The sequence below is a fragment of the Pandoraea captiosa genome, assembly GCF_902459775.1.
GTDB classification, from domain to species: domain Bacteria; phylum Pseudomonadota; class Gammaproteobacteria; order Burkholderiales; family Burkholderiaceae; genus Pandoraea; species Pandoraea captiosa.
On sequence record NZ_CABPSQ010000003.1, the window covers coordinates 56,805 to 114,475 of the forward strand.

The following is a 57,671-nucleotide window of genomic DNA, read 5'->3' on the forward strand; positions in this document are numbered from 1 at the left end:
GGCACACCCGAGCGACTTGCCCCGCCAGCCGCACTGATCGATCAGCCAGCCCGCCGCGAGCTTCCATGTGCCGTCGGGCTGCGCGTAGCCGACCGCTTCGGGGAAACGCTCGCGCAACGCGGCGAACGCGGCACCGTCCACGACCGGGTTCTTGAAGAAGCTCCCGGCATTGCCCAGCACCGCCGGATCGGGCAGCTTGCGGCGTCGGATATCGACAACGGCATCGAAGATTTGCCGCGCGTCGGGTTGCGCGATGCCCGCATCGGCCAGGGTGCGCGACACGTCCGCGTAACCGGTCACCGCTTGCCATGGTTGCGGCAAACGAAGCGTGACGGAAACGATGATGTAGCGGCCCGGTTCGCGCTTGAACAGCGAATCGCGATAGCCGAACGCGCAAACCTCGCGCGCGAGGGTGACGAATTCGCCGGTTGTCGTGTCCAGCGCCCGCACGTGGGAGAAGCGCTCGGCGAGTTCCAGCCCGTAAGCGCCGATATTCTGGATTGGCGCGGCCCCGAGCGTGCCCGGGATCAGCGCAAGGTTTTCCAGGCCGGGGCAATCCTGCGACAGGGTCCAGTCGACGAAGTCGTGCCAGACCTCGCCGGCACCACCGCGCACGTAGCGCGCATGCGGATCGGCTGGATCGTCGGCAAGCCGCTCGCGGCCGCGAATCGCCATGCGAAGGACCACGCCGTCGAAGTTGCGTGTGAGCACGACATTGCTGCCGCCGCCGAGCACGAGGCGCGGCAGGCCAGCCAGTTCGGGCATGGCAAGCGCCTCCGATAGCGCCGCTTCGCTGTCGATGGTCACGACATAGCGGGCGGTAGCGGGCAGACCGAAGGTATTGAATTCGCGCAGGCTGACGTCGCGTTGCAACTGAAGCATGAAGTGTGTGTGCAGACCGGTGGGGGCCGTCGCGCCGGGTTTGCCGTGCGTTCCATGTCACATCCCGAAAGCGTGCAGGGACCCCGGAACACGGGGCGCAAGACCGACGGCTGAATTACAATGTCGGACGAAAGATTGATGCGCGCCATTATACCGGCCAGCCGGATCGCCATACGCGCGTTCGGCCGCGCCGGGCAGGCGAGTGCAGGCAAACTCGCATGGCACGCCCCGCGTGCCTTTCACGAACCCCAAGGAATTCAGGAGAGCCAGATGCCATCGTTTGACGTGGTTAGCGAAGCCAACATGATTGAGGTCAAGAACGCCGTCGAGCAGGCCAACAAGGAAATCTCGACGCGCTTCGACTTCAAGGGATCGGACTCGCGCGTGGAGCACAAGGAACAGGAAATCACGCTCTTCGCCGACGACAACTTCAAGCTCGATCAGGTCACGCAGGTACTCATCTCGAAGATGGCCAAGCGCAACGTCGACGTGCGTTTCCTCGACTACGGCAAGATCGAGAAGATCAGCGGCGACAAAGTCAAGCAGGTCGTCAAGGTCAAGAAGGGTGTCGAAGGCGATCTCGCCAAGAAGATCGTTCGCATCATCAAGGACAGCAAGATGAAGGTGCAGGCGAGCATTCAGGGCGATAGCGTGCGCGTGTCCGGCGCCAAGCGCGACGACCTGCAAAGCGCGATGGCGCTGCTGCGCAAGGACGTCACCGACACGCCGCTCGACTTCAACAACTTCCGCGACTGAGCGCTACGACGCGCGCTCGTTCCACCGCAATTCGTCTTCACTCGGAAGACGGGCACAAAAAACCCGCAGACTCGCTGCGGGTTTTTTCATGGACGGCCGCCGCATTGGCCGCCGTATTGGGCGCGGCCCCACTCACTTCTTCTGACCGATGCGGCTCTCCTTGCCTGCCATGAGCTTGCCGATGTTTGCGCGGTGACGGTAGATCAGCAGCATCGCCATCACGATCACGGCCGGCGCATACGGCCCGAAGCCGAACATGAAGACGTAGTACAGCGGCGCGAACACCGCTGCCACCAAAGCGGCCAGCGACGAATAGCGGAAGAAGATCGCGATGATGAGCCAGGTCGCCATGACCGCCAGGCCGAGCACCGGGTCGATCGCGAACAGCACGCCCGCCGCAGTGGCCACCCCCTTGCCGCCGGCAAAGCGCAGGAACACCGGATACAGATGTCCGAGGAAGACGGCAAGCGCCACGGCCGCAAGACCGAAGTCACCGACACCCCACGCGGGCGCGAAACGTTCCGCAAGATACACCGCAAGCCAGCCCTTGAGCGCGTCGCCGATCAACGTGAGCACGGCGGCCTTCTTGTTGCCGGAGCGCAGCACGTTCGTCGCTCCCGGATTTCCCGAGCCGTAACTGCGCGGGTCTGCGAGTCCCATCGTGCGGCTGACGATCACCGCAAACGGCACTGAGCCGATCAGGTACGCGAGAACGATAAAAACCAGTGTGGCCATGAACTTCCAGCGAGTGAGGAATTTGTAATGGCCGCCATTTTACTTGAGACGACGCGCTCCCCCATTCTGGCAAACACGGGGTTGCGCATAGGGTCGACCGCTTTTGGGAAATTGCGCCAAGTGTCATCGCGCAACGCAGATCGAGGAACCCTCGTCGACGGGCACGGGTCTTTTTCGCACGCGCGTTATGCATTGTGCATTTCGCGTCAGGAGACAGACCAGAACAATGACAAAGATCCGCGTAGCCATCGCAGACTATCACCCCGTCGTCGTTGCCGGACTCGCATGCGAGCTTGGCAGGCAGCCTTCACTGGAAGTCCTCGGCACAGCGCGCAATGCGCCGGGTGTCGTCGAGCTGTTACGCCGCTCGCCGTGCGACGTGCTGGTGACCGACCACACCATTCCCGGCGGACCATACGGCGATGGGCTCTTGATGCTCACCTCGTTACGCCGCATGTTTCCGGGCCTGCGCATTCTGGTGCTCACCGCGATGGAAGACATGACAAGCGTATTACTGACACGCCAGCTGGCAGAGCTCGGTGTCGCCACTACCTTGTGCAAATCGCGCGACGTCGACGACCTCGTCGCCGCCGTCCACGCCGCATACGAAGGGTTGCGTCAGCGCCCCCCGACACGCGCGACAAGCGTCTCGCCAGGGTCGCGCATCACGCTGTTGAGCCAACGCGAGACGCAGGTATTGCGGCTCTACGTGTCGGGAATGTCGGTGACCGCCATCGCGGCCAAGCTCCACCGCACGAAGCAGACGGTCAGTGCCCAAAAGCGCAATGCCATGCGCAAGCTCGGCATGGAGTGCGATGCGCAGTTGTACCGGTTCGCCGTCGAGAATGCGCTGGTGGAAGGCACCTGAGCATATCGCGCCGATGTGAACCCGGCGGCGCATTTCCATTTCCCGCCGGGCTCACATCAGCGCGGCATCGACGAACATCTCCACGCGCAGCGGCCCCTCGTAGCCACCGGCGTCCTTGTCGCTCTCGATGAACGGCACGACCTCGAAGACGAGCATGCCCGGCGAGCAGGCCACTGGCGTGGGAATGCCGGGCAAGCGCACGATACGTATCGGTGCTGTCGATACCGGCGCAAATACACTCGCGACGGGGTCGCCCACACGCAGCCACTGATGCGCCCCCGCATAAGCCAGCCCGACCCGGTATTCGATGCGCTCCTCGGGTAGCGTGCCCAGCGTCCCGCGACGAACGAGCAAGCCGCTACCCGGCGGGCGGATGGGAAAATTGTCGCGCCCGTCGCTCACGCGCACGCGTAACGCGCCCGTGGAGTTCGAGCCGAATCCGTCGTAAAAGCACATGTCCACCGACCGGCCACCGTACACGGTCGTCATGTAGCCCGGCCCGGCACGCTTTCTCAGATCCAGCGAAACGCGGGGCGACGTATTCGATAGCGTCGGGAAGTAGATTTGCGCGTTGTGCCTGTCCGTCACATTGAGTTCGATGTCGTAACGATGTATGGCGCTCCCGAGCGCACTGCCGAGTTCCCTCACATCGAACGTCAAATGCCCTCGCCAGACACCACCGACCGGAATCTTCTGCAGTTGCGCGCGCTCGATCGACAGAATGTAGCGCGAGACATCGTAGGGCCCTCGCCCACACACACCGTAGTTCCGGTTGGAGTGGAAGGCCGTGCGCACATGCGTACACGTGCTGCTCGCGACCGTCACGATCTTTGTGGCGCTCACGCTAAGATCGACCTGAAGCCCGGACCTGGACTCGGTGAATCGAAGCAGCACGGGCGTTGGTGCAGGCCCCGTAACGTTGGCCGGCGCAATCGCACACGCCCCGAGTGCCGTGTCGACTGCCGAGCGACACACGAACGCGGTGCGCGCCCCCCGGCTCTGCCCTTGCGTGTAATGCGCGGCGAGTTGCGGACGAAATTGCCATTGTTCGGGAATCGCCGATCTGTCGAAGCGCAGCGACACCCGTTCGTGGTGATCCCTTGGCACCGACTGCGCGAGCGCGGGCGAGCCGCTCCACGCCGCCAAACTCAGCGCCCATCCCCCCAGAACGACACGTCGCCGCGCGCTTGCACGCTGACGCCGATCCACGGCCGTCATGTCCGGCATCTCCCGTCTCCTCGGTCAATAGGTGCGTGCATCGGACCGCCGCAATGTGACCTGTCGCCCAGCGGGCGATCCGGCTTCGCCGAGCAGGCGCTGCACACGCGATTGAGACAGCAGGGACGCCGGCAACGCATGTTGTGCAACGTGAGTGCAATGCGAGACCTCCGTCAGATGGACCACGTCCTGGCGTTGGGCCACGCGGATGTCGCATCGCATCGGCTGCGCGTCGATGAGCAGATACAGATGCGTGAGACGACGGGGGGACTCGATCATGAACGTGCCTTGTGCATCGAGCGGCGGTGCGACGGCACTGAGCACCCGCGCGTTGTCCATGGCAAGGCCATCCGGGCCGACGGCGCGTCCTACATAGGTGTACGTGCGATCCGCGACCACGCGATGGATCTTCAGACGTCCCGGCGTGAGGAAGTCGTCGTACTGTCCCGCGCCGCGGATCAGCCCGACGGTGTGATCGACGGCGCCATGCCGCGTTTCCGAGACCTCGCCCTTGAGCGCCCGGTAGCCGCCGACCGGCGCCAGCGCCCACGAACCGAGCGCGACAGGTAACGAGCGGCCGTCGACGTGCAACGTCGCGGCGATCTCACCGCTCGCCCGATCCTCGCTATCGGCAAGTCCCGCATCGCCCACATCCTCAACAGCAGCTTCAATGGCTGAATCAATGGCTGCATCAACGGTTGAATCAACGGCCAGCGCGACCCCAGCAGGCGGTTCGCCGGAGAGCATGGCCGGTCCCACGCGAACGCCTTGGCGTGCGACGACGAGACTCGACGCGTATCCGCCAACGTACGAACTGCGGGTCTCACCCCCCTCGCCCACGCCAAACAGGGTGCGCGAGAGCGCTACATGCGCATCGCCATAACGGCCATCGACGGCGCCCCGCACGTTCGCGGTGCCCATGCCACGCTCGTTGGCGTTCAGATTCAGCGACAACTCCCGGCGCGAGGTGTCGTCCCACGTCATGGCATGCGACACGCCGTAATCCGTGCGCGCGCCATGCCCCACACCACCTCCACCACCTCGGCCAACGTCGTCCATGCGAACTTCCGTACTCGCGCTCGAATACGTCGACATACCGCGTCCGCCCGCGGCCGGTCGGTGCCTGCTGAGCGAGACACTCACGAATCCGCCGGTATCGCGCAGCGCCACGCCTGCGTGCCGTCGGTGATAAGCGCCACCCCGCGCGTGAATCATGAGCCGGCGCCATCGGAACGACCGGCTCAGCGTTGTCTGGAGCGTGCGGGACACGCCCGCTTGCACATCGCGTCCGCTCAGCCACGGATCGTCATATCCATTGTCGCGAGCAGCTCGCCGAGAACCATAGGACCGGTTCTCGCCATATCCGGCAACGGCCTGCCACGGACCGAGCGGCACGGACAAACTGGCGTTGACGAGTTCGTGGCATCCGAAACTCGCCCCCGTCTCACTCACGCCAGACGTGCCGCGGCGACAACTCGCGTCGCGCATCTGATAGCGATACAACGTGAGGCCGACACCGTTGGCAAACGATATGGACTGCGTGTTGCCGCGTGCGCCATCCGAGCCCAGCAGGACCGCCGCGCTTGTCACCAGACGCCCTGCTGCGAACGCGTGTTGCCACCCCGCCTGGGTTTCGTTGTAGAACGCTTGCGATGACCACGCCATGCCGCTGGTGATTGTGAGCCCCGCACTGACGCTGGTGCGCACGCCCGACTGCATCGTCAGCCGAGAGGAGCGCACGTTGTCGGGCGCGCCGATGTCTCGCTGCCGGTCCACCGCGCGCCCCGCCTGCACGAACCACTGCGTGCCCTGCCCCGCCCCATCGCCTCCCACTTTGGTGAAGGGCGCCGACTCGGTGCGAACAAGCGTGTCGCCTTCGAAGATTCGCAGGGAGACGAGATAGCTGCCCTCGGGAAAGTAACGCGTGTCGAACGACTGCACCCCGGCAGGGAAATAGGCGCTGCCCAGGAGTTCGTTGCCGCGATAAACGTCGACGCGCGCTTCGCGCGTGAGCAGCACCGTGAGCGGCGAGCCCTGCGTCGCATTTGCCTCGTTGCGATATGCCTGCGAAGTCCCCACGCGGGCACCGTCGAATCGGTGCATCGGCAACAGCACGAAGCCAAAGCTGCCGCCTTGCGCACTGGACAGATTTCGCTGGTCCATACGGCCGGACTGCACGTAGTGTGCGGCGCCGAGATCGTGCCGGTAGTAGAGGCTGTCGATGCGTCCCTGTGTGCCGGACGCGCGCCTGCTGGCATTGGCGTCGCGCGAATGCACGAGCGACCAGGTGAAGCCTGCGTAACTGGCGGGCGAGATGCCGAGCGCGCCGTTGCCCAGCAGCGTGAGATTGCGATACCGCTCGGACGTCGCGGCGTTCACGATCTGCGTGTGAATCAGGGCATTCTCGCTGCCGGGGGAATTCGTGTGGAAGGCCGGACCGGCGACGTCTTGCGACGGCAGCCATGCTTTGGAGAGAAAGAGTTCGAGCACGCCACTGCTTTCGTCGAAGATGACATCCGCCGAGTCGGTGTCGAGATACCGGCAACCGGTGCCGACGTCGTGGCACGCAAGGTGTCCATTACGCGGCATCGGTCTGGCGAGCGCTTCGACCAACTGCTGGGGCGTCACCGTCGCTGCGTCCGACGCCGGTACCGGCGATGGCGCCCGCTGCTCGCGCAGCGCCATGCGAGCGCCGATCGCGCGCACCACCGCTTCGGGCGTTTCGAGATGCACCTCGTCAGGTCGAACGAACACCGGAAATATGCCCAACGAGCGGCCTAACCAACGGATGTCGAGGTGCTCGACCTGCCCGCGGGCAATGTCTTCAAAGCCAGGGGGAACGCCGGAAACCGATGACATCGTGCGGGCCCATACCGCGCTCTGCCCGGCAATGAGCCAGAGGAGCCAGAGCGGGCAGATCAGACAGATCGGACGGACATGGCGCAACGTCAGCATGATGGAACGATTGACCGCGGCAGGCACACCCACCGGTGTGCCTGCCGTCTCTCGGGGATAATTGAATGGCATGCGGATGACGCCGCCAAAGGCGTCACCGGGCATTACCTGGCATTACCTGGCATTACCTGGCATTACTTGGCATTAGGCCGTTACAAGGCAGTCGTGGCAGCCACGACCACCATTTCGAGCCGTCCAACGTAACGGCCTGCGGCGGGCGGATTCGCACCTGCCGCGCGGCCCGTCACCGAGAGCGGCAACGTTTTCGACTCGCCCTGCGCTGCGCCCGTCCAGACGTCGGCGGCCGTGAGCGTGGTCGCTGCCGTCGTGAGGGTCTTGCCGTCGAGTCTCACCGTCAGCGGAATGGCGGGCGCGGCGTTGTTGGTCGCATGCACGAGCGAGGGCACCGCGCCCAGACGCACCTGCACGCTACGTGTGATGTCGTTCGTATAAAGCCGCGTATGCACGGTCGGCGAGGTCATGTCCCCGGTCGACGCGTTGTAACCCAGTTCGAGGCTTTGCGGCATGGGCGAGCCGTTCGCCTGAAGTATCGAGAGCGTGGGGTCGACATTGGCGCTCAGATCGATCACGACTTCAGCGGCATTGGCGGCGGCCGTCGGCAAGGCGATGGCCGCGACAGCGGCGAGTCGCATCAGCGTCATCACGTGCATCTTCACAAGCGTCTTCATCTTCATCTTCGGCTGCATCTTGAAACTCCTCGATTCATTGGATGTGAGGGTTGAGGAAAGCATGGTCTCCGGCGCTTTCGGACTGGGGAGGGCTCTGCGGCCCCTGGATATCGGCCGACGACGCGGCGGGCGCTGGCATCAGGTCGACGACCTGCTCGTCGTGCGCGCCGTCGACCCGATAACGAACTCGCACCGGCAGATTGCGCAGTGCTTCGGGAATGGGATATGTCAGCCCGGGATAGACGCTACGGCCGATCTCCTGCCACTCGCACGCGCGTTCGGCGTCACCGTCGCAACGCCCCATCGACGTCACATGCGCACGGACATTTCCAGTGTTCTTCAGACGATCGGTGTCGCCGATGGACGCACGCGCGAGGCCGGGCAGCGCGCGCTGCGGCTCGACACGCACGAGCGCGCCCCAGACGAAATTGACGTTCACGTCGGGGGAGATGGCGTCCTGCGCGTCTTTCGGTTGGCCTTGCACCGGCGCGATGACCGGCCGGAAATAGACCCGATAGGCAATTTCGGTCAGTGGGCGTCCGAGCGCCACCACACGCACGAGCCGGGTCGCGCCTGCCGCAAGTACGAACTTCGCGGGCGAAGCCACCAGCGCGTTGCCCAGGTCGCCCGACGCCTGCGCCCGCCCGTCGGGCGCGAACTCGACCGACACCTCGTGCTCGGCGTCCGTTGCCGGATCGACGATACGCCTCACGCTCACGTCCACGTACTGCGCATGGGGCGATTGCGAAGTGATCCGGATAACGCTCACCGGCGGCTGATCGCCCGCGATCACGCTCGCGATGGGCGAGATGCTGACGTTTGCGCTGACAGACGCGGGGACCCACGCCAACGCGCTCGCCACAACGGCATGACGCCACATCGCGATGGCCTGCCGGCGTCGGGTGACGCACGGGTTCACGTCGCTCATTTACGCTCCTCGGTTCGTTGTCGCGGGCCGTGATCCCGCCGTGGCGCAGCGAACCCGTCTGCACGAATCGCCATCGCCTGAGTCAATGGCGACATCGTAAAAACGCTGGCAGACGAGCGAAATCTGACAAGTCAGATTTCGCTCAATAGTGTGGAAATGAGTGCTTCCTTGAAGCCACGCCATCGCCCGCTATGGCAGGGCGATGGCGGGGCAAAAGCGGTGAAGGGAAGGCGCAGGGATGGCGGAGGAAGGAAGGCGGCAGCCTTGGCGCAACGACGCGGGGTAGCGCCAAGGCGAGTGGCAGTGAGGGACAGGGGGCCGCCGAAGCGGCAACGTCGTCAGTCGGCGAGCGCGACGTTCACGAGCGTGGGCGCGAGCACGCGCACGATTTCCGCAGGCGCCATCGAGACCAGATAGCCGCGCCGCCCCCCGTTGATGTAGATCTCGGGCAATTCGAGAATCGACGCCTCCATGTAGATCGGCATGCGCTTGCGTGTCCCGAACGGACTGGTGCCCCCGACCAGAAAGCCCGAGTGCCGGTTGGCGACTTCCGGCTTGCATGGCTCGATGCGCTTGCGCCCCGCCTGACGCGCCAGCGATTTGGTCGACACCTGACGGTCGCCATGCATCAGCACGATCAGCGGATTGCCGTCTTCATCCTCCATCACCAGCGTCTTGATCACCTCATGTTCCGGCACCTGTAGCGCCTCCGACGACACGCGCGTGCCGCCGTGCTCCTGATACTCGTAAAAATGATTCCGAAACGCGACCTTGGCTTCGCGAAGCTGTTTGGTGGCAGGGGTCTCGGCAGTCGCCTTGGATTTCATATCGTAGAAGACGCAAAAAGCCGTCAGCAGCGGTACGGACCCCACAGGGAAACCGTACAGCGCCGCATCAGGCGCAGTGAAGACAAAGCGCGACCGACGGCCGATCGGGCGGCCGTCGAATTCCGTAATATACGGATTGTAAGCAATCGCTTCATCGCGCATTACAATGCCGCCATGTCTGCCTCACCTGCTCCCCTCGCTACCGACACTGCCGACACTGCCGACACAGCCAACACTGCCGACGCCACCGATCGCCTTCACGGTGACATCGAGCCCTGGCTCGCCGCTCTGCCGTCGCGCATCGACGCGTTGCCTGCGCGCATTGCGGCGCACGCGCCCAATCGCATTGCCCTCGTCGACGACTTCGGCCGTCTGACCTACGGCGAGTTGGCGCATGCCGTTGCAGCCAGCGCCGAGCGCTTGCGAGCGCACGGCGTGCGCGCGGGCGACCGCGTGATGATCGTGGGCGAGAACGGAATTGCCTACGTCGTGCTGCTGCTCGCGGTGGCCTCGCTCGACGCATGGCCGCTCTTGTGCAACGCACGGCTCTCGCCCACGGAACTCGGCGCGATTCGCGAGCACGCCGGACCGCGCTGCGCGATCTATACCATCGACGCGTCGCCCGATGCCGCCGCCCACGCGCGCGGCGACGCCGCCAAGGTCATGTGGACGGAACTGGCGCTGGGCGCCATCGCGGTGTCCGACATCGACGTCGAACGTGTTGCCGAACCCGTGGAAACAGACCCCGCAGCCCAGTGCGCGGCGCTGATCTATACGACGGGCACGACCGGCACGCCCAAGGGGGTGCGGCTGTCGCATCGCAATCTGATGTTCGTCGCCGCCGTATCGAGCACGTTGCGACGTGTTGGCCCCGAGGACATCGCGTATGGCGTGCTGCCCATCTCGCATGTCTACGGACTCACGTCGGTCTGTCTTGGCACGCTGTACGCGGGGGCGACATTACGGCTTGCGGCGCGTTTTGCACCGGAGGCCGTGCTCGACTCGCTCGCCCATGACGGATTGACGATCCTGCAGGGCGTGCCTGCCATGCATGCCCGTCTGATGGCGCATGTCGCCACGCAGGGCCGATCGCTTGTCGCGCCTCGCCTGCGTTTTGTCTACTCGGGCGGCTCGCCGCTGGACGCGGCGCTCAAGGCGCGCGTGGAAGCGTTCTACGGGCTGCCGATCCACAACGGCTACGGGCTGACCGAGAGCAGCCCGACCGTCTCCCAGACATTGCTCGACGCACCGCGCGAGGACTGCGCCGTCGGTCCCGCTATTCCGGGCGTTGCCGTACGTATCGTGGGACCGGAAGGCCGCGACCTGCCCGACGGCGAAGTCGGCGAACTGTGGGTGCGTGGCCCGAACGTCATGCTCGGCTATTACCGCGCCCCGGACCTGACGGCCGCGACCGTCACCGAGGACGGCTGGCTGCGTACCGGCGACCTTGCACACCGCGCGGCAGACGGGGCGCTCTTTCTCGCCGGACGCGCCCGCGAACTCATCATCCACTCCGGCTTCAACGTCTACCCGATCGAAGTGGAACAGGCGCTCGCCAGCCACCCCGACGTGCTTCAGGCCGCCGTGCTCGGGCGTCCGTTCGAAGGCAACGAGCAGGTGATCGCGTTCGTGGAAGCCCGCCCCGGGCATCGCATCGATGTCGAAGCGCTCGCACAATGGGCGGCCACGCGCCTCGCGCCCTACAAGCGCCCGGTGCGCATCCAGGTGCTCGACGCCCTGCCCGCCGCCTCGACCGGCAAGGTGCTCAAGCACAAGCTCAAGGCGCTGCTTTGACGCGCAACGTCCGCCGAGATCGTCTTAGCCGCGCGGGTGATGCTGCGCATGCAGCGACTTGAGTCGCTCACGCGCGACGTGCGTATAAATCTGCGTGGTGGAGATGTCGGCATGTCCGAGGAGTAGTTGCACCACACGCAGGTCCGCGCCGTGATTGATCAGATGCGTGGCGAACGCGTGCCGCAACGTATGCGGAGAGAGGGGAGCGCGAATATCGGCCTGTAACGCGTAGCGCTTGATGAGATACCAGAACGCCTGCCGCGTCATGCCTTCGCCGCGCTGCGTGACGAAGAGCGTGTCGCACGCGCGGCCGCCCAGCAGCACGCGACGACTCTCGTCGAGATAGCGGGCGAGCCAGCCGTTCGCCTCCTCGCCGAAGGGCACGAGACGCTCCTTCGCCCCCTTGCCGAAGATGCGCAGCACGCCCTCGTTCAGCCCCACTTCGATGGTCTTGAGCGCAACCAGCTCCGACACGCGCAGCCCGCTCGCGTACATCAATTCGAGCATGGCACGGTCGCGCAGCCCCAGCGGTTGGGCGACATCGGGCGCCGCGAGCAACGCCTCGACCTGCGCTTCCGACAAGGTCGAGGGCAGACGCTGTGCGCGCTTGGCCGACGCAATGCGCAGACATGGGTCCTGCTGCACGATGTGCTCGCGCAGCGCCCATTGGTAGAAACGTTTGAAGACGGACAGACGCCGGTTCACACTGCTCGCCAGACTCTCCCGGCGCCATGCGAGATACGCCGAGAGCGCCGCCTCGTCGACGGCATCGAGCGCCATGTCCTGCGACTCGGCAAGCCAATCGGCGAACAGACGCAAGTCCCGACGGTAGGCGTCGAGCGTATTTCGCGACAGACCGTCTTCGAGCCAGAGGGTGTCGCAGAACTGATCGATGAGCGTGGCGCTGCGTTCGCTGGATTGAGTCAAACCTGAGTTCCTTTCTGTCCGGGCGCGCCTTCCTGCGCAAGCGCCCATGCCACGTGTTCGCGCACCAGCGCCGACGCATGGTCGCGGCGCGCGAGCAATGCGTCTCGCATCGGCTTGCGCGCCTGCGCATCGGCCACCTCGCGCAACGCGTTGCCGAGTCCGACTGCCAGATTGCGCAGCCATCGTTCATGACCGATGCGGCGAATCGGACTGCCTTCGAGCCGCGTCATGAATTCGCTTTCGCTCCAGGCGAACAGTTCGACCAGCGACGCGCTGTCGAGCCTGTTTCGGGGCGCGAAATCGGCCAGCGGCGACGCTTGCGCAAACTTGTTCCACGGGCAGTAGAGCTGGCAGTCGTCGCAGCCATAGATTCGGTTGCCCATCTTCGCTCGAAGCGGTTCGGGAATCGCGCCCTTGTGCTCGATCGTCAGATACGACACGCACAGGCGCGCATCGACGCGAAACGGTTCGGTGATCGCACCGGTCGGGCACACGTCCAGGCAGCGTCGGCACTGTCCGCAGTGCTCCCCGCGCGCCATGGCAGTTTTCTCATGATCGCCGTGATCGTGGTGATCGGCATGATCGTGGTGATCGTCAAGGTCGACCGGAAGCGGCACATCGACGAAAATCTCGCCCAGGAAGAAGAGCGACCCCGCCTCGCGCGAGAGCAGCAGGGTATGTTTGCCCCGCCAGCCCAGCCCCGCCTTCTGCGCAAGTTCGACTTCGAGCACTGGCGCCGAGTCGGTGAATACGCGATAACCGAAAGGACCGATGGCGTTCGCAATGCGATCGGCCAACTGCTGCAAGCGGTTGCGCATGACCTTGTGATAATCGCGACCCCGGGCATAGATCGACACGATGGCCTCGGCCGGTTGCGCGGCGCGAGCGGCTTCATGCGCCCGCCACTGCGCCAGGTCGACATCGCTGGGGAGGTAGTTCATGCGTGCGCTGATGACGCGCACCGTGCCCGGCACCAGTTCGGCGGGCCGCGCGCGCTTCATGCCGTGGGCCGCCATGTAGTCCATGTCGCCGTGACATCCGTCGTCGAGCCACTGCTGCAAGCCCGCTTCGGCGTGCGAGAGATCGGTGTCCGTGATGCCCACGTGGCCGAAGCCGAGTTCGGTCGCCCATCCACGAATCTGCACGGCAAGCGTCGCCAGCGCCTCGGGATCGAGGGCAGATGGCGTCGCTTTGTCGCGCGAGGACGACACTTCCGGGGTCTCCGGGGGTGTCGATGGCTCGACTTGTGCGGCGGTAGCGGGGAAAATCACGGAAGCTTTCATCGACTCCATTTTACGCAATGCCCGCCATGCCCGACTCTTCGGCGCCACCCTTGCTGGGTGAGCGCATCTTCGCGCTGCCGGACGAAGCCGCCACCGAGGCCTTCGCCGCGGCGTTCGCGCGTGTCATCGTGGCGCGCATGGCGCACACCGATGCCGCGCACGCGGGGCTGCATGTGCAACTCTCGGGCGACCTCGGGGCCGGCAAAACCACCTTCGTGCGAGCGCTGTTGCGCGCGCTGGGCCACACGGGCCGCGTCAAAAGCCCGACCTACGCGCTGTGCGAACCATACAACATTGACACACCGCACGGCGTGTTGCCGGTCTATCATTTCGATCTGTACCGCTTTGCCGATCCGGCCGAATGGCACGACACGGGCTTTCGCGAGCACTTTGCGGGCGATGCCCTGTGCCTGGTCGAGTGGCCGGAAAAGGCCGAAGGGCTCCTCGGCACCCCCGATTTGCGCCTTTGGCTGGAACCTGTTGGCGATAGCCGCCGTCTCACGACGAGCGCCTACACGCCGGCCGGTCTTGCTTGCCTGAACTCATGCTGATCAAACGCTTCGCCCGTACCGACGACGCCTCATCGCCCAATGCCGGCCGCCGCCGCGCCTTGCGCGCCGGCGCATCGACACTCGCTTCGACACTGATTCTCGCCGTCACCGGCCCCCGTCTCGCTTTCGCCAACGCCATCGTTGCCGTGCGTGTCTGGCCGGCCAGGGATTACACACGTGTCACGCTCGAGACCGACAATCCGGTCAAGTTCCAGCAGCAGTTGATGGAAAGTCCGAACCGCTTCGTCATCGATCTCGACGAAGTGGACCTGAATCCTGCGCTGCGCGATCTCGTTGCGAAAATTCAACCGAACGACCCGCAGATCGCGCAGGTGCGCGTGGGACAGTTCAAACCCGGCGTCGTGCGCATGGTTTTCGACCTCAAGGCCGGGGTGAAACCGCAGTCGTTCACGCTGCCGCCGGTGGCGGGCTACAAGTACCGCACGGTGTTCGATCTGTATCCGGCCGTTGAGCCCGATCCGCTCATGGAGTTGCTCGCGCAGACCGCGAACAAGGCCCAGGCGCTCGCGCAAAACTCTCAGTCGTCGCAGTCGTTGCATCCGCCCCAACCGTCGGCCGGTGCCAGCACGCCCAGCACGGAGGAGAGCGAAGCTTTCTTCCAGAAGTACGCACAGCGCGACCAGGCCGGACGTCCGCCTCGCCCGGGCCCCACGCCGTCGACACCCGCACCGGACAAAACACCGCCGCTGGCCCAGCGTAATGACAAGGAGAACAAGGACGACACTGACGACTACGTGCCGCCCGCACGCGCGCAGAAGACCGCCCGCCTGCTCACCATCGCGCTAGACCCGGGCCACGGCGGGGAAGACCCCGGCGCGATCGGCGGGCGCGGCACTTACGAGAAAGTCGTTGTGTTGCAGATCGCCAAGCGCCTGCGTCAGAAGATCGATGCCGAACCGAACATGCGCGCCATGATGACGCGCGACGCCGACTTCTTCGTGCCGCTCGGCGTACGTGTGCAAAAGGCACGGCGCGTCGACGCCGACCTGTTCATGTCGATCCACGCCGACGCCTTTACTTCGCCCTCGGCAAACGGGGCGTCCGTGTTCGCGCTATCCGAGCGCGGGGCAACGAGCGCCACGGCGCGACTTCTCGAGAAGACGCAGAACGCCTCCGATCTGATCGGCGGCGTCAACATCAAGACCAACGACCGGACCGTCGCCCACGCGCTGCTCGACATGTCGACGACCGCGCAGATCCGCGACAGCAAGGTGTTCGGCACCGCGCTGCTCACGCAGATCGGCACAGTAGCGCCGCGCCTTCACAGCAAGAACGTCGAACAGGCGTCGTTCGCCGTGCTCAAGGCGCCTGACATCCCGTCGGTGCTGGTCGAGACCGCCTTCATCAGTAACCCGGACGAAGAACGCAATCTGATCGATCCGGCGTATCAGGACCGTTTGGCCGACGCGCTGCTCAAGGGCATCAAGGCCTACTTCGCCAAGAACCCGCCCATCGCGAAGAACCGCACGGCCTGACGTGGCGCGTTGCGTCATCTTCGCGCGCTACATACCGGTAACAACGTCCGAAGTCAGTCGCAAATGAAAAATGGCGCGCCCGAATCGAATCGGGACGCGCCATTTTTCATGGCCCCGGCGGAGGTGATCCGTCGAGGCCTGCCGAACGGATTTACTTGCCCTGCCCTTGCGGTTCGCCACGGCGACGACCGCGCGTGAACAGCTTCCACAATGCGCCCAGCGCGATGGGCACCACGGCAGCCGAAATACCCACCAGCACGATGATGTTCAGATATTGCTTGACCAGCGGCAGGTTGCCGAACAGGTAGCCGCCGCCCACGAGCAATACGACCCAGATCAGCGCGCCCAGCACGTTGTAGAGCTGGAAGCGCGTCCACGACATGGCCGAGACGCCGGCGACGAACGGTGCGAACGTGCGCACGACCGGCACGAAACGCGCCATGACGATGGTCTTGCCACCGTGATGCTCGTAGAAGTCGTGGGTCTTGCGCAGGGCGTCGCGATCGAGGAAACGCCAGTTCTTCTCGTACACGCGCGGCCCGATCTTAGAGCCGATCCAGTAATTGAGCGTGTTGCCCGTCACCGCCGCGATAAAGAGCAGCACGCCGAGCAGCCACGGATCCATGGCGCCGGTGGCGGCAAACGCGCCGCCGATGAACAGCAGGGAATCGCCCGGAAGGAACGGGAAAAGCACCAGCCCTGTTTCCACGAAAACGATCATGAACAGGAACAGATACACCCAGTTTCCGTACTGATCGATGAACACCCCCAGATGTTTATCGATGTGGAGCACCATCTCCAGCAATTGCACCAAAGTATCCAAGTCGATTCCTCAAGATAAAGGACGCTGGCCCGTCCCTGCGGGCGCGCGACGAGTCGCATCATACCAGCGCGACTGTCGTGCGTCGTTAAGTCTGCGTGACGGTAACACCCGTGGCCGGGAATGGCCGGGCGCGTCCCAAATCGTCACTTTTTTCCGGTCCGGACTCACCGTGAGCTTCCCACACCGGAATTAGTTGCCAATTAAAGGCCCATGGACGGGCAACCGGCGAGCAATGGGCAGGCAATGGACAGGGTGGCTATTTAACAAGCATGACGCGCCGAAACGGCGCTCAGCCTATGTCTTTGAGGGCACCCTTTATAATGGTTCCCATGTCCGCCACCCCGACCTCCGCCCCCCATGCGCAAGACCCGGCCATCGCCTCCGTCGATGTGCCCGGCAACGCGCCCTCCGAAGCCGCCGAGCGCCGCCCCGGCCCAATGCCGGCGGGCCTCGCGCCCGCGCGCGCCATCCGTGTCCTGCCCGACCAGCTGATCAGTCAGATCGCCGCCGGCGAGGTGGTCGAACGCCCCGCCTCGGTGGTCAAGGAACTGCTGGAAAATGCTCTGGACGCCGGTGCCCGCGCGCTTCAGATCAAGCTCGAAGAGGGCGGCGTGCGCCGTATCGCCATTACCGACGACGGCGGCGGCATGTCCGCCGACCAACTGCCGCTGGCGCTCACGCGCCACGCCACGAGCAAGATCCGCACGCTCGACGAGCTGGAGTCGGTCCTCACGCTCGGATTCCGGGGTGAAGCGCTGGCGTCCATCGCCTCCGTTGCACAGCTCACGCTTTCCAGCCGTCAGATCGACGCCCCGCATGCCACCGCCATCGACGGCAACACCGGTGCACTGACCCCGGCCGCCGGCCCGGTGGGCACGACCGTCGACGTGCGCGACCTGTATTTCAATACCCCCGCGCGACGCAAATTCCTGAAGACCGAGCAAACCGAGTTCGGTCATTGCATGGACGTCATTCGCCGCAGCGCACTGGCGCGCCCGGATGTCGGTTTCTCGATCCTGCACAACAACCGTGCCGTGGAGCACTGGAACGCCTCGGACGCCGCCACCCGTGTCGCGCGCGTGCTGGGCAACGATTTCGCCGACGCCCATCTGGCGCTAGACGAAGGCGCGGCCGAGTTGCGTCTTTCGGGCTTCGTCGGCCTGCCGACCGCGAGCCGTGGCCGCGCCGACCAGCAATATTTCTTCGTGAACGGTCGTTTCGTGCGCGACAAGCTGCTCACGCACGCCGTGCGCGCCGCATATGAAGACGTGCTGCACGGCGACCGCTATCCGGCGTACGTGTTGTATTTCGAATTGCCGCCACAGTTGGTGGACGTGAACGTTCACCCGTCGAAGATCGAAGTGCGCTTTCGCGACGCCCGCAGCGTCCACCAGTTCGTGTTCCACGCCGTGCAGCGCGCGCTCGCGCGGGCGGCAGGCAGCGGCGGCGCAACGCACGCCGCGCACCTGACCGAACGTGGCGGACTCGCCGCCGGTCCGGGGGGGATGGGAACAACAGGGACGATGGGGACGACCGGCGCGGCGGGCGGCTTCGGCGGCGCACGTCCCTCGGGTGGCTTCGGCACACCGGGCGGCAGTAGCTGGAATTCGCGTGCGCAGCAAGGCGCGTTGCCCATGGCGCAACCGCTGTCGGTCTACGACAATCTGTTCGGGCGCGCGGCCCCGCCGGCGGCCCGGCCGTACGGGCAGCCCGGCGTCACCGACGTGCCGTCTCCGGCTTACGGTAACCATGGCACCAACGGTGAGACGCCGGGCAGCGGTCTGGCCGACGCCTTCGCCGCCAACGTCAATGCCAACAACGCTAACGGCGCGGCCGATGCCATGTCGCTCGAACAACCGCTGGGCTTCGCCCTCGGTCAGTTGCACGGCATTTACATCCTTGCCCAGAACGCCTACGGCCTCGTACTCGTCGACATGCACGCGGCGCACGAGCGCATTCTCTACGAACGCTTCAAGCAGGCGCTGGTCGAGCGCAGCGTGCCCGTCCAGCCGTTGCTCATTCCGGTCACGTTCTTCGCCGACCCGGTCGAGATCGGCACGACCGAAGAACATCAGGAAACGTTGACGGCGCTGGGCTTCGATCTGGCCGCGATGTCCCCCACCACGCTCGCCGTGCGCGCGATTCCCGCCTTGCTCGACGGGGCCGATGCGCAAGCGCTGGCGCGCGCCGTGCTGGCCGATCTGCGTCAATACGGCGGCTCGCGCGTGCTCACGGAGCGTCAGCACGAATTGCTCGGCACGCTCGCCTGCCATACCGCAGTGCGCGCGAACCGGCGTCTGACGCACGAGGAGATGAACGCCCTGTTGCGCCAGATGGAAGCCACCGAGCGAGCCGATCAGTGCAATCACGGACGTCCCACCTGGTACCAACTGACCCTTGGCGACCTCGACAAATTGTTCATGCGCGGACGTTGAGCAGTTCATGAAGGCAAATTCCCCGATCGTCTGTCTGCTGGGCCCGACAGCCTCCGGCAAGACCGCCGCTGCCCTGGCGCTCGCGCACGACACCCCGCTGGAGATCATCAGCGTCGATTCCGCGCTCGTGTATCGCGAAATGGATATCGGCACGGCCAAGCCCAGCGCCGAAGAACTCGCCGCCGTGCCGCACCACCTGATCGACATCATCGATCCGCGCGACGCCTATTCCGCCGCGCAATTTCGCGAAGACACGCTGCGCCTCGTCGACGAGATCGCGGCACGCGGGCGCCGTGCGCTGCTCGTTGGCGGCACCATGCTGTACTACAAGGCGCTCACGCAAGGCCTCTCGCCACTGCCGTCTGGCGATGCGCACGTGCGCGCCAGACTCGACGAAGACGCGGCGCGCGACGGCTGGCCGGCCATGCACGCGCGACTCGCCGGCGTCGACCCGGTGACGGCCGCGCGCCTCGCGCCGAACGATTCGCAGCGCATTCAACGGGCACTGGAAGTGTTCGAACTCTCCGGCAAACCGATGTCGCAGTGGCTCGCCGAGCAGGCGCAAACACCCGCTACGTCATCGCCGCACACGTTCGTGCCTGTCGCGCTGGAGCCAGGCGACCGCTCGGTGCTGCACGCCCGTATCGCACAGCGATTCCATCAGATGCTCGCCGCAGGCTTCGTCGAGGAAGTGGAGCGTCTGCGCGCCCGCGGCGATCTCGATCCCGGCCTGCCGTCGATGCGCTGCGTCGGGTACCGTCAGGTGTGGGAATACCTCGACGGCGAAACGGACTACGACACCATGCGCGACAAAGGCATCTTCGCCACACGCCAATTGTGCAAACGTCAGCTCACGTGGCTGCGCTCGATGCCCGAGCGCCACGTCGTCGACTGCACGGCCCCGGACGCTCCACAACGCGCGCTGGCCACCGTGCGCGCGCTCTGGCAATCCTGAGCCACCAAGACCCGCCTGAACCCCGCCGCATCCGTTCAAACCCTGACAGCTTTCCGGTTTGCATGTCGATTTTGATATGCTAATTTGCATATCAACGTTTCGATCAATGCAAAATTGCATCGAATCCACGATACCGGGAAGGGTGCCAATGACGCAGACTTCGATGGAGCCGAGTGGGGTGGCAGGTGGGATGCCGGGTAACGCGATGCGGTTACCGACGGGTGGCCCGCGGCGCGTGCCGATTGGCAAATGGCTCGTGCGCACCGGTATCGCGCTGATTTATCTGTTCATGCTCAGCCCGTTGATCTTCGTGGTGTGGCTGAGTTTCTTCAAAGACGCGATCATCACGTTCCCGCCGAGCGGCTACACGCTGTCGTGGTACGTCAACGCCTGGCGCAACGCCGCATTTGCCGACGGATTCCTGCTCTCGCTCCAGCTCGCGGCCTGTGCTGCCATCGGCGGCGTGGTGCTCGGTGTCGCGGCGTCGCTCGCCCTCGCCCGTTACCGCTTTCCGGGCCGGCGCACGCTCGGCAACGTGCTGTTGTTGCCGCTCGTCGTGCCGGGAATCGTTGCTGGCATTGCCACCTATTTGTTCTATCTGCGCGCGGAGAACGCCCTCGACATCGATATCGTCGGCACGTTCGGCGGTCTGGTGATTGCGCACGTCTGCCTGACCATTCCATGGACCATGCGGCTCGTGGGCGCGAGTCTCGCGCAGATCGACGGCACCATCGAAGAGGCTGCGCGCAATCTCGGCGCGGGCCCGTGGCGCACGCTCTGGCGCGTGACCCTGCCGATGCTTCGTCCCGCCATCGTCGCCGCCGTGCTGTTCAGCTTCATCGTGTCGTTCGAGAACCTGGAACTCACGCTGCCGCTGGTGGGACCGGGCAAGACGACCCTGCCCATCGCCATCATGCAGTACCTCGAATTCAATCTCGATCCGACGATTGCCGCGGTCTCCGCCGCGCAGATCGTATTGCTCGGCATCGTCATGCTGATCACCGATCGCTTCGTCAAACTCAGCCAGGTGATCTGACATGGCCAACGTCTCGCTGCGCAACCTGCGCAAGCAATACGGCAACGCCGCCGCCGTGGCGGACTTCTCGCTGGACATTGCAGAAGGCGAGCTCGTCGCCTTTCTCGGGCCCAGCGGCTGCGGCAAGACCACTACGCTGCGCATGGTCGCGGGCTTCGTCGAGCCGAGCGCCGGCGAAATCTGGATCGGTGGCAAGGAAGTCTCGCGCCTGCCGGCGCATCGCCGCAACACCGGCATGGTGTTCCAGCGCTACGCCCTGTTCCCGCACATGACCGTCGCGCAGAACGTGGCGTTCGGGCTGGAGATGCGACGCGTCTCCAACGCCGAGCGCGACACGCGCATTCGTGAAGCGCTCGACATGGTGCGCCTCACCGCGCTTGCCGAGCGCTACCCGCGCCAGCTCTCCGGCGGACAGCAGCAGCGTGTGGCCATTGCACGCGCGCTCGCGATTCGTCCCGACGTCTTCCTGCTCGACGAGCCGCTCTCGAATCTCGACGCAAAACTGCGCACGGAAGTCCGCGAAGAAATCCGCGCGTTGCAGCGCCGCCTGGGACTCACCACGATCTTCGTCACCCATGATCAGGAGGAGGCCCTGGCGATTGCCGACCGACTCGCGGTGATGCACGACGGGTGTGTCCAGCAGATCGGCACCGCCGACGCCCTGTACGAGCGTCCGGCCAATCCGTTCGTGGCCAACTTCCTGGGCAAGATGAATTTCCTCGCCGGACAGATGCAGGACGGACATTTCGTCACCACCCGAGGCGAGCGTCTCGCGCTGGCGGGCGCAACGCCCGACGCGAAGACGCTCGGCATTCGTCCGGAACGTCTGCGTCTGGCCGATGCCGCGACGCCAGGCGAGACGGCGGTGCCTGTCACGGTCGACCAGACGATCTATCTCGGCTCGACGCTGGAGCTTCGCCTCAGGAGCGCACAAGGCGAAATGCTGGTCGCCCACGTGCCGAACACGGCGCGCGACGACGCGCGTCGCTTCTCGCCGGGCAGCGCGCTCAAGGCCTGCTTCGCGAGTCGCGACTGCCTGTTCTTCAACGCGTAAGCACACGCGCCGCCGCTGCATTGCATTCGCTTTGTTCACGCTTCGTTCACGCCTCACTTACACCTCACTTACGCCTCATTTACGCCTCATTTACGCCTCACTCACGCTTCGACCCATGCCTTGGCCATGCCGGGCCAACGTTTAGAAGGATGACGACATGACGCACGCTCTGAACCGCCGCACGTTCCTGAAGACCGCCTCGGGTCTGGTGATTGCCCCAACGCTCGGACTGGACGCCCTCTCGGCCCACGCGGCGGCGGCATGCCCGAACGTGGTCGTCGGCACCTGGGGCGGCGACTATCTGAACCTGCTGGAACAGAACATCGGCAAGCCGATCATCGAGGCCGCCGGCGGCAAGGTCACATATGACTCGGCCGATCAGGTCGGACGCATGACGAAGCTGCGCGCGGAAAAAGCCTCGCGCCGTGGCTCGCTCGACGTGGCCTGCCTTGCCGACCTCGACATGTACGACATCAACCGCTCCGGCATTCTGGAGGCGGTCGACGCCAAGCTGGTGCCGAATCTCGCGAACACGCTCGACGCGCTGCGCCGTCCGTACTCGATTCCGCACATCTTCAGCGCGATGGTGATCGTCTACAACCCCGAGAAGGTCGGCACGAAACCCGATTCGTTTACGGCGGCACTCGATCCGAAGCTCAAAGGCAAGGTTGGCTTCTCCGACATCCTCTACAACTTCAACGTGGTGAGCAGCTCGCTCGCGGCAGGTCACAAGGACGGCGACATGGCCGGTGGCGTGCAATTCCTGCGCGAGCTTCGCAAAACGCAACAGCCCAAGGTGTATCCGTCCAACGAGGCAGTCGCTTCCGCCCTCAAGAGCGGCGACATCTGGTTCACGTGCATGTGGAAGGCGCGCGCCTTGCAGTGGAAGAAGGCCGGTGTGCCCATCGACTACGTGGTGCCCAAGGAAGGCGCCGTGCCGGTCACGTTCGAAGCCGCCGTGCCGAAAAATTCGCAGTCCAAACCGTGCGGCTTCAACTACCTGAACGCCATGCTCGACCCACGTGCGCAGATCGGCTTTGCCGAGACGATGGGCTATGCGCCGACGGTGAAGAACGCCAACCTGCCGCCGTCGTTGCAACAGAGCGTGGGGTTCACGAGTGCGGAACTCGACCGCATGGTCAAGCTCGATTACGCGCGCTTTACTGCGGACAAGCCCGCCCTGCTCGACTTCTGGAACAAGGAATTCAAGGTGGGGCTGTGAACGTCGCAGACACTTCGCCCTCACCGGAGCCCGCGATGCCATCGCATCCGACCGAAACCGCGCCGTCCGGGTCGGCGCAGCGCGCTGCCACCGCCCGCGCGGTGCGCGGTGCGCTCACCGGCGGCTCGCTCGCAGCGCCCGCCACGCTCGTCGTGCTGCTGGTGATCGTGCTGCCGGGATTGCAACTGGTGCGTTACAGCTTCAACCGGTTCGATCCCGTCGACATGATGCAGGCCGCGCTCACCGGCGCGAACTACATCAAGTTCTTCACCGACCCCTACTACCTGTCCGTGTTGTGGACGACGATCAAGGTCGCCTCGCTGTGCACCGTGCTCGCGCTCGTGTTCGGCTTCCCCGTCGCGTACGTGCTCGCTCGCACGCAAAGCCGCTTCAAGAGCCTGCTCGTGATGCTGCTCGTCTTCCCGCTGCTCGTGGGCAATGTCGTGCGCGCCGCCGGCTGGATGGTCATGCTCGGGAATGCGGGCTTCGTCAATTCGATGCTCGTGTCGCTGGGCATCGTGCCCCAGCCGGTGCGTTTGCTCTACACGCCGTTCGCCGTCGTGATCGGCACCACGGCGGTCGTGTTGCCGTACATGATTCTCACGCTGCAAAGCGTGCTCGAAGGCATGGATTTTTCGGTGGAAGAAGCCGCGCGCAACCTCGGCGCGACCTTCCGGCAAACGCTCACACGCGTGATTCTGCCGATGGCCGCCCCCGGCATTGCCGCAGGCACCATGCTCGTGTTCATTCTCTGCATGAACGCGTACGCCACACCCGTGCTGCTGGGCGGCACAGGCATCACGATGATGACGCCCTCGATCTACGACCAGATCGCCAAGGCCAACAACTGGCCGTTCGGCGCCGTACTCTCCATCGTGTCGATGGTCGTGACGTTCGCCCTCGCCATCGCCTCGCACTGGGTCATCCACCGTCGCTACGCGAAGACCATGATGACCTGATGCCCCCGATTTACATCGATTCGCCCCGGTGCGCCGCTTGCGGGCGGCGCGCACTCCGACATTCCGCAATGCGTTTGCCGACAAGGATGCCAGCATGCCGACTCTCTCCGATGCCACACGTCAGTACCGCCGCGCGCTGATGAACGATCTGATGGACCGAACGCGCGTCGACGCGCTCGTATTCACCGCTGCCGACTTCTTCCAGTGGGCCACCAATTTTCACGTCGACGTGCAGACATGGGAGCGCCCCATTGCCGTTTGCGTGCCACGCAACGGCGAGCCGTTCGCGGTGATGAACGAGTTGTCGACGCATCACCTCATGATGGCGCGCGAGCGTCACCACCTCTGGCTCGATCTCGATCGGGTCACGCTGTATGCCGAGCATCCGCGCGTCACGCAACGCCAGCCGTTGCTCGCCGAAGTCCCCGCGCTCATCGCTGACACCTTGCGTGCGGCGGGCCTTGCGGCATCGCGTATCGGTGTCGACGCCGCAGGCGGCCCCCTCGCCCGTGCGAGCGCGCTCCTGCCCGACGCCAAACTCGTGCCGATGCTCTCCGAAATGCGCGGCCTGCGCTGGGTCAAACACGAGGAAGAAATCGCGATCATGCGCGCGGGTGCGGAACTGGCGGACTGGGTTCAGGATCGCTATCGCGAGAACATCCGGCCAGGGCGTCTGGTCCAGGAACTCGATTACGCCATGGCCGCGCTCATGGTCACCGAAGGCGCCAGGCGATTTCCGGGGGAGAACCTCGAAGTCATGCGCTGCTGGACACTCTCCGGCCCCGCGTCGGCGTCGCCGCACGGCGATGGCGCATCGTGCGGGGCGCGCATCAGCAAGGGCGACGGTCTGGTCAACATCGTGATCCCGCGCCTGAACGGCCTCGTCATCGAAAACGAACGCACGTGGTTCTGCGGCAAGCCGTCGAGCGAACAGGCTCGCTTTTACGAAGTGGCCCGCGCAGCCAACGAGGCGGCGGTCAATGCCGCCGTGACCGGCAAACCCGTGTCGGGCATCGACGCGGCCGCACAGGCGGTGATCGAAAAAGCGGGGTGCGGCGAATACATCCGCCATCGCACCGGCCATGGCATGGGGATCATCGGTCACGAATATCCCGACGACATGGCGTTCAACCATCGTCCGTTGCTCGCCAACGAAGTGTATTCGGCCGAGCCGGGCATCTACGTGTACGGCCTGGGCGGCTTCCGGCTCGACGATTCGGTCGTCACGGGCGACACGCCGGTGATGCTCACGAATACACCGCGCACGCTGGCACACGCCACCATCGACGAATAGAACAACATTTCGGAGGAGAAGTCATGGAGTCGATTCTGCTGTCGAACTGCGCATTGCTCGACCCGGTGAAGGGAGAACTGCGCGAAGACCACGCCGTGCTCATCGAAGGCGGCCGCATCAAGGAAGTTTCCGATAAACCGATTCATGCGCCGTCCGCGCGACACATCGACGCCCACGGGCGCACCGTCATGCCCGGTCTCATCGATCTGCACGTGCACGTGCATGCGACGCAACTCAACCTCTCCGCGCAGGCGCATTTGCCGAACGTGCTCGTCACGCTCAAGTCGGTGCCGATTCTGCAAGGCATGCTGCGTCGCGGATTCACGACCGTGCGCGACGCGGGCGGCGCCGGTCATGCGATCAAACACGCCGTGGACAGCGGACTGGCCGAAGGGCCGCGTCTGTTCGTTTCGGGGCGCGCCATCAGCCAGACGGGCGGCCACGGTGACGGCCGTGCCCGCACGGACTACATCGGCACCGACGGGCCATGTCCGTGCTGCGTGCGCGTCGGGGCGCTCTCGCGGGTGGCGGACGGCGTGGACGAAGTACGTCGCGCCGTGCGCGAAGAACTGCAAATGGGCGCGGACCAGATCAAGATCATGGCCTCGGGCGGCGTGGCATCGCCGACCGATCCGGTCGGCGCGTGGGGTTACTCGGAAGACGAGATCCGCGCCATCGTTGCCGAAGCCCGCGCGCGCGGCACCTATGTGCTCGCGCATGCGTACACGGCGGCGGCCATCGAACGGGCCGTGCGTTGCGGCGTTCGCACCATCGAGCACGGCAATCTCGTCGATGCGCCGACCGCACGCTACATGGCCGAACAAGGGGCGTACGCGGTCCCCACGCTCGTGACCTACGATGCGCTTGCCAACGAAGGCAAGTCGCTCGGCCTGCCGGACGACAGCGTCGCCAAGATCGCCGACGTGCATGCCGCCGGTCTGCGCTCGCTGGAAATCTTCCGGGAGGCGGGCGTGAAGATGGGTTACGGCTCGGACCTTCTCGGCGAGTCACAACGCCTGCAGAGCGACGAATTCCGCCTGCGCGCCGAAGTGCTCTCGCCAGCGGAAATCCTGCGCAGCGCCACGGTCGTCGGCGCCGAAGTGCTGGGACAGTCCGGGCAACTGGGCGAAATCGTGCCCGGCGCGCATGCCGACGTGCTGATCGTCGACGGCAATCCGCTCGCCTCGCTCGACTGTCTGCTCGGGCAAGGCGAGCGGATTCCGATGGTGATGAAGGGCGGTAAAATCCACGCTTTCGCGCTGTAAGGCAGGCGCAGCAGGGGCTCCGGCGCGTTGGTGCGCGTTGGTGCGCGTTGGTGCGCGACGGGATCGGGGGCATCGGTGGACCGGTGGATCGAGACGAGGGGGGCGTCGGTACATGGCAGTATCGGCGCGTTCAGGACATCGATACGCCCGCGCGTGCGTCCGCCCCCCCCTGCATGACAGGCTTGCCGCACACGCCAACTCTTCCGTGGAGAATCGATGGATTTCCGGCACATCGACGCCTTTCGGGCGCTGATGCTCACGCGCACGACCACCAAAGCGGCACAGGTGCTAGGCACGTCGCAATCCGCGGTGAGCCGTCTCGTCGCCGATCTCGAACGCTCGACACGTCTCACGCTGTTCGACCGCGCCCGCGGGCGTCTCGAACCCACCGCCGAGGCGTTTGCGCTGTTCGAGGAAGTCGAGCGCCGCTACGCCGGGCTCGATAACATCCGCGAGTTCGCCCTCAATCTGCGCAACCCCGACAAGGCGGTCGTTCGCGTGGGATCGGTCGTCTCTTTCGGTCTGGGCTTCTTCGCCCGCGTGATGGCCAGCTATCGCGCGCTGTACCCGAACGTGCAACTCGCGCTGACCACGGGCGCGTCGGATCTGATTCGCGATCAGGTGGTCACGCATCAGCTCACGCTCGGTCTCGTCACCGACACCATCGACGTGGCGGCGACCGACGCCGTCTCGTTCGCCAAACTCGACGCGATCTGCGCACTACCGGCCGGGCACCCGCTGGCGCGCAAGAAGGTCGTGCGCCTGGCCGATCTGAAGGATCAGCCGATACTGTCGTACGAGCCGACCGACATGATCCGGTGGGGGATGGACCGGTTGTTCGCCGAAGGCAATCTGCATCAGCAGGTGGTCGCCACTGCGCGCTATTCGATCAACATCGGCACGATGGTCAAGGAGAACGTGGGCATCGGATTGCTGCACCCGGTGTCTGCCTACGACTTTCTCGACTCGGATCTCGTGTTGCGGCGCTTTGAACCGTCCATGCCGTTCCACACGCTACGCATCACGCCGCGTGCGGCGGCACCGAGCGCACAGCAGGACGATCTCGTGCGCGTGATGGAAAAGACGCTCGACGAGGTGCTGAGTGCCGTCGAGGCGCGGATGAAGGTGTGATCGGGGCGTGGCTTCGGCCCGCGCCTCATTCGCAATGCGCTGGCACGCTTGACAGGCTCAACACGCTCGTGAGCTCATGGCTCTCGTCGCAAAAACACAAGAGCCCGCCGGAAATTCCCGGCGGGCTCTCTTTGCATTCCCTTGCTGCGAAGCGTGAGGACGCCGTGCGCCCTCGACTGCGCGTGTCTTACGACACGATCGTCTGTGCTTCGCCTTCCTTGCGCTCGCGGATCGTGCCCAGACGGTAGACCGTCTCGCCCGACGCTTCGAGATGCTTCACGGCCGCGTCGGCGTCAGCGGCCGACACGATCACGGCCATGCCGATGCCGCAGTTGAACACGCGGTGCATTTCGGCGTCGGCGACCTTGCCGTGTTCCTGCAACCATTGGAACAACGGCGGCAGCGTCCAGGCGTCCTGCTTGATGTCCGCCGTCAGATGCTCTTGCAGCACGCGCGGAATGTTCTCCACGATGCCGCCGCCGGTAATGTGCGCCATGCCCTTGACCGTCAGCGTTTCCATCAGCGCGAGCAACGGCTTGACGTAGATGCGCGTGGGGGCCATCAGCACGTCGCGCAGCGGCTGGCCATGGAAGTCGGCGTCCAGATCCGGCTTGGCGACTTCGATGATCTTGCGCACCAGCGAATAACCGTTCGAATGGGCGCCCGACGAGGCCAGACCCAGCACCACGTCGCCCGGGACGATCGACTTGCCGTCGATGATCTTGCTCTTTTCGACGGCGCCGACCGCAAAACCGGCCAGATCGTACTCGCCGTCCGGGTACATGCTCGGCATTTCCGCCGTCTCACCGCCGATCAGCGCGCAACCGGACAGCTCACAACCCTGTGCAATGCCCTTGACGACCGTTGCGGCCGTGGCCACGTCCAGCTTGCCGCAGGCGAAGTAGTCGAGGAAGAACAGCGGCTCGGCGCCTTGCACCAGAATGTCGTTGACGCTCATCGCGACCAGATCCTGGCCGACCGTGTCGTGCTTGTTCAGCGTGAAGGCCAGCTTGAGCTTGGTGCCCACGCCGTCGGTCCCCGAAACGAGCACCGGTTCCTTGTAGCGCTTGGGCACTTCGAACAGTGCGCCAAAGCCGCCAATGCCGCCCAGCACGCCGTCGCGCAGGGTTTTCTTGGCAAACGGCTTGATCGCTTCGACCAATGCGTCGCCTGCTTCGATGTCGACGCCAGCGTCGCGATAGGAAAGGCCGGAAGTTTCGTTAGGGTGTGACATGACGGGAATGCATCAAGGTTCGGTAAAATGCGATTTTACCCGATGCGCGTGACCTTTCGGCACGCAAACCGGATATCGGACGCCGGCAATGGCCTGCGTGCCCTGTAAACCGTACTCTGCCGGCCTTCGGCCGGCTTTCTTCGTTCGTGATTCAGCAACTGTATCTCGACCTCGGCACACCGCCGCCCGCCACGTTCGACAATTTCATTGTCGGGCCCAATCGCGAGGCGGCGCAGACGCTTGCCGGCCTTCCCGCCGAATTGTCGGCAGGTACGGCGCGCGACCGCGGCATCTACCTCTGGGGGGCTGTCGGGTCCGGCCGCACCCACCTGATGGAGGCGCTGTGCCACGCCATCGGGCCGAGCGCACGGTATTTGCGCCCGAATAGCCCGCTGGCCGCTTTCACGTTCGACGACGCGAGCACCGTCTATTGTGTGGACGACAGCGACAATCTCTCGCCCACCCAGCAGATCGCCGCGTTCAACCTGTTCAACGAGACCCGCGCCCGTCCGCACTGCGCCTTCGTCGCCGCCGGCGCCCAGCCGCCGGTCGACATGCCGCTGCGCGAAGACCTGCGCACCCGCCTCGGCTGGGGCCTCGTTTTTCACATTGTGGGATTGGACGACGATGGCAAGAAGCAGGCCCTGCAAAATGCCGCTCGTGAGCGCGGCCTGCAACTGGCTGCGGATGTGCCGGCTTATCTGCTCACGCACTTCGAGCGCGATATGTCGAGCCTCATGGCGCTGCTCGACCGGCTCGACCGGTTCTCGATGGAACAGAAGCGCGCGGTGACGCTGCCGCTACTGCGCCAGATGCTCACGCACACCGATCCGGCCGCGCCGGACGGCAAATCACCGACCGGTGACCGATCGGCTGGCCACTGACACTTGCCTCATCGACACCCCAATCACCGAACGACATTAGACGGCCCCTCGCTTCAGGTAAAATTCGCGCAATGACCAATTTAGCTCTCTTCGATCTCGACCACACCCTGCTGCCTACCGACAGCGACAAGGAGTGGGGCCGTTTCCTCGTGCGCCAGGGCGCGGTGGAGCGTGACTCGTACGCGCAGGCCAACGAGGCCTTCTATCAGGACTACCGTGCCGGCCGGCTCGACATGCCGGCCTATCTGCGTTTTTGCCTCGCCCCGCTCGCGCGCTATCCGCGCGACCAGCTCGACGCCTGGCATGCGCAGTACATGGAGGAGTCGATTCTTCCGCACGTGCGCCCCGAAGCGCTCGAACTGCTCGACATGCACCGCAAGGCCGGCGACCTGTGCGCCATCGTGACTGCGACCAACACGTTCGTCACGCGACCGATCGCCAGGGCGTTCGGCATCGACCATCTGATCGGCACCGAACCGGCCACGGCAGGCGGCGACCCGAACGCGCGCTACACCGGCGAGTACATCGGCACGCCGAGCTTCCGCGAAGGCAAGATCACCCGCACCGAAGCGTGGCTCGCCAGCCTGGGCAAGACCTGGGGCGACTTCAACCACGCTTTCTTCTATAGCGATTCCGCCAACGACGTCCCCCTGATGGAGAAGGTGAACCATCCGGTGGCAACGAACCCTGATGAGGCGCTGCGCGAGATCGCGCTGGCGCGTCGCTGGCCCATTCTCGAGTTGTTCCAGTGATCCGCAAACTCATCAAGAAGCTGCTCGGCAAAGACGCTCAGGCCGAAGGCGGCGCAGGCAGTCCGCCGTCCGGCGTACCGGTCGTCATTCCCGTCTCCACGCACGGCATCGATCCGAGCCTGCTCTCGAAGAACGCCGTGCGCGTGACCGACACGTTGCAGCAGGCCGGGTTCAAGGCCTTCATCGTCGGCGGCGCCGTGCGCGACCTGTTGCTCGGCATCGCCCCCAAGGACTTCGATGTCGCGACGAGCGCCACGCCCGAGCAGGTCCAACGCCTGTTCCGCCGCGCACGCATCATCGGCCGTCGCTTCCAGATCGTTCACGTGCAGTTCGGACAGGAGATCATCGAGACCTCTACGTTCCGAGCGCTGGTCGATGCGGTCGACAGCGAGCAGATCGGTGCGCGTCGTCCGAAAAAGGGAGAGCTCGACCGCAAGACGCACGTCACCGACGAATCAGGCCGCGTGCTGCGTGACAACGTCTGGGGCGAACAGAACGAAGATGCCGCGCGTCGGGACTTCACCGTCAACGCCATGTATTACGACCCGGCCACGCAGACGGTGCACGACTACCACCACGGTTGGGAAGACATTCAGAAGCGCGTGCTGCGCATGATTGGCGACCCGGCCACGCGCTATCGCGAAGACCCGGTACGCATGCTGCGCGTGGTGCGCTTCGCCGCAAAGCTCGGCTTCAAGATCGACGACGCGACCGCCGCACCGATTCCGCAACTCGCACCGCTCATCGACAACGTGCCCGCGGCGCGTTTGTTCGACGAGATGCTCAAGCTGTTGCTCTCGGGGCATGCCTGGGCCTGCGTGCAGCAACTGCGCTCGCAGGGCCTGCATCACGGTCTGCTGCCGTTGCTCGATGTCGTGCTGGAGCAACCGCTGGGCGAGAAATTCGTCACGCTTGCGCTGGCCAATACCGATGCGCGCATTCGTGCGGGCAAGCCGGTCTCGCCCGGCTTCCTGTTCGCCGCCCTGCTGTGGCATCTCGTGCTCGAGAAGTGGCAGGCCTACCAGAGCGCCGGTGAGTATCCGATTCCCGCCTTGCATCTTGCAATGGACGACGTGCTCGACGCGCAAACCGGCAAGCTGGCGATCCAGCGCCGTTTCGTCGCCGACATGAAAGAGATCTGGGGCTTGCAGGTACGTCTGGACAAACGCGTCGGCCGCACGCCGCTGCGTTTGCTTGAGCATCCGCGCCTGCGCGCCGGTTACGACTTCCTGCTGCTGCGCTGCGAGTCGGGAGAAGTCCCCGCCGAAGCGGGCCAGTGGTGGACCGACTTCCTCGAAGGCGACTCGGTCAGGCGCGACGAGCTGCTCTCGCAGGGCAGCGGATCGTCGGGCTCGACGCCTGCGGCGAAGCGTCGCCGGCGTCGTCGCAAGCCGTCCGGCGGGCGCGGCGGCGAGGGCAACGAAAGCAGTGGAAGCGGCGGTAGCACCGCGGGCGAGGTTGGCGGCGGACGTGAGAACGCTACCAGCGAGAATCATGGCAAGCGGGTATCATCGCGACAGCATGGTTCCGAAGGTGCTTAATGACTGTTGCCTATATCGGGCTCGGCGCGAATCTCGGCGACGCCCGCCAAGCGATCAAGGACGCCATCGTCTGTCTGGCGCAGCAAATCGGCGTCACCATCACGGCCAAGTCCGACCTGTATCGCACCGCGCCCATCGAGTCGAGCGGTGACGACTATCTCAACTGCGCTGTCGCCGTCGAGACGAGTCTGACTGCGCGTCAATTGCTCACGCTGTGCCTGAAGATCGAGTTGCATTTCGGACGTGAACGGCCCTACAAGAACGCGCCGCGCACGCTCGATCTCGATCTGCTGCTGTACGGCGACGAGCGCATCGCCGAACCCGATCTGATCGTGCCGCATCCGCGCATGGCCTTGCGCGCCTTCGTGCTGTACCCGCTCGCGGACATCGCCCCCGATCTCGATATTCCCGGCGTGGGACGCGTGAGCGCCCTGTTGCCCGAGGTCGCCGATCAACGCGTCGAGCGTGTCGCCTACGGCTGCTGCCCCACGAAGCGGGTTTGCACGTCATGAGATCGCCCGTGCTGGGGCGTTTTCGCTACCTCGCCATCGAAGGTCCCATCGGTGTCGGCAAGACATCGCTCGCACAGCGTCTGGCGGATGCCGCCGGCGCCGATCTGATGCTCGAGCAACCTGCGCTCAATCCCTTTCTCGAACGTTTCTATCGCGACAGCGCACGGTACGCTTTACCGGCGCAGTTGTCGTTTTGCCTGCAGCGTGTCGACGAAGCGACGGAAATTGCGCGACGCGAAATCGACGGCAAGCCGATCTTCACCGACTTCCTGCCAGAGAAGGACGGGTTGTTCGCGCGACTCACGCTCGCCGACGACGAGCTGGCGCTGTACCACAAGCTCGTCGCACATATCGAGCGCCCGCACCGCGCGCCGGATCTCGTGATTCACCTGCAAGCGAGTCCCGAGACGCTGTTCTCCCGCATCCAGAAGCGTGCCATTCCGATGGAGCAGCAGATCCCGGACACCTATCTGCGCGCGCTGTGCGACATCTACGGCGAATTCTTCTATCATTACGCCGCTGCGCCGGTGTTGACAGTCGACACGGAACAATTCGATCCGGCGCACAACGACAGCGACTTCGCCCTGTTGGTCGAACGCATCGACCAGATGCGCGGGCGCAAGGAAGTCTTCGTCAAGGGCGCTCGCCTCTGACGCCTGACCGTCCTTCGTAATGGCGCCCGGCGGCTCTCCGTGACTCTCCGTGGCGCTCACCGCATCTGTCCTGCCGAACCCTCCTGAACCGAGGCTGACATGAGTTACCTGCAAGAATCCAACCGCAAGGCCGTGACCGTTCCCGGTCTTGCCCAGATGCGCGAACGCGGCGAGAAGATCGCCATGCTCACCGCCTATGACGCGAGTTTTGCCGCGCTGCTCGATCGCGTGGGCGTCGACGCCATTCTGATCGGCGACTCGCTCGGCAACGTGATCCAGGGTCAACGCACCACGCTGCCCGTGACCCTGCGCGACATTTGCTATCACACCGAATGCGTCGCACGCAGCGTGGAGAAGGCGCTAGTGCTGGCCGATCTGCCGTTTGGCACGTACGGGACCAAGGAGCAGGCCTATCAAAGCGCCGTGGCCGTCATGCAGGCGGGCGCGCAGATGGTGAAGATCGAAGGCGGCGCATGGCTCGCGGAGACGGTGCGGTTTCTCGTGGAGCGCAGCATTCCGGTGTGCGCTCACGTGGGCCTCACACCGCAGTCGGTGCACGCCTTTGGTGGCTTCAAGGTGCAGGCGCGCGAAGATGCGGGACAGGCGAAATTGCTCGAAGACTGCCGCGCGCTGCAAGCGGCGGGTGCACAACTTGTGGTGTTCGAAGCGATTCCCGCAGCGCTGGCTGCACGCGTGACGCCGGAAATGGCGACGATGCCGACCATCGGCATTGGCGCAGGTGTCGACTGCGACGGCCAGGTGCTGGTGTTGCAGGACATGCTGGGCGTATTTCCCGGCAAGTCGCCAAAATTCTCCAAGAACTTCATGGACGGGCAGCCGAGCATCGCGGCGGCCATCGAAGCCTACGTGCAAGCCGTGAAGCATGGCACGTTCCCGACGCCGGAGCATAGCTTCTGAGGATTGGCGCCGGCCGCACGTTGCGATGATGCGATGTGAGGTGAAGCGAGACGAACGGCGGCGCAGCGATGCGCCGCTTTTTTTTACGCCACGGGAAGGGTCAGCACCACGGCAAACCCCTCGCCTTGCACGCGCTCGAACGTCATCTGCCCGCCATGTGCGTGAATGACATCGGCGACCATCGCCAAGCCCAGACTTGCCCCTTCGCGTCCGTCGGCACGCGAGGAAAAGGGCGTTCGCACACGTTGCCATTCCGATTCCGGAATGCCGGGGCCGTCGTCGAAGAAACGCAGACGCCACTGCGCGTCGACACGCGTCACGTCGACATGCAGTCGATGCGGCGCGCCGTAGGCCAGCGCGTTCACGAGCACGTTCTTGATGGCTTCGCGCAGACTCAGTGCGTCGCCCATGACCATGCAGGGCATGTCGGCCATATCAGGCACATCAGGCATATCAGGCATGTCGGGCATGCTGGACATCGCGGGCAGGTGCAGTGCGACATCGATATCGCGCGTGGCGTACGACAGCGTCTCGCGCATCGCCGTCTGCAGTAACGCGTTCAGATCGACCGGCGCCGGCGCAACGCTGTCCGCCCGATGCTGCACCATCGCGTGGTTGATCAACTGGTGGATCAGTGCCCCCAATCCTCGCGCCTGCTTCTGAATGCGCGCGATGTGCGTCTGACGGGTGTGCTCGTCCTGCGTCTGGCTCAGCATCTCGACCTGCGCCGTGAGCGCGGTCACCGGGGTTCGCAGTTGATGCGCAGCGTCGCCGATCACCCGGCGCATCAACGCGCGCGAAGTCGCCAGCCGTCGCATGAAATCGTTGATGGCGCCGACGAGCGCCAGCGTTTCGGCGGGCACCGTCACCGTCAGAGGAACGAGGTCGTTCGAGTCGCGCTCGCGTATCGCCGCTTCGATTTGCTTGAGCGGCGCGAGCGCCTGACGCAGCGTCCACAGGGCCGCGAGCAACGTCAGCACCGCCGTGGCGATCGTGATGAGCAACGTGTTGTCGGCGAGCCCCCGTGTAAAGCGCACGCGCGCGTTCTGCGTATGCGCCAGGGCGACGACTGCCCATGGGTGGGCCGCCGTCACCGGCATGCGTCGCCCGACGATGGCGATGCGGATCGGCATCTCCTGATAGGTGCCGTCGACGACGATGGGGCCGTCGTCCAGCTTGTCCCAGGGAATGGACGGACGAAACTCAGAGTCGCCCGCCACGGAACGCCCGTTCGGGTCGAGCACGGTGTAGAAGATCTGATCGCCGGGCGCCAGTGCCGAGAAAGCGGCGAGCGGCACATCGACGTTGACTTCGCCATTCTGGTACCACGTGTTCTCCGCCACCTGCAACGCGCTGCCCAGCAGCCATCGGTCATAGGCCCGGTCGACGGCCGCGCGTGTCGAGAACCAGATGCCGAGCAGCACCGCCACAACCGCAAACGCCAGCACAACGCCCATGCGAATGACGAGGCGCAGGTAGAGCGACCGGCCGGGAACGATCATGACAGCACGAGCTGATAGCCCAGACCGCGCAACGTGCGAATCTGGAATTGCGCCATGGCGAGCTTCTTGCGCAAACGTGCGACGTATTGCTCGATGGCGTTGGCATTCGGTGCGGGTTCGTCGCCATACAGGCGATCCATCAGTTCGTCCTTGCCGAAGATGCGCCCGGGCCGCGCCGCAAGGATTTCCAGCAGCGTGACTTCGCGACGCGTCAGCTCTACGGGCTGCCCGTCGACTTCGACGCCGCGACTCTTGCGATCGAGCGTGAGATTGGCGCATGTGAGCCGGTTCGTGGCGTCCTGCCCGGTACGACGCATGAGCGCCCTCACGCGCGCTTCCAGCTCGCGGAAATCGAAAGGTTTGGTGAGGTAATCGTCCGCCCCGAGGTCGAGCGCCCGCACGCGTTCCTCGATCTCCGCGCACGCGGTGAGCATCAGCACGCGTGTGGACAGCCCGCGCTCACGCACGCGGCGAAGCAACTCGAAACCGTCGACGTGGGGCAGCATCACGTCGAGGATCAGCAGGTCGTAGTCGTCGCCGATACGGGTGGCCGCGACTGCGCCGTCGGTCTCGCAATCGAGCGCATGACCCAGCCTGCGCAACTGGGTGGCAATCGCTTCGGCGACATCGGCGGTGTCTTCGACCAGCATGATGCGCATGGGTATTTCGTCTCCTTCGTTCTTCTGGCCGCGATTGTCTCGGAAATCACGGTGGGCGGCCTCGGTGTTTCCCCTGAATCCGCCCTCTTGCCACCCGGCATGTCAGGTTCGCTACAGCTTCGGTACTTAGTATCGAGCCGATTATAAAAGCACCCTTCAGGAGACATGCAATGCACAACGCCCCCCATGCGGGCGCTGTCGGCGCCGTCGCGCCCGCAGTGCCGCCATTGCTCGAAATCGACCGCGTCACGCTGCAATACAAGACCGACGACTATCTCGTCACCGCTGCCCAGCAAGTGAGCTTCAACGTCTACCCGGGTGACCGCTTCGTGTTGCTCGGCCCGTCGGGCTGCGGCAAATCCACGTTGCTCAAGGCAATTGGCGGCTATCTGCCCCCCGTGAACGGGGAGATTCGTCTGAAAGGCCGCACGATTACCGAACCCGGGCCCGATCGCATGATGGTCTTTCAGGAATTCGATCAGCTGCTGCCGTGGAAAACGGTGCGTCAAAACGTGGAATTCGCGCTCATCGCGAGCGGCCGTCTGAAGGGACGCGACGCCGCCGAGCGCGCCGCGCACTACATCGAGAAAGTGGGCCTCGCCAAATTCATCGACAGCTATCCGCACACGCTCTCGGGCGGTATGAAGCAGCGCGTGTCGATCGCGCGCGGCATGGCCATGGAGCCGGACGTGCTGCTCATGGACGAGCCGTTCGCCGCGCTCGACGCCCTCACCCGCCGCAAGATGCAGGACGAGCTGCTGCGTCTGTGGGACGACACGCGCTTCACCGTGTTGTTCGTCACCCACGGTATCGACGAGGCGATTCGCATCGGCACGCGCATTCTGTTGCTCTCGCCCCACCCCGGACAAGTCAAGGCCGAGCTCAACAGCATCGCCCCCGACCAGCTCGGCACCGCGCATCAGAGCGAGCTCGAAACGCGCATCGATCAACTGCTGTTCGCCACGCATTGAGGATGACGGCCATGAACGCAATTCCTTCGCAGCACACGCCACCGTCCGCCACCGGTCAGGCCACCAGTTCCCCGATCGAGCCGGTCTATCGTCCCGAGTTCGTGCTTGAACCGGTGCAGGCCGAGTTATCGTCGATTCAGCGTCCGCTCTCCACGTTCGAAACGCTCTACCGCCTGAGCTGGCTGCGCAAGACCGTGATCCTTGCCGTGCTCGCCATCGTCTGGGAAATCTACGGTCGCTGGCTCGACAATGCGCTGCTGTTCCCGAGCTTTACCGATACGGTGGCCGCCTTTGCGGGCGGTTTGTCGAGCGGCGTGCTGCTGCTGCGCGCGGCGGTCTCGCTCAAGACGCTGCTGATCGGCTACGGCATCGGCATTGTCCTGGCTGCGATACTCACGACCGTGGCCATCAGTTCGAAGATCGGCAACGACCTGCTGGAGACGCTGACAGCCATGTTCAACCCGCTGCCGGCCATTGCGCTGCTGCCGCTCGCGCTCATCTGGTTCGGCCTGGGCAACGGCAGCGTGATTTTCGTGCTGGTGCACTCGGTGCTGTGGGCCGTGGCGCTCAACACGCACAGCGGCTTTCGCGGCGTGTCGAAGACTCTGCGCATGGTCGGGCAGAACTACGGCCTCAAGCGCTTCGCGCTGGTGCAGCACGTACTCATTCCGGCAGCGTTTCCGAGCATCCTGACCGGCCTGAAAGTGGGCTGGGCCTTCGCGTGGCGCACGCTGATCGCCGCCGAACTCGTATTCGGCGTGTCCTCCGGTTCGGGCGGTCTGGGCTGGTACATCTTCGAGAATCGCAACTCGCTTGAGACGGCGAATGTCTTCGCCGGGCTGTTCTTCGTGATTCTGATCGGGCTCGCGGTCGAGAACCTGCTGTTTGCCCGCATCGAGAAGCGCACGTTGCACCGCTGGGGAATGCAGCACTGATACCTGAATCGGGCCGAATTTTCGACCTGTTCCGATTGACCACCCCTTAGGGGGTTGATGAATAATTCCAACGATACCGGAGACAAACCCATCATGAATCGACGCCATTTCGCCCGCTGGGTCAGCGCGCTGACGCTTGCCGCCACGACGGCGCTTTCCCCCTTCGGCAACGTAGCGCATGCGCAGGCGAGCACTGTGCGCCTGTCGCACGGCTACGGCATTCTCTATCTGCCGCTGATGGTCATGCGCGATCAGCACCTCATCGAGAAGCACGCGAAGGCGCTGGGACTTGGAGACGTGAAGACGACGTGGACGATTCTCGACGGCGGCAACGTCATCAACGACGCCATGCTCGCCGGCAATCTCGATGTCGCCGGCACAGGCGCACCGGGCTTCGTCACGCTGTGGTCGAAGGCGCACGGCATTCCGCGCTCGGAAGTGATCGGACTGTCCGCGCTGTCGACCGGACCGCTCTGGCTCAACACGAACAACCCGAACATCAAGTCGCTCAAGGACTTCACGCCGAAGGACAAGATCGCCATTCCGGGCATCAAGACTTCGCTGTCTGCCGTGCTGCTCCAAATGGCGGTGGCCAAAACGTTCGGCATCGAGAACTACGCCAAGCTCGATCCGCAAACGGTCAGCCTGAGCCATCCGGAAGCCGTGAGCGCGCTGCTCTCGGGCAAGACCGAAATCACGGCGCACTTCACCTCGCCGCCGTTCTCGTATCAGGAAGTGAAGGACCCGCGCATCAAGCGCGTGCTGAATTCGACGGACGTGCTCGGCAACATCACCATCGACGTGGTGTTCGCACCGAAGCAGTTCACCGTTCAGAACCCGAAGCTGGTGCAGGCGATTCTGGCCGCACAGGAAGAGGCGGCCACCTACATCGCCAAGGATCATGTGGGCGCGGCGCAGACCTTCCTGCGCGTGTCGAAGATGAACCTGCCGCAAGCCGAGATCGAGCAGATGCTCGCCGACCCCGGTCTGCAATTCACCACCACGCCGAACGGGTTGATGCAGTACGTCGAATTCATGGGGCGTGCGGGCACGATCAAGACGCGTCCGACAAAGTGGAGCGATCTGTTCGTGCCGCAGATGGCGACGCGTCAGGGTAGCTAAGGAAGTTAGGGAAGTTAGCGCAGCGAAGGCGTCGAGTTCAGACGACGACGGTGCCTGCGATCTTCGCGGGCACCGCACCGCGCAGGGCGTTCGCCACGACAATGGCCTGCGCCGAGAGCAAGTGCTCGCGCGTCACGACAGCCTCCACGGCAGCCCACGCGGGATCGTCGAGCATGACGCTGCGCATCACACCGGGCAGTACGCCGCACGACAGCGGCGGCGTCGTCCAGATGCCGTGGCGTTTGACAAAGACGGTGCTACGCCCGCCTTCGGTCAACTCGCCGCGCTCATTGAAGAACAGCACGTCGAATGCCCCTTGCGCTTCCGCCGCTTTCCACGCCGCATCGTAACGGCTGCGGACCGTGGTTTTGTGTCGCAGGAAAAGATCGTCGGCGCGGGTCGGGCTTGCAGTGTCTGCGAGCAGTACGGTGACGCTGCCGCCCGGCAGCGGTGTGAGCACCGCATGCGTCAATGCCACCGTTCCGTTGTGCGACAGTGCGAGCCGCACACGGTGAACGTTGTCCGCGTCCAGTGTCGCGACAACGGCAGCGAGTTGCGTGCGCAATGCCGCGTCGTCGAAGACGAAGCCGAAGTACCGCGCCGAGGCTTGCAGACGCGCGAGATGCCTGTCGAGATGCGCAATGCCTGACGCCCGGGTCGCCTGCATCGTCTCAAAGAGTTCGAAGCCGGGATCGAGCGCGCTCAGGAACCGCGCCTTGAGCCGACACTCGTCCCGCTCTTCGTCGGCCTTGCTGTCCAGCACGATGCCCGCACCGACACCCAGCCGCCCGCGACGCAGACCGCTCATGCCGTTCATGCCGCTAACGCCGGGAGATTCGAGTTCGAGCGTTCGAATGGCGACCGACAGACAGAAGTCGCCCAACGCGTGCGGGGCGTCGCTGCGCGCATCCAGCCAGCCGATGGCGCCGGTGTACAGGCCGCGCGGCGAGGTTTCGAGCTCGCCGATCAACTGCATCGTCCGATGTTTCGGCGCGCCGGTAATCGAGCCGCAAGGAAACAACGCGCGCAGCACGTCGACGAACGTCACGGCGTCCGGCAACGTCGCCGTAACCGTTGACGTCATCTGCAACACACTCGCGAAACGTGTGACCTCGAAGAGTTTCGGCACTTTCACGGAGCCGGGTGTAGCGAGGCGTCCGAGATCGTTGCGAAGCAGATCGACGATCATGAGATTCTCGGCGCGATTCTTCTCGTCGGCCGCGAGATCGGCGCTACGCTGCGCGTCGAGGGAAGCATTGCCGCTGGCCGGTGCGGTGCCCTTCATCGGACGAGCCTCGACCTGCCCGCGCGAATGACGCAGGAACAACTCGGGAGAGAGTGAGAGTATCGCCCGGCCCGGCAGACCTGCGGTTCCGGGGAGCATCACCAGCGCGCCATAAGGCACGGGCTGACGGGCGCGCAGGCGTCGATACAGCGCGATGGGCGAACCAAACGCGTCGAAGTGCAGCCGATACGTGTAGTTGATCTGATAGCACTCGCCTTGCGAGAGCCATTCGTGGATACGGGAAATGGCGTCGTCGAACGCGGCGTCGCTCACATCGTTTTGCAACCCGGCAACCCCGGCTACGCTCGGCGCACCGGCCGGGGTGGCGGGCGCGCCATGCGTGGCATGAGCGGCATGCGCGCCCTGATCGACGTGATCGAACTGATCGGTCTGACGTTCGAGCCAGTCCTGGGTCTGCGCAGCGTCGAGGCGCTGCAAGTCGGCGAACAGCAACACACGAAACTGGCCCGGTGCGCGACGCGTCGCCACCGTCTGCACGCCGTTCAGGCGCACACCAAACTCATAGTCGGCCAACAATACGGCATGGAGGCCGCCACGCGCGGCCTCTTCCACTTCACGAAGCGCGTCGGAAAGCACACCGGGCTCGTCGCAAGTCACCTCGCGCACGAGCCCGGTATACAGACGCGCCCCGCCGGCCGGATCCGCGCTGTCGTCCAACAGCGCGAAGGCGGCCATCGGCGCTTCACTTTGCATGGAATTACTCGAAGAACTGCTTCACGCGGTCGAACCAGCCCTTCGATTGCGGGCTGTGACGCGCACCGCCCTCCTTCAGGGATGCATCGAAATCACGCAGCATCTGCTTTTGCGCGTCGCTCAGCTTGACCGGCGTTTCTACCTGCACATGAACGTACAGATCGCCCGGGTAGCTGGCACGCAGACCCTTGATGCCCTTGCCGCGCAGACGGAACGTCTTGCCTGTTTGCGTGCCTTCCGGCACTTCGAAGGTCGCCTTGCCGTGCAGTGTCGGCGCGTCGATGTCGCCGCCAAGTGCTGCCGTGGCAAACGAAATCGGCATCTGGCAATGCAGATCGTCGCCGTCGCGCTCGAACACGTTGTGCGCCTTGATGTGGATTTCCACATACAGGTCGCCCGCCGGACCGCCATTGACGCCCGGCTCCCCGTTGCCCGAAGAGCGAATGCGCATGCCGTCTTCGATACCCGCCGGAATCTTGATCTCCAGCGTCTTGGTCTTCTTGAGCTTGCCCGACCCATGGCAGTTGGTGCACGGCTCAGGAATGTACGAACCGGTGCCGTGGCACTTCGGGCAGGTCTGCTGAACGCTGAAGAAACCCTGCGACATGCGCACCGAACCCGCGCCGTTACAGGTGGGGCAGGTTTCGGGCTTGGTGCCCGGCTTCGCGCCGTTGCCGTGGCAGACCTCGCACTCTTCCCAACTCGGCACGCGAATCTGCGTATCGAAACCGTTCGCCGCTTGCTCGAGCGTGATCTCCATGTTGTAGCGAAGATCCGCGCCGCGATACACCTGCGGGCCACCACGACCGGCACGACCGCCCGGGCCGCCCTGACCGAAGATGTCGCCGAAGATGTCGCCGAACGCGTCTGCGAAGCCGCCGAAGCCCTGACCGCCCGCGCCGCCGAAGCCGCCCATGCTCGGGTCGACGCCCGCGTGACCGTACTGGTCGTACGCAGCGCGCTTCTCCGGCTCGGAGAGCATCTCGTAGGCTTCCTTGACCTCTTTGAACTTCTCTTCGGCGTCTTTGCTGTCCGGATTGCGGTCCGGGTGGTACTTCATCGCCAGCTTGCGATACGCCTTCTTGATCTCGTCGTCCGACGCGTTCTTGGCAACGCCAAGGACTTCGTAGTAATCACGTTTGGCCATAACTCTTTCCAATGTTGGCGCATGTCGCCATCAGGCAAAAAGCCGGGTCGATATTCCCCTTGCAGAGAACCTCGATACCCGGCCCACACGCGAAGCACCGGTCGGTGCCCCGCGCGCCATGCACGCTTTACTTCTTGTCGTTGACTTCCTTCACTTCGGCGTCGACGACGTTGTCGTCATGCGGCTTGCCCTGCTCGGCGCCTGCAGCACCCGCAGCACCCGCCTGCGCCTGCATGTCGGCGTACATCTTCTCGCCGAGCTTCTGGCTGGCGGTGCCCAGCGCTTCGACCTTGGCATCGATTTCCGCCTTGTCCGAACCGCGCAGCGCCTCTTCCAGTGCCGTGATGGCCGATTCGATGGCTTCCTTCTCCGAAGCTTCGATCTTGTCGCCATACTCGGTCAGCGCCTTGCGGGTGCTGTGCACCAGTGCGTCGCCCTGGTTACGGGAGTCGGCCAGCTCACGCGCCTTCTTGTCTTCTTCGGCGTTGAGCTCGGCGTCCTTCACCATTTGCTCGATTTCGGCGTCCGACAGGCCCGAGTTCGCCTTGATGACGATCTTGTTTTCCTTGCCGGTTGCCTTGTCCTTCGCGCCAACGTGCAGAATGCCGTTCGCGTCGATGTCGAAGGTCACTTCGATCTGCGGCGTGCCACGGGCGGCGGGCGGAATGCCCTCGAGGTTGAACTCGCCCAGCGACTTGTTGCCGGCGGCCATCTCGCGCTCACCCTGGAACACCTTGATCGTCACGGCCGGCTGGTTGTCGTCCGCCGTCGAGAACACTTGCGAGTGCTTCGTCGGGATCGTGGTGTTCTTGGCGATCATCTTCGTCATCACGCCACCGAGCGTCTCGATACCGAGCGACAGCGGGGTCACGTCGAGCAGCAGCACGTCCTTGCGGTCGCCCGAGAGGACCGAGCCCTGAATCGAGGCGCCAGCGGCCACGGCTTCGTCCGGGTTCACATCCTTGCGCGGATCCTTGCCGAAGAATTCCTTCACCTTCTCCTGCACCTTCGGCATACGCGTCATACCGCCGACCAGAATCACGTCGTCGATGTCGCTCACCTTCACACCGGCATCCTTGATGGCGGTGCGGCACGGTTCGATCGTGCGTGCGATCAGGTCTTCGACCAGCGCTTCGAGCTTGGCGCGCGTGATCTTCAGGTTCAAGTGCTTCGGACCCGAGGCGTCTGCCGTGATGTACGGCAGGTTGATTTCGGTCTGCTGGCTCGACGACAGTTCGATCTTGGCCTTTTCGGCAGCTTCCTTCAGGCGTTGCAGCGCGAGCACGTCCTTCGACAGATCGACGCCCTGCTCCTTCTTGAACTCGGCAATGATGTAGTCGATGATGCGCTGGTCGAAGTCTTCGCCGCCCAGGAACGTGTCGCCGTTGGTCGACAGCACTTCGAACTGGTGTTCGCCGTCCACGTCCGCGATTTCGATGATCGAGATGTCGAACGTGCCGCCACCCAGGTCATACACCGCGATCTTGCGGTCGCCGCCTTCCTTCTTGTCCAGACCGAAGGCCAGTGCGGCTGCGGTCGGCTCGTTGATGATGCGCTTGACTTCCAGACCGGCGATACGGCCTGCGTCCTTGGTGGCCTGGCGCTGGCTGTCGTTGAAGTAGGCCGGCACCGTGATCACGGCTTCCGTGACCGGCTCGCCCAGGTAGTCCTCGGCGGTCTTCTTCATCTTGCGCAGCACTTCGGCGGAGATTTGCGGCGGGGCCAGCTTCTGGTCGCGCGCTTCCACCCAGGCGTCGCCGTTATCGGCCTTGACGATCTTGTAGGGCATCAGCGAGATGTCCTTCTGCACTTCTTTTTCTTCGAAGCGACGACCGATCAGGCGCTTGACGGCGTACAGCGTATTTTTCGGATTGGTCACGGCCTGGCGCTTGGCAGGCGCACCGACCAGAATCTCGCCATCGTCCATGTAGGCGATGATCGACGGGGTGGTGCGAGCACCTTCCGCGTTCTCGATGATCTTGACCTGATTGCCTTCCATGACGGCCACGCACGAGTTCGTGGTGCCCAAGTCGATACCGATGATTTTGCCCATATTAATTTCTCCTAGCGTCCTTTGCGTCTTTCCGTAGGGCGTGTCGCCCGTTCAATTCATTGATCTGCACGAGATATGGGTGCAGCCAGGAACATTTCAAGACCCTTCTTGCGGTCCGGTTTTGCCTCCCGCCGCCGCGATCTTGTCGCGTGCAGCAGCCACCGCCAGCCGGAACTGGGGCAGGCCATGCCAGCCGGTCGCCCGGCCCAGCTTCTTACCTGCGTGGAAGAAGAAAAACGTGGGGACCCCATGCAGCGCGAAGCGGCGGGCGAGCGCCATATCGGCGTACACATTGGCGTGAAACCAGCGCAGCCCCAGCGCCTCGATGGCCTCGCGGTGCGCGAGCATGGTTTTCTTGGCGACTTCACAGTTGAAGCAGTCCACGCCCCAGAAAAACACGACGGCGAGGTCATCCCCCGCGTCGCGCAATCCCTCGTCGAACGTCCCGGCGCTCAGTTCGCGCATCGAAAACGCCTCGAATGCGGTCCCATCCACGCCCTTCATGCCGGTCATGCCCGGAAGATCGCCTGCCATGTTCGTCAGTCCCTGATGGTCTCCGGCTTTACCCGGCTTTACCCGGCTTTACCCGGCAGTCACGCCGCCTCTGGCGCCGACTGCCTGTGCCAGCCAGGCCGATCGCACATTCGAGGCTTAAAGCTTCCCATGATGTTATGGCGCATTGTCATGGCACTTGCCTCCGGTGCATCCGCATGGCGTGAGACCGCGCGTGCGGACTCGCTTACTTGCCCGCGGCCACGGTCACGAGTGCCGGGCGCAGCACGCGATCGGCAATCAGATACCCCTTCTGCAACACGGCGACGACCGTATTCGGTTCCTGCTCGGCCGGCACCATCGAGATGGCCTGATGCTGATGCGGGTCGAACTTCGCGCCGGCCGGGTCGATGACCGACACCTTGCTGCGCTCGAGCGCCGCGACCAGTTGACGCAAGGTCAGGGCAACGCCCTCCTGCAGTTTGGCCACGTCGCCGCTCTTGTCGGCGGCGGCAGCCTCCAGGCTGTCGATGACCGGCAGGAGATTCTCGGCGAAGCTCTCGACGGCAAATTTACGGGCCTTGGTCACTTCTTCTTCCGCACGGCGGCGCACGTTTTCCATCTCGGCGCGGGCACGCAGTGCCTCGTCGCGCAAGGTGGCGGCTTCTGCCAGTGCGGCCTGAAGCTGCGCCTCGACCGAGGGCAGCGCGTCGTTCGCGCCCGCAGCGTCGGTCGGGGCCGTTTCGGCCTGGGACGGAATCGGCTGATCGGGAGTGTTTTGCTGTTCAGTCATGAGCTTGAGTCGTCAAAAGGTTCTTGCAGCGCACCACGACGATGCGCCGCCGGTTCAAATCCCTTTGGATAGTAGGGGCGTCCACACCGATTTCAAGAGCTGGCGGGCATTTCATGCGCCATGTCGGTGCGCGCCGCGTGCCGGTAAATATCCGGTTACACGCGTTACGAGTCCTCTATTGTATCGGCCGTTGCTGCGACCTAACATGAATTACGGTCCCGTCGATGGCAGTGCCCGATTCGATGTCCTCGATCCCGGACCCGGCCGCTCACCGGACACCCCTCGTCCGGTGCAGCGTTCTTAAGGAGCGCATCATGAAGCTGCCACTGGCTGTTGTCTTCATCCTTGCGTTGGTGACGACGGTAACGATCACGATCTGCCTGTCCGGCGCAGTGACCCGGCGCGACACCGAGTACGGTAGCGTACGGGCCGTGCTGCATCACTATGTGGAAATGCCCGGCATGCCAGGGCATTCGAAGCGTTCGAATACCGAAATCCCTACGCGCTGATTGTCCCGGGGTGCATGATCCCTCGTGGGTCGTGCGCGGTGCCGTTCCCCGAGCTGATTTTCGCTCCCTCCCCTCGTCCGCCGCTGCGCGTTTCGCCAGCGGCGGCGTTCATTTAGGCGGAGGCAAGGGGCACGAGGGTAACAAACGGCGACCGGGGTCCCGAACTGGCCTTGGACCGGCGCTTCCTTACTCGCCAACGCCGCCAAGGCGGCGGCGGTCGCGCTTGGTCGGGCGGCCGTGCATCTGGGCCGCCGGCTCCTGGAACAGGCGTCGGCGCTCGCTCTCGTCGGCCCGCGCCTGAATGCTCGCGGGCGTCTCCTCGTAGAGCGACTGCGCAACCGGTGCGGAGCCGCGCACCTCGGCGATGGCTTTCACGCGCACTTCCCAGCGCGTGCTGCCGTTGTCGACCGACACCAGATCGCCGGGGCGCACGTCGCGCGCCGGTTTGACGCGGGCATCGTTGCAAAGCACCCGGCCCCGGTCGACGGCCTGCGTGGCGAGCGAGCGCGTCTTGAAAAAGCGCGCCGCCCACAACCACTTGTCGATCCGCGTGGCGGCCTGCGGAGAATCGTCCACCTTGATCGTCACGCCCCGGCTCCCTGCTGATCTTCATTGCGCAAAGGCGCCTGCGCGGCTGCGGCTGCGGCGGCCGCGCTCGCTTCCTCGAACGCCGCCACTGCCGCGACCTGACGTTGACGCGTTGACGCCACCGCCGCTGCCGAAGCGTCGGCCTCGCCCTGAGGTGAGAGCACCGGCCAGCCTTGCAGATGCCGCGCCGCGATCTCGCCAAGCGCCGTGATCCAGGCGCTTGCGCCATTCAGGCACGGAATGAAGTGGAACGACTTGCCTCCTGCCGACAGATAGGCGTGGCGGCCTTCCATATTGATTTCTTCGAGCGTCTCGAGACAGTCGGACGTGAAGCCCGGGCAGAAGACGTCGACACGCGGCGTGCCGCCACGGCCCAACTCTTGGAGCGTCGGCGCCGTGTACGGCTGCAACCATTCGGCCTTGCCGAAACGCGACTGAAACGTGAGGCGGCAGGTCGTCTCGTCAAGACCGAGCGCCGCCGCGAGAAGGCGTGCGGTTCGCACGCACTGATCGTGATACGGATCGCCCAGATCGAGCGTGCGGCGCGGCACCCCGTGAAAGCTCAACAGCAGGCGCTCGCCCGCCGCAAAGTCGGGACGGCCATGTTGCTGCCAGTAGCCTTCGACCTGCTGGCGCAGCGCCTCGATATATGCGGGATGATCGTGGTAGTCGCGCACCGTGCGCACGTCCGGCTGGTTGCGCAAACGCGCGAGCACGCGAAACACGGCGTCGCTCGCCGTGGCGGTCGTGCTGCTCGAATATTGCGGGTAGAGCGGCAGGACGAGAATCCGCTCGACGCCACTCTGACGCAACGCGCGGATACGTTCCGGAATCGAGGGATTGCCGTAGCGCATGGCGTAGTCGACAACGACGTCATAGTCGTTCGCGTGCAACAGCGCCCGCAGGGCATTGGTCTGGTGTTCGGTGTTCACCTTGAGCGGCGAGCCGTCGCGTGTCCAGATCGTCGCGTACTTCTGGGCGGACGCCCGCGAGCGGAAGGGCAGAATCACCAACCGCAGCAACGGTTGCCACACCAGCGACGGGATCTCCACGACGCGCGGGTCCGACAGGAACTCGCGCAAATATCGGCGCACGGCCGCGGGACGCGGCTCGTCGGGTGTGCCGAGGTTGATCAGCAGTACGGCGGTCTTGCCGGACTGGCCGTGCGAAATAGGTTCGGGATCGAAGCGCATGGAGCGTACTTTACCGCAAACAGGGGCCAAATCTGGCTGACATGTTGCCCATCGTCACCGGCGCCGGGCGGCCCGCGTCGGCGAGTCGGTCGCCGACGCGGGGGAGGCTCAACGGGTCATTCAACCGTGCGGGTGTTCGTCCGGGCGAGGCGACCGATGTTCGGCGCTGGCGCGGCCCTCCGGCTTGCTCTCGCGTTGCGCCGGTTGGGGGCGGTCCTGCGGATGAGGCGACTGCGGATGCGGTTGCGCCTGCGGACGCTCCGGCTGGACCTGCTGCCTCGGCGCGGGCGGCGATTCCGGACGCGGCTGCGGTCGCTCGGCCTGTGGCTGTGGACGTTGCGGCTGGGGTTGCGAATCTGCGCGCGGTTGCGCCCGCTCGGCCTGTGGCTGCGGACTTTGCGGTTGCGACTGATGTTGCGACTGATGTTGCGACTGAGGTTGCGGCTGATGTTGCGGCTGGGGTTGCGTCCGCTCCGCCTGCGGTTGCTGATGTTGCTGCATGGGTTGCGTCTGGAACGGTTGCTGGGGCGGCTGACGGGATTGCGACTGCCACTGCTGCGGCCGCCGTTCCGGCTCGGTTGCGTCCGGCTGCGCCCGCTGGGGCGCCGGCTGCGTCTGTGACGACTGGCGACGGTTCTCCATCTCACGCTGTGCAGCCTCGTGCCCAGGCTGAGGAACGGCTTGTGCCGCCCCGCCTTGTTGGGGCTGGCCACCACGGCCACCGGGACCGCCCTGCATGCCGCGGTCATACGCGCCATTGACGCCATTCACGCCATTCGGCTGCGGCGGATGCGGAACGCCTGACTGCGCGGGCTGGGACGGCGCCGCCGGTTGCCCCGGACGATTCTGATAATTTCCCTGCCCCTGACCGGGATAGGTTGCGTAGCCCGGATATCCCGGCGCGCCGGGTGCTGCCGGAACACCCGGTACCCCTGGCACGCCCGGCTGCCCCGGCACACCCGTATGGCCCGGCGCTCCCGGCACGCCAGGTTGGCCCGGTACTCCCGGGACTCCCGGTGCGCCGTGCATCGGGGAGGTCGCGCCGGTCGCGGGCAGGCCGCCGTGGGCGGGCGTCGCGCCCAAAGCGCCCGTCGGCCCCAGTGCCGGTTGGGCAGGGCTCGCCCCGTTCGCCCCGTTCGTACCAATCGGGGCGCCCACCGGCCCATGCGTGCCGACGACGGTGACACGCGGCGCAATGCGGCCCTGACCTTGCCCCCCTGCCCCCAAGTTGCGGACCTGCTGACCGCTCTGACCAAGCGCGAGCGGCGCCCCCCCTGCATTCGGGACGGCATGCAGATTGCTCGTCAATTCACGCGACGCCACGCTGCGGGCGACCGGTGCGCGGGTGGCCAGCACCTGCCGGTTGAACACGCCCGCCGGTGGCGCCGAGGGCGCCGGACGACTGTTGCCGATCACGCTCTGCTGCACAGGCGCAACGCCCGGCGTATTGCCCACGCGCCAGCCCTGCCCGGCTCGCGGTGCTGCCAGGGCAACCGGCGCCCCTACGGCACGTCCCTGCACGAACGCCTGCGCGGGCATCGTCGACACCGCACCGCGCACATGCTGATTGCTATAGACGTTATTGACGTTGATGTTATTGACGTTGTTGGTGATGTTGGTGGTGCGCACGATCGTCGACCGGTTGATGTTCGTGACGTACGATGAACTCGCGTGATAGGCGGGACGGTACGCATCGTGCGGCCCCAACGCGAACCACGCGAGGCCCACGCCGCCGGCGGCAAACGTCACCCCCCACTGATTTCCGCCACTGTTGCCGCCGACCCATCCGACCAGTGCCGGTGCATACACCGGGCGCACCGCAACCGGTCCCGGCACCCAGCACCAGCGCGCGTCCACGTAGGCCCAACGCCCGTAGTGATACGGCGCGAAGCCCCACGGCGCGTCATCCACCCAGGTCCAGCCCCACGGATCGACCCAGACCCAATGCCCCGTGCGGTAGGGCGCCCAGCCGGACGGCACGTTCGACGGCACCCATACGGCCCCGTAGGTCGGCGTTTCCTGCCACGAACCGTAGTCGTCCAGACTCTCGAAACCCGTCATGTCGCGCGGCACGTAGCGCGCCGACACGGACGCGTCTTCGCGGGCATCGCGCTCGCGAGTCCATTGATCGAAGACGTCGGCCACGAGCGGGCCGGTCTGCTGCTGCGCGAGATTCTGACCGACGAACGCCACGCGCTGCCCCTGTTGCAGCGGCACCGACGCGCCTTGCCCATAGGCCGTACCCGCGCCGCGCCAGACACTCACGGTCGTCACGCCGTTTGGATCCACGTCCACACGATATTCACCCGCCTGTGCGGGCACGAACGCCAGATTCGGCGTGTCGATCTCATACGGTTGATTCGCGTCGAAGCTGCGCAGCCGCACGCCCACGGTGCCCTGCGTTACGTTCAGTTGCACATTCTGGTCGGTCACGGCAGACAACGCGAGGCTGGTGGACGCCCCCATGCGCACCGCGGTGCCGCCGACGTGCATCTCCGCGCGGCTGTTACGGTCGACCCAGACGGCGTCGCCCGTCGTGAGCGGCCGGTTGCGGTTGGCATAGCGCCAGTCGCTGGTGCCCGCCGGGGCGTACGTCACGGTGCCGTCGAACTCGCTCAGCCGCGCCACGCGCCCCGGTGGATCGGCGCTTTGGGCGTGCGCCAGCGTCGGCAGCCCGACAGCGCCGAGCAGGCCGAGTATGCACAGCACCAGCCCGGTGCCGAGAGGGCGAACGATCATCCGCCAGGAAGTCAGGGATCTCATAAACACTCCGGGCCCGTTCAACGGGCACGCTGCGCGTGGCTTGCCTCTGCCACCTTGTGGGGTTCTGTCCGAATCCTCGCTGCGAGCGTCCCACGCATCATTGCGCAACGACCGCAGCGCGCCTGCCACCTCTGGCTCCGCAAGCTTCGAGGAACGCCAGGGTGACATTTCGAGCGTAAGCCCGTGGTGTGTGACCGCGTGTAAAGGGGTGTAAGGAATGCTACGAGTGTGTAACTCAGTGATGACTGAGCGCGTTGGAGAGCAACTTGGCGGTGATGTCGACGATGGGGATCACGCGCTCGTAGGCCATGCGCGTCGGCCCGATCACGCCGAGCGTGCCCACGATCTGGCCGTCGACTTCGTACGGCGCGGTGACCACCGTCATCTCCTCGATGGGAACGAGGCTGGATTCGCCGCCGATGAAGATCTGCACGCCGGAGGCGCGGCTCGACACGTCGAGCAGTTGCAGCAGCCCCGTCTTGGACTCGAACACGTCGAACAGCTTGCGCAGTCGCTCCATGTTCGACGACAGATCCTCCACGCCCAGCAGGTTGCGCTCGCCCGAAATCAGCACGCTCTCACGTGTGGTGTCGGCCATCGCGTCGCTGCCGGCCTGCACAGCCGCTTGCATCAGCGTGCTCATGTCGGAGCGCAGGGCATCGAGTTCACCGCGCAAGTAAGTGCGCACGTCGTCGAAGCTGTGTCCGCCGAAATTGGCGTTCAGATAATTCGCGGCCTCGACCAGTTGCGCCGGCGAATAATCCTTTTCCGTCAGGATGATGCGGTTCTGCACGTCGCCATCGGGCGTGACGATGATGAGCAGCACGCGCTTATCGGACAACCGCAGGAATTCGATGTGACGGAAGGTCTGACTGCGACGCGGCGTGAGTACCACTCCCGCAAACTGCGACAGATGCGAGAGCACCTGCGCGGCGGACGCCACCAGTTGCTGCGGGCCGCCCGGCTGAAGACTCGTCTGCACCTGCGACGCCAGATGATGCGCGGCTTCGTCGAGCGGTCGCACCGAGAGCATGGTGTCGACGAACAGGCGGTAAGCACGCGGCGTCGGCACGCGTCCGGCGGACGTGTGCGGGCTCGCTACAAAACCGAGCGCTTCGAGGTCCGCCATGACGTTGCGGATCGTGGCCGGGGACAGGTCGAGTCCCGAATAACGCGAAAGCGTGCGCGAGCCGACCGGTTGGCCATCGGCGATGTACCGTTCGATCAGGGTTTTGAGGAGTGTTTGCGCACGTTGATCTAGCATGGCAAAAATTGTAACGCGAAATGTTGGTACGCGGCGTGCGGCAAACCCCGACGCGAGAACCGCCGCAGGCCGTGCATGCCGATGGTTGCTGTCATCGACTTATGGTGTAATGGCGGCATGAAAACTGGGAGCCCCTTCAAGACCGTGGCGCTCGTCGGGAAGTACCATGCCGACGGCGTCGCCGAACCGTTGCTCACGCTGGCGGCATGCATTGCGCAGCGCGGGCATCACGTCGTCTTCGAGCGTGACACTGCGCATAACATCGGCGCAGGCGCCGATCCGTACGGCACGCTCGACATTCAGGAGATCGCCACACAGGCGGACGTCGCCGTCGTGGTGGGCGGCGACGGCACGATGCTCGGCGTCGGACGTCAGCTCGCCGCCTCGAACGTGCCGCTCATCGGGGTGAACCATGGCCGGGTCGGCTTCATCACCGACATCCCGCTCGACGAAATGCGCCAGGTCGTGCCCGCCATGCTCGAAGGTCACTTCGAAGCCGAGCAGCGCACGCTCCTGTCCGCGCGCATCGACCGCGACGGCCAGACGCTCTTCGATACCCTCGCGTTCAACGACGTGGTCGTGAACCGCTCCGGGATTTCGGGAATGGTCGAGCTGCGCGTGGACGTGGACGGTCGCTTCATGTACAAGCAGCGCTCGGATGGCCTGATCGTCGCCACCCCCACGGGGTCGACGGCGTACGCCCTCTCGGCCAGCGGTCCGATTCTGCATCCGCGCCTGGGCGGCGTAGTGCTCGTGCCGATCGCACCGCACGCGTTGTCGAACCGTCCGATCGTGCTGCCGGATTCGAGCGACATCGTCATCACGATCACGGGCGGGCGCGAAGTTGGCGCGAACTTCGACATGCAGTCGTTTGCCGAGCTGCGTCAGGGCGACAAGATTCTGGTGAGCCGCTCGGCGCATCAGGTGACGTTCCTGCATCCGGTCGGCTATAACTACTACGCCACGCTGCGCCGCAAGTTGCACTGGAACGAGCATATCTCCGACGAAGATACGCCGCAGAACTGACTCCACGCCTTACCCGACATCCCATGCTACGCAGTCTCTCGATTCGCGATTTCGTGATCGTCGATCGTCTCGATCTGGAATTCTCCGCCGGTTTCACCGTGTTCTCGGGGGAGACCGGCGCGGGCAAATCGATTCTGATCGATGCGCTGGCGCTCGCGATGGGCGAGCGCGGCGACACCAGCATGGTGCGCAGCGGGCAGACGCGCGCCGACATTACTGCCGAGTTCGCTGCGGACGCCCAGGCGCGCCCCGATCTCGAAGCCTGGCTGCAAGCGCAGGCCCTCACCCTGGAAGAACACGGCGGCGTGCTGCTGCGTCGCGTGCTCGACGCCGGCGGGCGCTCACGCGCCTTCATCAACGGCACGCCCGCCACGCTCGCGCAATTGCGCGAACTCGGTGAAATGCTCGTCGACATTCACGGTCAGCATGCGCACCAGCAACTGTTGCGCCCCGACGCGCAGCGTCGCCTGCTCGATTCCCATGCGGGCGCAACGGCGCTCGCGACAGACGCCGCCGCTGCCCACAAGGAATGGCGACGTCTCGTCAAGCGCTGCGAAGAGGCCCACGGGCGTGATCGCGAACTGCAACTGGAGCGCGAGCGTCTCGAATGGCAGACGTCCGAACTCGACAAGCTCAATCCGCAGGAAGGGGAATGGGACGAGGTGAGTGCCGAGCATCGCCGGCTCTCGCACGCCGCGAGCCTCATCAACGGCGTGCAGGGTGCGCTCGACGTGCTGGCGGAAGCCGACGGCGCCGTTGTGCCCTCGCTGGGCCATGTCGTGCATCAGATTCGCGAACTTGCCGAGATCGACGCCGCTCTGGCGGACACGCTGGCCGCGCTCGAACCTGCCGAGATCCAGCTTCGCGAGGCGGTCCACTCGCTCACGCATTACGCGCAGCGCATCGACCTCGACCCGGAGCGTCTGGCCGTCGTCGAGCAGCGTCTGGATGCCCTGCATTCGGCGGCGCGCAAGTTCCGGGTCACACCGGAGCAATTGCCGGCGGAGCTGGCGCAGCGTCGGGCGCAGTTGGAGGAACTGACGGCCTCGGCCGACAGCGCTGCCATGCAAGCGGCCGCCGACGCGGCCCACGCGACTTATCTGAAGCTTGCCAGGGAGTTGTCGAAAGCGCGTGCCAGGGCGGCGGCGTCGCTCTCGCGCGAAGTCACCCGCGCCATGCAGGATCTCTCGATGCCCGGCGGGCGCTTCGAAGTCGCGCTCACGCCGACGTCCGAGCCGCAGTCGTTCGGGCTGGAGACGGTGGAGTTCCTCGTTGCGGGTCATCCGGGGGTGCCGACGCGCCCGCTCGCCAAGGTCGCCTCGGGCGGCGAACTCGCGCGCATCAGCCTCGCCCTGCAGGTGATCGCCAGCAGCGCGAGCCTCACGCCGACGCTGATTTTCGATGAAGTCGATTCCGGCATCGGTGGCGCCGTGGCGGAAGTCGTCGGGCGTTTGCTGCGTGAACTGGGTCAGGGCCGTCAGGTGCTGTGCGTGACCCACTTGCCGCAAGTCGCCGCGCTCGGCCACCAGCATCTGCGTGTGAGCAAGCGCAGCGACGGCGATACGACCATGAGTGAAATCGAACCGCTGGGGCGCACCGAGCGCGTCGAAGAGATTGCACGCATGCTCGGCGGCGTGGAAATTACCGCCACCACGCGCAAGCACGCGCGGGAGATGCTCGCTCTCTGACGCTAGCCCTCTGACTCTAGCCCTCTGACGCTCGGTCTGCCTCAGACCGGCCCGGCCTGCGCGAACACCGAATCCCACAGCGCCATCACCGCATCACGTTCGGCCTCGATGTCGGCCGCAGGCACGCGCGCCGCTTCCACGCCATCGAGCCGCAACTTGTGCTGGCGCTTGCGATAGGTCCGATACGCCGCCGCTGCTGCATCGGCAAGTGTCGCGTCGATCAGCCCAAGCTGTGCCGCTTCACGCAGCAACGCGATGTTGCCCGCATTGCGCAGGAGGGCCGGATGGCCCCCCGAATGCAGCAGCACCAGATACTGCACGGTGAACTCGATATCCACCATGCCGCCCCGGTCGTGCTTGAGGTCGAAGAGCTTCGACGGGTTCGGATGGCCTTCGAGCACCTTGCGGCGCATCGCCACGATTTCCTGCGCGAGCGGCAACGCCTCGCGCGGTGTCGCCAAAACCTGCGCCCGGATATTCTCGAAGGCCGCACCGATGGTCTCGTCGCCCGCACAAAATCGCGCGCGCGTGAGCGCCTGATGCTCCCATACCCACGCCGTATTCGCGTTGCCCTCGCGGAACTGATACTGACGGAAGCTCTCGATGTTGGTCACCAGCAAACCCGACAGACCGTTGGGGCGCAGGCGCAGATCGACATCAAACAGCATGCCGGCCCCAGTATGCGTGGTCAGCCACGTGACGAAACGCCGCGCGAGTGCGGCGTAGGCGTCCGGCGCGCGATCGTCGTCATCGTCGTAAAGGAAGATGAGATCGAGGTCGGACGCATAGCCCAGCTCCTTGCCGCCGAGCTTGCCATAGGCAATGACGGAGAAGCGGGGCACTTCGCGATGCCGCGTGGCCACGTGCGGCCAGACGGTCGAGATCGTCACGTCGACGATGATGTCCGCCAGTTCGGAGAGCCGGTCGCCGATCGCTTCCACCGACAAGGTGCCTTGCAAGTCGAGCAGGAGGATGCGGAAGACTTCGGCATGATGCGCGCGCCGCAGAATGTCCATCTGCACTTCGACGTTACCCGCCGCGCCCGCCGCATTGAGACTGAGCAGCAACTGCGTCTTGAACGATGGCCAGTCGAAGGGTGCGGCCAGCGCCTCGTCGTCGAGCAGCTCGTCGAGCAATTGCGGATGGCTGATCAGATAGCCTGCCGCCCAGCGCGAGCCTGCGAGCACCTTGACCACGCGCTCGAGCGCACGCGGGTACTCGGTGAGCAACGCGAGATACGAACTGCGGCGACTGATGGTCGAGAGCAGGTCGAGCATGCGTGCGAGCACGGCGTCGGCCTCCCCCGTGCCCGCCGCGCCTTCGACCGCGCGTTGCACGAGCTGGTCGAAGCGCCGACGACTCATCTCGCCCAGCGCCTTGTAGCGCGATGACGTCCAGACCGCCCTCAGGCGATCGAGCGCCCCTTCGGCGTCGGAGAAGCCCAATCGCGTGAGCTGATTGCCCAGATCGCCCGTCTGCGCCTCGTCCGCCAGACACTCGCTCCAGAGCTCCGGCGGGCACTCGCAGTCGCCGGTGCCGCCTTTGTTTGCGCCGCCTTTGTTTGCGCCGCCGTTGGCCTTGTCCGCGAAGATTTCGTCGAACTGACCGGCAACGAACTCGCGGTGCTCGTCGAGCACGGTCATGAACGTCGCTTCATCGGGAAAGCCCATGGCGCGCGCCACGGCGAGACGGTCGTCGCCCGGGCCCGGCAGAATGTGCGTTTGCGCGTCTTCCAGATACTGAATCCGGTGTTCGAGCCTGCGCAGGAAGACATATGCGTTCGCCAGCGCTTCGGCCACGCTTTGCGCCAGCCACCCTCGCCGGGCGGCTACGCCCAGCACGGCAAGCGTCGGGCGTACGCGCAACTCCGGCTCCTGACCGCCGCGAATCAACTGGAAGACCTGCGCCGAGAACTCCACTTCGCGAATGCCGCCGCGCCCGAGCTTGATGTCGTTGATGCGAGCGGGTTTGGCCCGCGCACGGCGCTCGGCCTCGTGCCGGATTTGCTCGTGCAGCGCACGAATCGCGCCAATCACGCCGTAGTCCAAATACCGGCGGAACACGAACGGCTGAACCAGCGAGCTCAGTAACCGCTCGATGCGTCTGCCCGGCTCGCTCGCGAGCTCGGACACCAGCCGTCCCTTGATCCACGCGTAGCGCTCCCACTCGCGGCCCTGCACGTAGAAATACTCTTCGAGCATGGGCAGGCTGCACACGAGCGGTCCCGAATCGCCGTTGGGGCGCAGGCGCATGTCGACCCGGAACACGTAGCCGTCCGGTGTGAGCTCGGAGATCACGCCGATCAGCTTGCGGCCGAGCTTGGTGAAGAATTCGTGGTTGGAGAGCAGGCGCAGCCGCCCGGCGGCGGCCGGATCGGCGTCATCCGGCGC

48 protein-coding genes and 1 pseudogene (2 of these 49 cut by a window edge) are annotated in these 57,671 nt (G+C 65.0%); 26 read left to right on the forward strand and 23 right to left on the reverse strand.

Annotated elements, in window-relative coordinates:
• Positions 1 to 882 carry the 5' portion of a UDP-N-acetylmuramate dehydrogenase gene (murB, locus tag PCA31118_RS10810; RefSeq protein ID WP_150625254.1) on the reverse strand. It extends 144 nt beyond the left edge of the window, so only the first 882 of its 1,026 coding nucleotides appear in the window; the start codon lies at positions 880 to 882; the stop codon falls past the left edge of the window.
• Between the two features lie 270 nt (positions 883 to 1,152).
• On the opposite strand from murB, the gene PCA31118_RS10815 reads away from it, so the two are divergent.
• Positions 1,153 to 1,638 carry a YajQ family cyclic di-GMP-binding protein gene (locus tag PCA31118_RS10815; RefSeq protein WP_044456855.1) on the forward strand — a complete coding sequence of 162 codons (486 nt, stop codon included), beginning with the start codon at positions 1,153 to 1,155 and terminating at the stop codon, positions 1,636 to 1,638.
• Between the two features lie 132 nt (positions 1,639 to 1,770).
• Here the strand turns inward: PCA31118_RS10815 and plsY are convergent, their stop codons facing one another.
• A complete protein-coding gene (gene plsY, locus PCA31118_RS10820; RefSeq protein WP_150625255.1) occupies positions 1,771 to 2,373 on the reverse strand; it encodes a glycerol-3-phosphate 1-O-acyltransferase PlsY in 603 nt (200 codons plus the stop codon).
• Positions 2,374 to 2,599: 226 nt separating this feature from the next.
• Here plsY and PCA31118_RS10825 point away from each other — a divergent pair, with 226 nt between their 5' ends.
• The gene (locus PCA31118_RS10825) at positions 2,600 to 3,241 is read left to right on the forward strand and encodes a LuxR C-terminal-related transcriptional regulator (RefSeq protein ID WP_174990426.1); all 642 of its coding nucleotides are present in this window, start codon (positions 2,600 to 2,602) and stop codon (positions 3,239 to 3,241) included.
• 51 nt (positions 3,242 to 3,292) lie between these two features.
• Here the strand turns inward: PCA31118_RS10825 and PCA31118_RS10830 are convergent, their stop codons facing one another.
• From PCA31118_RS10830 to PCA31118_RS10850, 5 genes are all read right to left on the reverse strand, one after another.
• Positions 3,293 to 4,468 (reverse strand): CfaE/CblD family pilus tip adhesin, encoded by a 1,176-nt coding sequence (locus PCA31118_RS10830; protein ID WP_150625257.1) that lies wholly within the window; start codon positions 4,466 to 4,468, stop codon positions 3,293 to 3,295.
• Between the two features lie 15 nt (positions 4,469 to 4,483).
• Positions 4,484 to 7,486: a TcfC E-set like domain-containing protein gene (locus PCA31118_RS10835; RefSeq protein ID WP_174990427.1), complete on the reverse strand. Its 3,003-nt coding sequence runs from the start codon at positions 7,484 to 7,486 to the stop codon at positions 4,484 to 4,486.
• A gap of 80 nt (positions 7,487 to 7,566) precedes the next feature.
• Positions 7,567 to 8,121, reverse strand: coding sequence for a CS1 type fimbrial major subunit (locus PCA31118_RS10840; RefSeq protein ID WP_174990428.1), 555 nt, complete (start codon positions 8,119 to 8,121; stop codon positions 7,567 to 7,569).
• Between the two features lie 16 nt (positions 8,122 to 8,137).
• Positions 8,138 to 9,031: a fimbrial protein gene (locus PCA31118_RS10845; RefSeq protein WP_150625260.1), complete on the reverse strand. Its 894-nt coding sequence runs from the start codon at positions 9,029 to 9,031 to the stop codon at positions 8,138 to 8,140.
• A 338-nt stretch (positions 9,032 to 9,369) separates the two neighbouring features.
• Positions 9,370 to 9,858, reverse strand: a complete 489-nt coding sequence (locus tag PCA31118_RS10850; RefSeq protein ID WP_150625261.1) for an aminoacyl-tRNA deacylase — start codon at positions 9,856 to 9,858, stop codon at positions 9,370 to 9,372.
• Between the two features lie 174 nt (positions 9,859 to 10,032).
• Between PCA31118_RS10850 and PCA31118_RS10855 the strand changes: the two genes are divergently transcribed.
• Positions 10,033 to 11,652: a class I adenylate-forming enzyme family protein gene (locus PCA31118_RS10855; protein WP_150625262.1), complete on the forward strand. Its 1,620-nt coding sequence runs from the start codon at positions 10,033 to 10,035 to the stop codon at positions 11,650 to 11,652.
• Positions 11,653 to 11,676: 24 nt separating this feature from the next.
• Here PCA31118_RS10855 and xerD read toward each other — a convergent pair whose 3' ends face one another.
• Positions 11,677 to 12,627, reverse strand: a complete 951-nt coding sequence (gene xerD / locus PCA31118_RS10860; RefSeq protein ID WP_150625263.1) for a site-specific tyrosine recombinase XerD — start codon at positions 12,625 to 12,627, stop codon at positions 11,677 to 11,679.
• The gene (queG, locus tag PCA31118_RS10865) at positions 12,576 to 13,871 is read right to left on the reverse strand and encodes a tRNA epoxyqueuosine(34) reductase QueG (RefSeq protein ID WP_150625264.1); all 1,296 of its coding nucleotides are present in this window, start codon (positions 13,869 to 13,871) and stop codon (positions 12,576 to 12,578) included. Before queG ends, xerD begins: the two co-directional genes overlap by 52 nt.
• Positions 13,872 to 13,879: 8 nt before the next feature.
• Between queG and tsaE the strand changes: the two genes are divergently transcribed.
• Positions 13,880 to 14,413 (forward strand): tRNA (adenosine(37)-N6)-threonylcarbamoyltransferase complex ATPase subunit type 1 TsaE, encoded by a 534-nt coding sequence (gene tsaE, locus PCA31118_RS10870; protein WP_150625265.1) that lies wholly within the window; start codon positions 13,880 to 13,882, stop codon positions 14,411 to 14,413.
• Positions 14,407 to 15,909, forward strand: coding sequence for an N-acetylmuramoyl-L-alanine amidase (locus PCA31118_RS10875; RefSeq protein WP_174990429.1), 1,503 nt, complete (start codon positions 14,407 to 14,409; stop codon positions 15,907 to 15,909). Before tsaE ends, PCA31118_RS10875 begins: the two co-directional genes overlap by 7 nt.
• A 151-nt stretch (positions 15,910 to 16,060) precedes the next feature.
• Here the strand turns inward: PCA31118_RS10875 and PCA31118_RS10880 are convergent, their stop codons facing one another.
• Positions 16,061 to 16,732 carry a VTT domain-containing protein gene (locus tag PCA31118_RS10880; RefSeq protein ID WP_044456863.1) on the reverse strand — a complete coding sequence of 224 codons (672 nt, stop codon included), beginning with the start codon at positions 16,730 to 16,732 and terminating at the stop codon, positions 16,061 to 16,063.
• Between the two features lie 437 nt (positions 16,733 to 17,169).
• On the opposite strand from PCA31118_RS10880, the gene mutL reads away from it, so the two are divergent.
• The 9 genes from mutL to PCA31118_RS10925 all read left to right on the forward strand — a co-directional run bounded on the left by mutL (position 17,170) and on the right by PCA31118_RS10925 (position 28,083).
• Positions 17,170 to 19,167 (forward strand): DNA mismatch repair endonuclease MutL, encoded by a 1,998-nt coding sequence (gene mutL / locus PCA31118_RS10885; protein ID WP_150625650.1) that lies wholly within the window; start codon positions 17,170 to 17,172, stop codon positions 19,165 to 19,167.
• A gap of 7 nt (positions 19,168 to 19,174) precedes the next feature.
• Complete coding sequence (gene miaA / locus PCA31118_RS10890) at positions 19,175 to 20,122, forward strand: tRNA (adenosine(37)-N6)-dimethylallyltransferase MiaA (RefSeq protein ID WP_150625267.1); 948 nt, start codon at positions 19,175 to 19,177, stop codon at positions 20,120 to 20,122.
• A gap of 205 nt (positions 20,123 to 20,327) precedes the next feature.
• Entirely contained in the window at positions 20,328 to 21,158 is an 831-nt protein-coding gene (locus PCA31118_RS10895; RefSeq protein WP_425495356.1) for an ABC transporter permease, read from the forward strand.
• 1 nt (position 21,159) lies between these two features.
• Entirely contained in the window at positions 21,160 to 22,212 is a 1,053-nt protein-coding gene (locus PCA31118_RS10900) for an ABC transporter ATP-binding protein (RefSeq protein WP_150625269.1), read from the forward strand.
• A gap of 157 nt (positions 22,213 to 22,369) precedes the next feature.
• A complete protein-coding gene (locus tag PCA31118_RS10905; RefSeq protein ID WP_150625270.1) occupies positions 22,370 to 23,434 on the forward strand; it encodes an extracellular solute-binding protein in 1,065 nt (354 codons plus the stop codon).
• A 35-nt stretch (positions 23,435 to 23,469) separates the two neighbouring features.
• Positions 23,470 to 24,393, forward strand: a complete 924-nt coding sequence (locus tag PCA31118_RS10910; protein ID WP_246190182.1) for an ABC transporter permease — start codon at positions 23,470 to 23,472, stop codon at positions 24,391 to 24,393.
• A 94-nt stretch (positions 24,394 to 24,487) separates the two neighbouring features.
• A complete protein-coding gene (locus tag PCA31118_RS10915; protein WP_150625271.1) occupies positions 24,488 to 25,687 on the forward strand; it encodes a M24 family metallopeptidase in 1,200 nt (399 codons plus the stop codon).
• A gap of 23 nt (positions 25,688 to 25,710) precedes the next feature.
• Entirely contained in the window at positions 25,711 to 26,952 is a 1,242-nt protein-coding gene (locus PCA31118_RS10920; RefSeq protein ID WP_044456867.1) for a metal-dependent hydrolase family protein, read from the forward strand.
• Positions 26,953 to 27,168: 216 nt separating this feature from the next.
• Entirely contained in the window at positions 27,169 to 28,083 is a 915-nt protein-coding gene (locus PCA31118_RS10925) for a LysR substrate-binding domain-containing protein (RefSeq protein ID WP_150625272.1), read from the forward strand.
• A 187-nt stretch (positions 28,084 to 28,270) separates the two neighbouring features.
• Here PCA31118_RS10925 and purM read toward each other — a convergent pair whose 3' ends face one another.
• Positions 28,271 to 29,317, reverse strand: coding sequence for a phosphoribosylformylglycinamidine cyclo-ligase (purM, locus tag PCA31118_RS10930; protein WP_150625273.1), 1,047 nt, complete (start codon positions 29,315 to 29,317; stop codon positions 28,271 to 28,273).
• A gap of 146 nt (positions 29,318 to 29,463) precedes the next feature.
• On the opposite strand from purM, the gene hda reads away from it, so the two are divergent.
• The 6 genes from hda (at position 29,464) to panB (ending at position 34,577) form a co-directional block, all read left to right on the forward strand.
• Entirely contained in the window at positions 29,464 to 30,201 is a 738-nt protein-coding gene (hda, locus tag PCA31118_RS10935; protein WP_150625274.1) for a DnaA regulatory inactivator Hda, read from the forward strand.
• 71 nt (positions 30,202 to 30,272) lie between these two features.
• A complete protein-coding gene (locus PCA31118_RS10940) occupies positions 30,273 to 30,953 on the forward strand; it encodes a histidinol-phosphatase (protein ID WP_150625275.1) in 681 nt (226 codons plus the stop codon).
• Positions 30,950 to 32,494: a polynucleotide adenylyltransferase PcnB gene (pcnB, locus tag PCA31118_RS10945; RefSeq protein ID WP_150625276.1), complete on the forward strand. Its 1,545-nt coding sequence runs from the start codon at positions 30,950 to 30,952 to the stop codon at positions 32,492 to 32,494. The genes PCA31118_RS10940 and pcnB overlap by 4 nt, the downstream gene beginning before the upstream one ends.
• On the forward strand, positions 32,494 to 33,006 hold the full coding sequence (folK, locus tag PCA31118_RS10950; RefSeq protein ID WP_044456873.1) for a 2-amino-4-hydroxy-6-hydroxymethyldihydropteridine diphosphokinase: 513 nt from the start codon (positions 32,494 to 32,496) through the stop codon (positions 33,004 to 33,006). Before pcnB ends, folK begins: the two co-directional genes overlap by 1 nt.
• A complete protein-coding gene (locus PCA31118_RS10955) occupies positions 33,003 to 33,659 on the forward strand; it encodes a deoxynucleoside kinase (protein WP_174990430.1) in 657 nt (218 codons plus the stop codon). Before folK ends, PCA31118_RS10955 begins: the two co-directional genes overlap by 4 nt.
• Positions 33,660 to 33,758: 99 nt before the next feature.
• On the forward strand, positions 33,759 to 34,577 hold the full coding sequence (gene panB, locus PCA31118_RS10960) for a 3-methyl-2-oxobutanoate hydroxymethyltransferase (RefSeq protein ID WP_150625277.1): 819 nt from the start codon (positions 33,759 to 33,761) through the stop codon (positions 34,575 to 34,577).
• A gap of 83 nt (positions 34,578 to 34,660) precedes the next feature.
• Here panB and PCA31118_RS10965 read toward each other — a convergent pair whose 3' ends face one another.
• Complete coding sequence (locus PCA31118_RS10965; RefSeq protein ID WP_150625278.1) at positions 34,661 to 36,079, reverse strand: sensor histidine kinase; 1,419 nt, start codon at positions 36,077 to 36,079, stop codon at positions 34,661 to 34,663.
• Complete coding sequence (locus PCA31118_RS10970) at positions 36,076 to 36,738, reverse strand: response regulator transcription factor (protein WP_150625279.1); 663 nt, start codon at positions 36,736 to 36,738, stop codon at positions 36,076 to 36,078. Before PCA31118_RS10970 ends, PCA31118_RS10965 begins: the two co-directional genes overlap by 4 nt.
• Positions 36,739 to 36,908: 170 nt before the next feature.
• Here PCA31118_RS10970 and PCA31118_RS10975 point away from each other — a divergent pair, with 170 nt between their 5' ends.
• The 3 genes from PCA31118_RS10975 to PCA31118_RS10985 all read left to right on the forward strand — a co-directional run bounded on the left by PCA31118_RS10975 (position 36,909) and on the right by PCA31118_RS10985 (position 39,766).
• Positions 36,909 to 37,709: an ABC transporter ATP-binding protein gene (locus tag PCA31118_RS10975; protein WP_150625280.1), complete on the forward strand. Its 801-nt coding sequence runs from the start codon at positions 36,909 to 36,911 to the stop codon at positions 37,707 to 37,709.
• Positions 37,710 to 37,720: 11 nt separating this feature from the next.
• On the forward strand, positions 37,721 to 38,644 hold the full coding sequence (locus PCA31118_RS10980; RefSeq protein WP_246190183.1) for an ABC transporter permease: 924 nt from the start codon (positions 37,721 to 37,723) through the stop codon (positions 38,642 to 38,644).
• A gap of 93 nt (positions 38,645 to 38,737) precedes the next feature.
• Complete coding sequence (locus PCA31118_RS10985; protein WP_150625281.1) at positions 38,738 to 39,766, forward strand: ABC transporter substrate-binding protein; 1,029 nt, start codon at positions 38,738 to 38,740, stop codon at positions 39,764 to 39,766.
• A 37-nt stretch (positions 39,767 to 39,803) separates the two neighbouring features.
• Here the strand turns inward: PCA31118_RS10985 and PCA31118_RS10990 are convergent, their stop codons facing one another.
• The 5 genes from PCA31118_RS10990 to grpE all read right to left on the reverse strand — a co-directional run bounded on the left by PCA31118_RS10990 (position 39,804) and on the right by grpE (position 46,250).
• Positions 39,804 to 41,765 carry a chorismate-binding protein gene (locus PCA31118_RS10990; protein ID WP_246190184.1) on the reverse strand — a complete coding sequence of 654 codons (1,962 nt, stop codon included), beginning with the start codon at positions 41,763 to 41,765 and terminating at the stop codon, positions 39,804 to 39,806.
• 4 nt (positions 41,766 to 41,769) lie between these two features.
• The gene (gene dnaJ, locus PCA31118_RS10995; protein WP_044456881.1) at positions 41,770 to 42,912 is read right to left on the reverse strand and encodes a molecular chaperone DnaJ; all 1,143 of its coding nucleotides are present in this window, start codon (positions 42,910 to 42,912) and stop codon (positions 41,770 to 41,772) included.
• Positions 42,913 to 43,039: 127 nt separating this feature from the next.
• The gene (gene dnaK / locus PCA31118_RS11000) at positions 43,040 to 44,965 is read right to left on the reverse strand and encodes a molecular chaperone DnaK (protein WP_150625282.1); all 1,926 of its coding nucleotides are present in this window, start codon (positions 44,963 to 44,965) and stop codon (positions 43,040 to 43,042) included.
• 96 nt (positions 44,966 to 45,061) lie between these two features.
• Positions 45,062 to 45,478, reverse strand: a complete 417-nt coding sequence (locus tag PCA31118_RS11005; RefSeq protein ID WP_150625283.1) for a thioredoxin family protein — start codon at positions 45,476 to 45,478, stop codon at positions 45,062 to 45,064.
• A gap of 226 nt (positions 45,479 to 45,704) precedes the next feature.
• Positions 45,705 to 46,250 (reverse strand): nucleotide exchange factor GrpE, encoded by a 546-nt coding sequence (gene grpE / locus PCA31118_RS11010; protein WP_150625284.1) that lies wholly within the window; start codon positions 46,248 to 46,250, stop codon positions 45,705 to 45,707.
• A 314-nt stretch (positions 46,251 to 46,564) separates the two neighbouring features.
• Between grpE and PCA31118_RS11015 the strand changes: the two genes are divergently transcribed.
• Positions 46,565 to 46,759 carry a hypothetical protein gene (locus PCA31118_RS11015; RefSeq protein ID WP_425495345.1) on the forward strand — a complete coding sequence of 65 codons (195 nt, stop codon included), beginning with the start codon at positions 46,565 to 46,567 and terminating at the stop codon, positions 46,757 to 46,759.
• A gap of 186 nt (positions 46,760 to 46,945) precedes the next feature.
• Here the strand turns inward: PCA31118_RS11015 and PCA31118_RS11020 are convergent, their stop codons facing one another.
• The 4 genes and pseudogenes from PCA31118_RS11020 to hrcA form a co-directional block, all read right to left on the reverse strand.
• Complete coding sequence (locus tag PCA31118_RS11020; protein WP_425495357.1) at positions 46,946 to 47,341, reverse strand: RNA-binding S4 domain-containing protein; 396 nt, start codon at positions 47,339 to 47,341, stop codon at positions 46,946 to 46,948.
• A 149-nt stretch (positions 47,342 to 47,490) separates the two neighbouring features.
• Positions 47,491 to 48,540: pseudogene (hemH, locus tag PCA31118_RS11025) on the reverse strand (ferrochelatase); the annotation flags it as partial.
• Between the two features lie 120 nt (positions 48,541 to 48,660).
• Positions 48,661 to 51,303 carry a DUF6600 domain-containing protein gene (locus PCA31118_RS27195; protein ID WP_150625287.1) on the reverse strand — a complete coding sequence of 881 codons (2,643 nt, stop codon included), beginning with the start codon at positions 51,301 to 51,303 and terminating at the stop codon, positions 48,661 to 48,663.
• A gap of 235 nt (positions 51,304 to 51,538) precedes the next feature.
• Positions 51,539 to 52,567 (reverse strand): heat-inducible transcriptional repressor HrcA, encoded by a 1,029-nt coding sequence (gene hrcA, locus PCA31118_RS11035; RefSeq protein ID WP_150625288.1) that lies wholly within the window; start codon positions 52,565 to 52,567, stop codon positions 51,539 to 51,541.
• Between the two features lie 75 nt (positions 52,568 to 52,642).
• On the opposite strand from hrcA, the gene PCA31118_RS11040 reads away from it, so the two are divergent.
• Positions 52,643 to 53,593 carry an NAD kinase gene (locus PCA31118_RS11040; RefSeq protein WP_150625289.1) on the forward strand — a complete coding sequence of 317 codons (951 nt, stop codon included), beginning with the start codon at positions 52,643 to 52,645 and terminating at the stop codon, positions 53,591 to 53,593.
• A gap of 23 nt (positions 53,594 to 53,616) precedes the next feature.
• Positions 53,617 to 55,281 (forward strand): DNA repair protein RecN, encoded by a 1,665-nt coding sequence (gene recN / locus PCA31118_RS11045; protein WP_150625290.1) that lies wholly within the window; start codon positions 53,617 to 53,619, stop codon positions 55,279 to 55,281.
• A gap of 41 nt (positions 55,282 to 55,322) precedes the next feature.
• Here the strand turns inward: recN and glnE are convergent, their stop codons facing one another.
• A protein-coding gene (gene glnE / locus PCA31118_RS11050) for a bifunctional [glutamate--ammonia ligase]-adenylyl-L-tyrosine phosphorylase/[glutamate--ammonia-ligase] adenylyltransferase (protein WP_150625291.1) crosses the window boundary here: on the reverse strand, positions 55,323 to 57,671 show its 3' portion. The gene runs 522 nt beyond the window's last position; 2,349 of the gene's 2,871 nt are visible here — the last part of the coding sequence; its start codon lies beyond the right edge, outside the window; the stop codon is at positions 55,323 to 55,325.

Bases quoted from the DNA above. Each gene is read 5' to 3' on its own strand.
- PCA31118_RS10830 (WP_150625257.1), bottom strand. From the start codon at position 4,468: ATGCCGGACATGACGGCCGTGGATCGGCGTCAGCGTGCAAGCGCGCGG.
- PCA31118_RS10915 (WP_150625271.1), top strand. From the start codon at position 24,488: ATGCCGACTCTCTCCGATGCCACACGTCAGTACCGCCGCGCGCTGATG.
- PCA31118_RS10925 (WP_150625272.1), top strand. From the start codon at position 27,169: ATGGATTTCCGGCACATCGACGCCTTTCGGGCGCTGATGCTCACGCGC.
- grpE (WP_150625284.1), bottom strand. From the start codon at position 46,250: ATGACTGAACAGCAAAACACTCCCGATCAGCCGATTCCGTCCCAGGCC.
- PCA31118_RS10815 (WP_044456855.1), top strand. From the start codon at position 1,153: ATGCCATCGTTTGACGTGGTTAGCGAAGCCAACATGATTGAGGTCAAG.
- PCA31118_RS10875 (WP_174990429.1), top strand. From the start codon at position 14,407: ATGCTGATCAAACGCTTCGCCCGTACCGACGACGCCTCATCGCCCAAT.
- PCA31118_RS10920 (WP_044456867.1), top strand. From the start codon at position 25,711: ATGGAGTCGATTCTGCTGTCGAACTGCGCATTGCTCGACCCGGTGAAG.
- recN (WP_150625290.1), top strand. From the start codon at position 53,617: ATGCTACGCAGTCTCTCGATTCGCGATTTCGTGATCGTCGATCGTCTC.
- PCA31118_RS10940 (WP_150625275.1), top strand. From the start codon at position 30,273: ATGACCAATTTAGCTCTCTTCGATCTCGACCACACCCTGCTGCCTACC.
- PCA31118_RS10895 (WP_425495356.1), top strand. From the start codon at position 20,328: ATGCGGTTACCGACGGGTGGCCCGCGGCGCGTGCCGATTGGCAAATGG.
- PCA31118_RS10845 (WP_150625260.1), bottom strand. From the start codon at position 9,031: ATGAGCGACGTGAACCCGTGCGTCACCCGACGCCGGCAGGCCATCGCG.
- PCA31118_RS10840 (WP_174990428.1), bottom strand. From the start codon at position 8,121: ATGCAGCCGAAGATGAAGATGAAGACGCTTGTGAAGATGCACGTGATG.
- PCA31118_RS27195 (WP_150625287.1), bottom strand. From the start codon at position 51,303: ATGAGATCCCTGACTTCCTGGCGGATGATCGTTCGCCCTCTCGGCACC.
- dnaJ (WP_044456881.1), bottom strand. From the start codon at position 42,912: ATGGCCAAACGTGATTACTACGAAGTCCTTGGCGTTGCCAAGAACGCG.
- queG (WP_150625264.1), bottom strand. From the start codon at position 13,871: ATGGAGTCGATGAAAGCTTCCGTGATTTTCCCCGCTACCGCCGCACAA.
- PCA31118_RS11040 (WP_150625289.1), top strand. From the start codon at position 52,643: ATGCCGATGGTTGCTGTCATCGACTTATGGTGTAATGGCGGCATGAAA.
- xerD (WP_150625263.1), bottom strand. From the start codon at position 12,627: ATGGGCGCTTGCGCAGGAAGGCGCGCCCGGACAGAAAGGAACTCAGGT.
- PCA31118_RS10975 (WP_150625280.1), top strand. From the start codon at position 36,909: ATGCACAACGCCCCCCATGCGGGCGCTGTCGGCGCCGTCGCGCCCGCA.
- PCA31118_RS10850 (WP_150625261.1), bottom strand. From the start codon at position 9,858: ATGAAATCCAAGGCGACTGCCGAGACCCCTGCCACCAAACAGCTTCGC.
- PCA31118_RS10825 (WP_174990426.1), top strand. From the start codon at position 2,600: ATGACAAAGATCCGCGTAGCCATCGCAGACTATCACCCCGTCGTCGTT.
- PCA31118_RS10900 (WP_150625269.1), top strand. From the start codon at position 21,160: ATGGCCAACGTCTCGCTGCGCAACCTGCGCAAGCAATACGGCAACGCC.
- panB (WP_150625277.1), top strand. From the start codon at position 33,759: ATGAGTTACCTGCAAGAATCCAACCGCAAGGCCGTGACCGTTCCCGGT.
- PCA31118_RS10980 (WP_246190183.1), top strand. From the start codon at position 37,721: ATGAACGCAATTCCTTCGCAGCACACGCCACCGTCCGCCACCGGTCAG.
- purM (WP_150625273.1), bottom strand. From the start codon at position 29,317: ATGTCACACCCTAACGAAACTTCCGGCCTTTCCTATCGCGACGCTGGC.
- folK (WP_044456873.1), top strand. From the start codon at position 32,494: ATGACTGTTGCCTATATCGGGCTCGGCGCGAATCTCGGCGACGCCCGC.
- plsY (WP_150625255.1), bottom strand. From the start codon at position 2,373: ATGGCCACACTGGTTTTTATCGTTCTCGCGTACCTGATCGGCTCAGTG.
- PCA31118_RS10905 (WP_150625270.1), top strand. From the start codon at position 22,370: ATGACGCACGCTCTGAACCGCCGCACGTTCCTGAAGACCGCCTCGGGT.
- miaA (WP_150625267.1), top strand. From the start codon at position 19,175: ATGAAGGCAAATTCCCCGATCGTCTGTCTGCTGGGCCCGACAGCCTCC.
- PCA31118_RS10910 (WP_246190182.1), top strand. From the start codon at position 23,470: ATGCCATCGCATCCGACCGAAACCGCGCCGTCCGGGTCGGCGCAGCGC.
- PCA31118_RS10990 (WP_246190184.1), bottom strand. From the start codon at position 41,765: ATGCAAAGTGAAGCGCCGATGGCCGCCTTCGCGCTGTTGGACGACAGC.
- PCA31118_RS10955 (WP_174990430.1), top strand. From the start codon at position 33,003: ATGAGATCGCCCGTGCTGGGGCGTTTTCGCTACCTCGCCATCGAAGGT.
- PCA31118_RS10985 (WP_150625281.1), top strand. From the start codon at position 38,738: ATGAATCGACGCCATTTCGCCCGCTGGGTCAGCGCGCTGACGCTTGCC.
- PCA31118_RS11015 (WP_425495345.1), top strand. From the start codon at position 46,565: ATGAAGCTGCCACTGGCTGTTGTCTTCATCCTTGCGTTGGTGACGACG.
- PCA31118_RS11005 (WP_150625283.1), bottom strand. From the start codon at position 45,478: ATGACCGGCATGAAGGGCGTGGATGGGACCGCATTCGAGGCGTTTTCG.
- mutL (WP_150625650.1), top strand. From the start codon at position 17,170: ATGCCGGCGGGCCTCGCGCCCGCGCGCGCCATCCGTGTCCTGCCCGAC.
- PCA31118_RS10965 (WP_150625278.1), bottom strand. From the start codon at position 36,079: ATGATCGTTCCCGGCCGGTCGCTCTACCTGCGCCTCGTCATTCGCATG.
- hrcA (WP_150625288.1), bottom strand. From the start codon at position 52,567: ATGCTAGATCAACGTGCGCAAACACTCCTCAAAACCCTGATCGAACGG.
- tsaE (WP_150625265.1), top strand. From the start codon at position 13,880: ATGCCCGCCATGCCCGACTCTTCGGCGCCACCCTTGCTGGGTGAGCGC.
- PCA31118_RS10855 (WP_150625262.1), top strand. From the start codon at position 10,033: ATGTCTGCCTCACCTGCTCCCCTCGCTACCGACACTGCCGACACTGCC.
- PCA31118_RS10835 (WP_174990427.1), bottom strand. From the start codon at position 7,486: ATGCCATTCAATTATCCCCGAGAGACGGCAGGCACACCGGTGGGTGTG.
- dnaK (WP_150625282.1), bottom strand. From the start codon at position 44,965: ATGGGCAAAATCATCGGTATCGACTTGGGCACCACGAACTCGTGCGTG.
- PCA31118_RS10970 (WP_150625279.1), bottom strand. From the start codon at position 36,738: ATGCGCATCATGCTGGTCGAAGACACCGCCGATGTCGCCGAAGCGATT.